The following is a 49447-nucleotide window of genomic DNA, read 5'->3' as shown; positions in this document are numbered from 1 at the left end:
AAAAAAACAAAACAGCTTATAAAGTACAAAACCACTCTAATAGCCCCGATTGTAGTGGCATCCTTTTTATTTTTATACCAAAAAATAAAAAGATAAAACGAAAAGCGGGAACATACCGATTTAGAATACCTAAGCCGTGCTCCTAATTATTATCTTCTTTTGCCAAACGCTCTTCTTTCATCTTTTTTATCTTTTCTTTCCAAGTTGCTGCTAGTTGGGTCAAATCAATTGGTTTAGCTGGCGCTTGATTTTCCAGACTTCCTTGTCTAAAAGCAGTAACTAGAATACTTTCAATATGAAAATCTTCCAATCTATCATAAGGCTTATATTCTTCTTTAATATTAATGTCGAAAAGTTTAGCTGTATTGTTTGACCAAAATGCTTTCCAGCCACTTTTATATTCTTTTATTAAGTCAAAAGTAGTTTCGCCTGTTTGTCTATTAATAAGTTTTACAAGAATTTGCCCGTCTTTTCTAGATAACTTTTTTAATTTAGGCTCGAATTCTTCTTGTAGGTACTTTTCAACTATTTTAAAATACTTCTTTTTTTCCTTTTTTGTTTGAAGTTTTGCCATTGTAGCATTTAATTGCAACAATTTTTCTGAAGTTAATTTTGCATAAGGATAAGTCTTATACACTCTCCTTTTCAATATAAGTAACTTCTTTCTTTCCTCATCTAAGCCAGAGACATCATTTTTTGAGACCACAATTTCATCCAATTGTATGGAATATAAAAGTGTTGAGTCTTGCGCATTCATACGTAAAGTATCTTGCACTTGTGCTTTTAAAGACACACTTATTAAAATAAAGAAACAAATAATGTAATTTTTCATAGCTTAAAATTATACTCAAAAATAATTAAATAATAGATAAGTCTTAAACCAATTTTATAATTTAGCAAAAAAATAAATATTTTATGAGTTCTAAATCGATATTAAACAAAGCGTCGCTTACTTTTTTAGAAAACTATTTGAATAATGCTTCACCAACTGGATATGAATCGGAAGGTCAAAAGATATGGATGGATTATTTAAAACCTTATGTACACACTTTTATTACCGATATATATGGTACGGCTGTTGGTGTTATAAATCCAGAAGCCCCATACAAAGTAGTTATTGAAGGTCATAGTGATGAAATTTCTTGGTATGTTAATTATATTACTGAAGATGGTTTTATATATGTAATTCGAAATGGCGGAAGTGATCATATGATTGCACCTTCAAAAAGAGTACATATTCATACAAAGAAAGGAATTGTAAAAGGGGTTTTTGGATGGCCTGCTATTCATACCCGTAATAAATCCAAAGAAGAACCTGCAAGAATAGATAATATCTTTATTGATTGTGGTTGTGAAACAAAAGAAGAAGTAGAAAAATTAGGCATTCATGTGGGGTGTGTAGTTACTTATCCAGATGCTTTTGAAATTTTAAACGAAAACAAATTTATTTGTAGAGCGATAGACAATAGAATGGGCGGTTTTATGATTGCTGAAGTAGCTCGTTTACTAAAGGAAAACAAAAAGAAATTACCTTTTGGTTTATATATTGTGAATTCGGTTCAAGAAGAAATTGGTTTACGTGGTGCAGAAATGATTACACAAACACTTAAACCAAATGTAGCAATAGTGACCGACGTTTGCCATGATACCACTACTCCAATGATTGATAAAAAAATCGAAGGTGACTTAAAAATGGGCAAAGGTCCAGTGATTGCGTACGCACCAGCTACCCAAAACATTCTTCGAGAAATGATTGTGGATACAGCTGAAGCAAATAAAATTCCATTTCAAAGACACGCGACTTCTCGTGTAACAGGAACAGACACCGATGCCTTTGCGTATAGTAATGGTGGTGTAGCCTCTGCATTAATATCATTACCGTTACGATATATGCATACCACGGTAGAGATGGTGCATAGAGAAGATGTTGAGAATGTAATTCGACTGATATATGAAAGTCTCTTAAAAATAGAGAATAATCATAATTTTTCGTATTTTAAATAATCCTTTTTTATGCATAAATTAACCTTTTCTGTTTTAGTTTCATTTTTTTTATTTACTTATGCTTTTGCTAACTCAATAATTACCAAAACGTTTGTAACTAAAACCGAAACAGAAAAGGTTACTTATTTTAGAAATCTTAATAAGGAGGCAAAAATAGAACACTTGCTTTTTTTTAAAAATTCGTTTAAAAGTCTGATTGAAAAAAATATTACAGATAAAGAAAGAAACAAAGGTTTTTTGTTTTGTTTAGCTTTAATTGATCAATTAGAAAAGAACAATATTGATGCAATTTTAAATTTTAAAGCTTTACTAGAAGATAAAAAATTCAATTTAACTAAAAGAGAACGCATGGATATTTATGTTGCTATGCAAGAATCCTACTTAAAGTTGAATTTATATTCTAAAGTTTTTGAATGTAACAATCAAATAAATAGTCTTATTCAACAAGGTGAAGATTATCCTTTATGGAGTTATAATATTCAAAGCAGACTTTACCTTCAATTGCAGCAATACGATAAAGCCATTTTTCAATTAAAAAAAGAGATTGCGTTTTTACTACAAAATAAGAAACGAGATTCTTTAATCATTCCATCTGCATACAACGATTTAGGCTACTATTATTCATTAGTAAAAAAAAATGACTCTGCAATTTATTTTTTCAATCAATCTCTGCAAATATCGAAGAAAAACAAAAAAAATATAGATTCTATAAGTTATGTTAACTTACTGATTAATACCCAAGAAAATATTGCCAATAGCTATTTACAATTAAAAGAATTTGACAAAGCAATTAAAGAAATTACTACAATAAATAACAGTTTGACGGAACAAAATAAAAAAACACCAAGCTATTTAAATCGTCAAATTTTGCTTGCAAAAGCATTTTTAGGCAAAAAAGATTTTGTCAAAGTAAAGGAATTAATTGAAACTATTGATAACAATTGTTGTTTGAATATTATATCCTTAAAGATTAATTTTTTAAACCTAAAACACTCCTATTACAATAAAATTGGTAAATCTGATTTAGCTTATGAAAACTTATTAATAATTAAAAAATTAACCGATTCACTATTCAATATTCAACAACAAAAACTTTTAAAAAGTACAGAGCTCAATTATGTAATTGAGCAAAATGAAAGAGAAGTTTTGGAAAAGAATAAAATCATCAAGGAAAAAGAAAATATGATTTTCACTACAATTATTATTGGATTATCTGTTTTATTAATCATTAGTTTTCTTTTTGTTCGAGTCAACAGAAAAAAACGATTTAAAATTGAAAAAATGAATTTGTCAATTGCTCAAAAAAATTCTCAAATCGAAGCATCCTTAAAAGAAAAAGAAATTTTGTTGAAAGAAATACATCACCGTGTTAAAAACAATCTACAAATAATTTCAGGAATTTTGGACCTTCAAAACTTTAGTATCAAAGAGCCAGAAATTAAAGCCATTATAAATGAAGGACAAAATCGAATACAATCTATCGCACTGCTTCACAAAACCATGTATCAAAATCAAAACTTCAATGCAATAAGCTTTGATAAATACTTAGCAGAATTAATTTCGTATAGCAAACAAACCTACTCCATATTAGACAAAGCAATTGAAATTCATTTTTCAAGCGACACTATTCAACTTGAAATTGACACAGCAGTTCCACTAGGATTAATTTTAAACGAACTAATTAATAACGCTTATAAGCATGCTTTTAAATCAAAAGAATCGGGTTTTATTGCTATTACATTTAAAGAGATAAGCAAAAAAAGTTATCAACTTATATTTAAAGATAATGGAAATGGTTTTGCGACTGATTTTGATGCAACCAAAATAAAAACAGTAGGTTATGAGCTAATAAATGGTTTGACAAAGCAATTAAAAGGAAAACTAACCACTTATAATGATAGCGGAGCTATAGTCGTAATTAATTTCAATATGAATTAAAATGGAAACACCAATACAAATTCTTATAGTAGAAGACGAATTTATAACTCAAAGAACCATTGCCAATCAGCTGGAAGAAATAGGTTACAAAATTGCAGGACTTGCAATGAGTAGTAAAGAAGCTATTGAGATTTTAAATTCTAAAAAAGTAAATTTTGCCATATTAGACATAAATATACAAGGCGAAAACGACGGAATTTGGTTAGCTAATTTTATTAAAGAAAAATATAACATCCCTTTTATCTATTTAACTGCCTATTCGGATGACCACACAATAAAACGTGCCATTAGAACGGAGCCTTTTAGTTATTTGGTTAAACCATTTCAAAAATATGATTTATTAACTTCCATTGAAATTAGTATACTAAATTTCAACAGGTTACACCCTAAAAAAGAGGCTTTTATTTTATTAAAACACAACGAAATATTTAAAAAAATAACTATTGCTAGCATTCTATACATTGAAAGCGATAAAAATTATTTGAAATTATTTTGCAAAGAGGAATTGTATCGCTACCGATCTACTATCAGTGACTTTATGGAACTATTACCTAATGATTTTTATCAAACGCACAAAGGTTTTATTGTTAATTCGAATTTCATTACTGGATTCAATCATTCATTTGTAAGAATCAATGAAACTCAAATTCCAATTTCTAAGACATATAAAGAAAAAATTATGAAATTATTAGGCAATTAACTTATTTTATCCCTAAAACAAATCATTCTTCCCTAAAATTTTACATATATAACATTTCATTTAACTTTTGTGTTATACTATCAACTATAACATAAAATGAAAAAAATTATATTTTTAATCGTTTTTCCTTTCTTGCTACAAGCACAAGTAGGAATAAATACTACTTCACCACATAGTAGTTCAATTTTAGACATCACAGCAACTGACAAAGGATTACTCGTGCCTAGAATTTCAATTACAAACTTAAACAACTCAGCACCAGTAACTTCACCTGCGGTTAGTTTATTTGTGTACAATACTAACATTAGTACTGGTGTAGGCTTTTATTATTGGAATGGCACACAATGGATCCCTTTTTCTGGAGTTTCAGATAATGACTGGGTAATTATTGGCAACAATATGTACAACGGAAACATTGGCAATGTGGGTGTAGGAACCACTACTCCGACTACTAAATTTCATGTAGAAAATATAGGAACAGCTACTTTTTTACTAAATCAAACTTTTGAAGGTAACACTATAGTCCCACTTACAACCAGTGGTAATTTAAACTGGATAACACAAGCCACACAAGTTCAAGCTGGCGTCTATGCAGCGAAATCAGGTGCAATTAATCACAATCAAAGCTCAAGTATTGAGTATACAGTAGCTGTTCCTACAGGTGGGGCTACCTTATCATTTTATTTTCGAGTAAGTAGTGAAATTGGTTTTGACTATTTTAGATTTTATATCGACGGTGTTCAACAAAACCAATGGTCTGGAAATGTAGATTGGTCTCAACTAAATACTACACTAAGTGCTGGTTCTAGAACATTGAGATGGGAATACAGTAAAGACGGTTCGAATGTTAGTGGTGAAGATGCAGCTTATTTAGACAATATGATGATAACTACAGCAGCACCAGCAGCTGTAAGAATTGTTGATGGAAATCAAGCAGCTGGAAAAGTACTAACATCAGATGCTAATGGAAATGCTTCATGGCAACAAATTACCAATAGTAGTATAGGCGATATTCCACTGATGGCTTCAATAAACGGACTTAGAATTCCTATTTGTAATGATGTAAATGTAGGCTCAACCGGAACCTTTAACGTAACCATAAAAGGCGTTCCTACAACTGTTTCTTGGGAAATATTAACCAAACAGCAAAAAAGTGGTTCTCAATTAATAAGCGGTGTACAAGTCGCAAGAGCTGAAGTACTAGCAGAAAGATTACAAGTACGTTACAATTTTAGTCCACAATTACCTTTTAATCCGAATGGCTTTATATTTAGCGCTAACAATAATAGTGGTTTCTCTGATGTATTTGTATTAAATTATGCTAACAAATCGCAATCCTCTGTTACCATTAATATTGCTCGAGTTGAAAGATTTGCAGAACAATCAGGTGCAAATTGCTGGACTGGACAATTTTATTTTGATGCTTTTATAACCAATTGAGATGATATTTTTATCATACTTCAAATAATTACCAAATAATTAAGCACTAGATTCAACAAAATAGTATCATAAATTTGTAAATTTTCTAAAAATATAGTTTTTTTTTTGCAAAATATTAACCAAAAATGATGTTTTACCGTTTTTATAAGCTAATTATCGATTTGTTTATGTTTCTTTAAGAATAATTTTGAGATTTGTGTTACCAAATTGAGTATGAAACTTTTACTATTTAATTTAATTAACCAAATGCTTTATTATGAATTCAAAAAGAATTTTGTTTCTACTTTTAGTTTGCCCCTTATTAACGTTTTCACAAGTAGGTATTGGAACTACTAATCCAACGCAACAATTAGACGTTAATGGAAATATTAGAATACGTGGTCTTTCTAACGTTACTGGAGCCACTACACCAGTATCTGTAACAGAAGACGGTACTTTAGTAACTGGATATAACAATGCTACTGCACCAGGTATTAAATTTGTAGGTTTTTTATCTCATGATTTGTCTTTAAATTTAGATTATAACTTTAAAGATATTATTCTTTCAAATGAACTTTTGGATTTATTGAATGAATATAATACTACTACAGGTCGTTATTCTCCAACCATAGATGGCTATTATAAAGTTTCAATGGATTTTGATATTGGAGATTATACTAATAATTCTAAAGATTTAGATATATTAATTGGTCTTTGGGATTTCACAACTAATAATTGGGTTCTAAGAAGAACTTTCAAGCATAGAGATAATAATAATTCTGGAATGGGTGGAGGAAGAAATGAAAGTTATGGAATTACAAATTATTTACAACTAAGACAAGGTCATTCCTATGGTTTTAGAATATTTACAGATTATGATAGTAATGTAACCCGTGATGCTAAATTAAAAGCAAGTAATAGTGGTTCTACTGGTACATCATTATCAACAAATTTTTCAATTGAGAAAGTACTATAAAACAACTTCTTTTTATTCAACTAAAAAAGCCTTAAAATTTAATTTAAGGCTTTTTTTATGTTTTTTAATATCTTATTATTTTTCTAAAAAACGCAATACATTCGATTCAATTCTACTTTGAATGTCTGAAATATCGGCTTTAACAAACTTCTCTCCTAGTATATTTTCGTAAAGCTCAATATATCTTTCTGAAACCGATTGTATATAAGCTTCAGACATTTCTGGAATTTGTTGTCCTTCTTTTCCTTGAAAACCATTGGCAATTAACCATTGACGTACAAACTCTTTAGACAATTGTTTTTGAGACTCTCCTTTATCCTGTCTTTCTTGATATCCTTCTAAATAAAAGTAGCGAGAAGAATCTGGTGTGTGAATTTCATCAATTAAAACAATTTTACCTTCTTTGGTTTTCCCAAATTCATATTTGGTATCTACTAAAATCAATCCTCTTGAAGCTGCAATTTCTGTTCCTCTTTGGAATAAAGCTTTAGTATATTTTTCTAAAACAAGGTAATCTTCTTCAGAAACGATACCCTTTTCTAAAATGGCTTCTCTAAAAATATCCTCATCATGTACTCCAAAATCAGCTTTTGTGGTAGGTGTAATAATAGGTTCAGGAAATTTATCATTTTCTTTTAAACCTTCTGGCAAATTAACCCCACAAAGCACTCTTTTTCCAGCAGCATATTCTCTTGCTGCATGACCTGATAAGTAGCCTCTGATCACCATTTCCACTTTAAAAGGTTGGCACAAATGTCCTACAGCTACATTTGGATCTGGAGTTGCAATAAGCCAATTGGGAACGATATCCTCTGTTAATTGCATGAAACGAGTAGCAATCTGGTTTAAAATTTGCCCTTTATAAGGAATTCCTTTAGGCATAACTACATCAAAAGCAGAAAGTCTATCGGTAGCAATCATTACTAAAAGTTCATCATTAATATTGTAAACTTCTCTAACTTTTCCGTGATAAACTGATTTTTGATTTGGGAAACTGAAATTAGTTCGTGTAATAGTATTCATTAAATGTTGTGTTGTTGAAGTGCAAATGTAAACTGTTTCCCAATGCTAAACAATATCAAAATAAAAAAAGGGAGAAATAACTTCCTCCCTTTTTTTATTTTATTACGTAACTTCTTATTTGAAACGAATATTATACGTTACACCAACCCCTACCGTTTGTAAGTCAACATCGTTTTCTGCAAATGTATTTTGGTAGAAAGCATAGATATTCCAATCTCTATTATGGTAACCGATTTGAGGGTTAACATACAAACCACCTTCATTGTTTTCAACATTAGAAAGGAATCCATATCCTAAATCAGAACCAAAAAACAATCCACTTGGCGTAAAATAATAACGTAAAAATCCTGCAACTGGGATTACTCCAAAATCTTCAAAATCGTCTTTTGCGAAGTAATGTGTATATCCTGAAGCGATACCAATAGCAAAATTTGGGTTGAATAAATATTGACCTCTAAGATCTACTCCTAAGTTAAAAGAAGATACATCTGATGCATCTCCAACTGGAACACCCGCAACTAATCCTGCTTTAAGCCATGAGTTATCTGGTGTAATATCAATTTCTTCTTGTGCAAAAATTGGACTTAATCCTAATAATCCAATAATTAAAAATAACTTTTTCATAATGTTTATTCTTTTAATATTATGGTACAAATTTCAATGATTTTTAAGCACCAAAACTTACATCATTTTTATAAAAATTTATAGAATTAAAAGAAATGACATTCCATTTAGCGTTTCTTATAGTTTAAAAAGGCTTGCAAACAACAGCTAAGGACTTTATTTTAAAAACTTTAGCTCTTTTAAAATTGTTATCCCTTTAGAATCTATATTTTCTAATCGTTCAAAATCCTCTTTACCATCTGCATTGGTAAAATAAATCTTTAAACTATTAAAAGAGTATTCCATTTTATTAATTTTTTGTAAAGGAATTTTGTATTGCTTGCCAGAACTCGCTCTAAAATAATAGAATGAAGAAAGAAACAATAAAATAATTCCGATTGGAAGCATGGATTTACCACTTTTACCATTGGTCACATTAAAAAATAACAATAGTGAAAAAGCTAACAACATAACATAAAAACTATAGGTTTTTATTTTTTTTCGACTATTAATACTTTTTGATTTTGCAGATTTTTCATATATAGAATCTATTTCTGACCAATTGCCGGTTTGGGTTAGATATAAATAGGTAGCATCTATATTGACGTATCCTTTCTCGTATTTAAAAAAATCTTTCATATACTATTTATTTAAAACCATTTTTCTAATTATTTTATTAAATAAGCGATATCCTAAAAATCGTCTTAAGTAACGCATAAAATTAGCATCGAAACCAATTGTATATCTTCTGAAACTTTTTTGTGGATTTTCAGCAATATCATATAATTTATGAATAATCCTTGAAGTTAAATCTTTATTCTTTTTTGTTTTCTTTTGCAAAATAGTATTGATTTTACACATCATTTGTTCATAAGAAGATATATGTGAATCGTCACAAACGGTAACATTTTTTTGGAAATCGGTAGGTGCATTTCCAAATTGGACGGTACAAACACTTACATTAAAATCTAACAATTCATAAGACATACATTCCGAAAAACTTTCTACAGCTCTTTTTGTTGCATGATAAAAATTCCCTAAAGGCAAATTTACTAATCCAGCTACTGAAGAAATATTAATAAAAGTTCCTTTTCTTTGCTTTCTAAAAACTGGAATAAAAGCTCTACAAACTTTAATTACGCCAACTAAATTAACATTTACAATCGTATCAATTTTAGCATCTTCTGAGAGCTCCACAAAACTTCTATATCCTAAACCAGCATTATTAATAATAACATCTATGGTGTCAAATTTATTTAGAATTTCTTGTTTTGCTTTTTCTATACTTGCTGTGGAGGTTACATCTAATTCATAACAAAAAACATTAGGCCATGTTAATAAATCGTCGGCAAGATTAATATCAATCATCGTTGCAATGACATTCCATCCGTTTTCAGCAAAATATTTAGTTGTTAGTTTACCAAGACCGCCTGAGGCACCGGTAATGAGTATACTTTTCAAAATGTTATCTTTTTTAATTGTTGCAAATAAAGTTTATTTGAAAGACAATAACAAAAAAAAGATGCTGTATAAAAAATACAGCACCTTCAATCAATTATAACTCAAGAAATAAAAACTATAATGTAGACCATATAGAATAACTATTAGGAGGACATTGAATTTTAACCCATTTATCGCCTTGTGTGGTTGGATACCAACTCGAATTTCCAGTGTAGTCTTTAATTGTAGTACTTGCCCAATTGGTTTGAATCCATCTTTCTTGCCAAGCATTCGAATTATTCAAATACACTACTAAACCAGGATTTCCATTGTATCCATTTCTTCTCGCGATATATTCATCATTATCCGCATATAAAATGGAAGTATTACCAGTTGCTTTGTTGTTATGAATCCAAATTAAATTGTTCAATTTATTTTTGTCTAACCATTCTTCATAATCTCTATAAAAAATAGTTGGATAACCTTCGTGTGTTAAAATATAAGCATAAGCCAAAGTTTTTTTCCAAATTTGATCGGTATCATGGTTAGAAACAAAAGTTACTGCTCTAAAAGGTCTTCTTTTCCAAAGCATGTCACCCGTACTTAATTTGGTTAAATCATTTCCGTCGAAAGCTTCATCCATTTTATAATAACACGCAAAATCAAAAGCAGAACTATTGGCATTATCGCACCACCACTCTAATGTTGCAGCATTTCCGTCCCAATATTCACCAACAGAAAAACCTCCCACATTAGCATTCCATTGATTCACAACCCAAGGTCCAAATCCTTTTACATAATCAAAACGCCAACCATCAAATTTCATAGTATTTTTATAATATTTTCCAACAGCATCTGCTCTTCCCCACAACCAATCTTGTACATAAGGATTGGCATGACATAAATCTGGAAAACCACCGAAACTTCCTTCATCGTTATTCCCATAAGAGTTTTTATAAAAATCATTATAGCTTCTTATAAATTTTCCTGAAGCTACATTAAATTTAGTATAAGTGTTGGTTCCAGTGTATGGATTATATTCTGATTGTCCTCCACTATTATGATTGATAACAATATCTGCATATACTTTCATGTTTTCGTTATGAGCAGCTGTAATTAAACTGGTTAATTCGGTCTTAGAACCAAAACGGGTTTCAACAGTTCCATTTTGATTGTAATTTCCAAAATCATAATAATCGGTTGGATCATATCCCATAGAAAAAGGTCCATTTTGAGCTTTTGAAGCCGGTGGTAACCAAATGGATTCAATACCAGCATTTCCCCAAGCCGTTACTTTTCCTTTTACTACATTCCACCAAGTTCCTCCAGCTGGAACATCCCAATAAAATCCTTGCATCATAACGCCTCCTCCAGCATTAGCCACATATTTGGAATTTAAATTGGATTTATCATCTCCTGTACTGAATGGACGACCATCGTGATGGGTTACTTCAATGACTTTAAAATTTCTGGAATCTTCTTCATTTTTGTTGATTGCATCTTCCTGTTCACAAGAGAAGAAAGAAAACACGAAGCAAGAAGCCAATAAACGTAGTTGATTTGTTTGTTTCATATGTTAAATAATTATAGATTTTCGTTTGTTATAGGTGGGTTATAATAATCAATTAGAAAAATCGATTTAATTTAAATTTGTTTAATTTTTTATCTAAATTAATATAAATTTCATATTTATTTTATTCAAAAAATACGAATACCTTAACGAAAACGATTTCGTGTTGATAAATTTTACTAAAACGTTATAGAAACAATCCAAAACTTTAAATTTTGTGATATAAAAAAAGCCAATTAACTGAATAATTGGCTTTTAAATAGTAGATATTCTGATTAATCATGGTTTTCAATACTTTTGTAAGCATCGATAATCTTTTTTACTAATTTATGACGCACAATATCCTTATCATCTAAATAGATGATACCAACACCTTCAACATCTTTTAAAATTAAAATAGCTTCTTTCAAACCAGAAATGGTTCTTCTTGGTAAATCAACCTGACCTGGATCACCTGTAATCATAAATTTTGCGTTTTTACCCATACGGGTTAAAAACATTTTCATTTGACTATGGGTTGTATTTTGTGCTTCATCTAAGATTACAAAAGCATTATCTAGAGTACGTCCTCTCATAAAAGCAAGAGGTGCAATTTGAATAATTCCTTTTAAAATATAATCTTCTAATTTTTCTGGTGGAATCATATCGCGTAAAGCATCATACAAAGGTTGCATGTAAGGATCTAATTTTTCTTTCATATCTCCTGGTAAAAAACCTAAGTTCTCACCTGCTTCAACTGCTGGTCTTGTTAAAATAATACGTTTTACTTGTTTTTCTTTTAATGCTTTAACCGCCATGGCAACTCCAGTATACGTTTTACCAGTTCCTGCTGGACCAATAGCAAAAACCATATCATTTTTAACAATAGTTTCTACTAACTTTTGTTGATTGGGCGTCATGGCTTTAATCAACTTTCCACTTACACCATGCACTAGAATTTTATCTCTATCATGCATATATTGTGTTTCTTGTGCGTCACTTTCCAATACTCTGGCAACTACATTTTCATCAATATTGTTATATCGAGTAAAATGAAGCATTAAACGCTTAAATTTGGCTTCAAATTCTTCTAAAATTTCTTCCTCTCCATAAACCTTAAGTGTAGTGCCTCTCGCCACAAATTTCAATTTGGGATAATATTTTTTAATGGCTTCTAAATGAACATCTTGTGCGCCCCAAAAATCTTTAGGTGTAATCTCTACTAATTCAATGTTTCTCTCGTTCAAATGCTTTCTTTTTAAATTATTTTTGTTGTACTAAAATTATGCTAGCTTTGTATTCATTTTTGGATACAAAATGTTTTTCAATCTATCGATTTTGGATTCTTTTTTACGCTTTGAAAGGGTGTAAAAAAGAGCATGATTTCAAATTTAAGAAAAACATAGCTAGCATCATTAATAAGTTATAAACAAAAATATGTCAATAATTACGCTTACTACCGATTTTGGATTAAAGGACCATTTTGTAGGTGCTTTAAAAGGTAAGCTAATTTCGAGCATTGACAACCCAACTATTGTTGACATTTCTCATAATATTGATTTATTCAACACCTTAGAAGCGAGTTATTGTATTGCAGCTTCTTATAAAAACTTTCCAAAAGGTACCATTCATATTATAGGAGTTGATAGTGAAAAGACAGAAAGCACACAACATATTGCCATGCAATGGGAAGATCAATATTTTATTTGTGCCGATAATGGCATTTTAAGTGCCTTAATACAAAAGAAGATTCCTCAAAAGATGGTTGCCATTTCCATTCACGATCGCTTGCAAGAAGACCCTACTCCCATGAATGTTTTTGTTGCTGTGGCTTCTCATATTACAAGAGGCGGACTTTTAAATGTAATTGGTAAAGAAATTACAGAATTAAAGATAGTGAATGAATTAACACCTGTAATTGCTACAGATGGCAGTTCTATTAAAGGAAATATTATTTATATTGATCAATTTGGAAATTGTGTGACCAATATTTCTAAAAAAATGTTTGAAGATATTGCTTTAAAAAGAGCATACACGATTTCGTTTCATACCAAAAAACTAGAACGAATTCATCGCTATTATTCTGATTTTAAAAATATTGACAAATATTCTTTAAAAACATTTGAAGGGAATGCTTTGGCGCTTTTTAATGAAAACGAATATTTAGAAATCGCAATATATAAAAGTAATCCTAAAACAGTAGGTTCTGCCTCTACTTTATTAGGTTTGAAATTTAGAGATGTAGTAACGATAACTTTTAAAGAATAAAAATGTTTGTACGAATTGTAAAAATGCATTTTCAAGAAGACCAAATTGAAAATTTTCTAGCTAATTTTGATACAGTAAAAGAAAAAATTCGAAATTTTGAAGGCAATCAATTCTTAGAATTGTATCAGGATAAACACAATCCTTGTGTTTTTTTTACTTACAGCTATTGGCAAACCGAAGAAAATCTAGAAGCGTATAGAAATTCAGCCTTGTTTAAAAAAGTTTGGGGAGAAACAAAAATATTATTTAGTGATAAACCAGAAGCATGGAGTGTCGATAAAATAGTCTCACTTCCTTAAACTATAATAATGTTAAAATAAGGACAGTCGATTCGTATTTCAAGTAATATAGTACATTTGTAAGGAAAATAATTGAAAAAGTCTTTGGGTTTACCTATTTTGATAATATAAAAAACATGAAAGCATTACTTATAAGAGAAATAAAATCTTTTTTTGGATCACCGATAGGCTATTTGGTGATTGCTATTTTTTTAATTCTAAATGGCTTATTTTTATGGGTTTTTGATGGCGAATTTAACATCCTAAATTCAGGATTTGCCGATTTAAGTCCGTTTTTCAAATTAGCTCCATGGATTTTAATTTTTTTAATTCCAGCAGTAACAATGCGAAGTATCTCAGATGAAAAAAAACAAGGTACTATCGAACTTCTCTTTACCAAACCACTAACCACTTGGGAAATTGTAAATGGTAAATTCTTAGGTGCTTTTGTATTAATTATTATTGCTTTACTTCCTACTTATATTTATGTATGGATGATTTCTTATTTTGGTAATCCTCCTGGCAATATTGATATGGGCAGTACTTTAGGATCTTATTTTGGATTGCTATTTTTAATAGCTGGTTACACCGCTATTGGTCTATTTACATCTTCACTTTCCGACAACCAAATTATTGCCTTTATTTTAGCTGTATTTATTTGTTTTATCTTTTATTTTGGTTTTGATGGAGTGGCAAACAGTTTTGCAGAAAACAGTAGAATAATTGCAGCTATTGGTATGGATTTTCATTTTCGAAGCATGAGTCGAGGAGTAATTGATACCAGAGATGTAACCTATTTTATCAGCATAACGGTATTATTTTTAGCAATGACTGTTTACCAACTAAAAAGAATGAGAGGATAATGAAAAATTCAAAAAAACAAAACCTGAAAGCATTAGCACTTATACTGATCCTTTTAATTGCTATCAATACTATTAGTTTTTACTTTTTCAAACGTTTTGATTTAACGGAAGACAAACGTTATACGCTTTCAGAAACTTCGCTAAACATTATTAAAAATATAGATAGCCCTCTAATTGTGGATGTTTTTTTAGAAGGAAATTTTCCTCCTGATTTCAAACGTTTACAAAATGAAACCAGAGAATTATTAGAAGAATTTGCCGCTTATAATCCAAATATCATTATCAATTTTGTAAATCCTATTGAGAAAGAAGAAGAGCGTGTTGCAGTAATGAAACAATTTTATGAAAGAGGCTTACAACCTTTAAACATTACTGTAGATGATAAAGGCAAACAAACACAAGAAGTAGTTTTCCCTTGGGCAGTAGCTAGTTATGGAGATAAAGGTGCTAAAGTAGCCTTATTAAAAAACTTGATGGGTGCTTCCACTGAAGAAAAAGTAATTAGTTCGGTACAGCATTTGGAATTTGCTTTTGCAGAAGCTTTTAATAAGATTACCAAAGAGAAACAAAAGAAAATTGCTATTATTAAAGGAAACGGTGAATTACAAGATATTTATATCGCAGATTTCTTAAAGACAGTTCGTGAAAGCTATTTTCTAGCGCCTTTTACATTAGATTCAGTAAGCGCAAAACCAAAAGAAACTTTAGCCGCTTTAGAAAATTATGATTTAGCCATTGTTGCAAAACCTACAGAAGCTTTTAGCGATGAAGAAAAACAAGTACTGGATCAATTTATTATGAATGGTGGGAAAACGCTTTGGTTACTAGACAATGTACACGCAAATTATGAAGATTTGTACAACGAAACAGGAAGCATTTTAGCACAGAACAATGATTTAAATCTAACCGAAATGTTTTTTAAATATGGGATTCGAATTAATCCTTTATTAATAAAAGACGAACAAGCCATACCGATTAAATTAGCTACAGGTCAACAAGGCAGTAATACGCAATACCAACAATATTTCTGGAAATTTTCTCCTTTTGTATATCCATCTACGACTCATCCTTTGGTAAAAAACATGGAAGGAATTAAATTTGAGTTTGCTTCTCCTATTGAACTCTTAAATAATAACATAAAAAAAACAGTACTTTTAAGTAGTTCAGAGTATTCAAAACCTATAGGAACTCCTACTCAAATTTCTTTAGACATCGTTACTGAAGAAACGAAACCCGAAGAATATACTGGTAAAGGATTAATGCCGGTAGCTGTACTTTTAGAAGGACAATTTAATTCGATGTATACCAATCGTGTCTTACCTTTTAAAGATACTACTTTCAAAAAAGAAAGTCCTCAAAATAAAATGATAGTTATTTCTGATGGAGATGTAATTAAAAATCAAATAGAAAAAGGTGCTCCCTTGGAATTAGGTTTTGACAAATGGACGAACAATTTCTATGGAAACAAAGAATTTCTAATGAATTGCGTGAATTACTTATTAGACGATACAGGACTTATCAACATTAGAAGCAAAGATGTTTCCTTACCTTTATTAAATAAAGAAAGAGTGTACCAAAATTATTCATGGGCACAAATGATAACTGTCGGATTACCAATTGTAATTTTAGCTATATTTGGCATTCTTTTTACCTATTTAAGAAAAAAAGTATATAGCAAGTAGATGTTAATAAAATGTTTTTGTGATTGCTAATAATTTAGAATATATTTGTGCAACTAAAATCATAAACGGTTTTAAAATAAAAAAATAATGAAGTTCATAGTTTCGAGTTCATATTTATTAAAACAACTTCAAGTATTAGGAAGTGTTATTAATAGTAGTAATACGTTACCCATTTTAGATAACTTTTTATTTGAATTAGATAACAGTAAACTTACTGTTTCTGCATCTGATTTAGAAACGACCATGTCGGCGAGTTTAGAAATAGACTCAACTAGCCAAGGTAGTGTTGCTGTTCCAGCAAAGTTATTATTAGACATCCTTAAAACATTCCCAGAACAACCTTTAACTTTTACAGTTGAAGAAAACAGTACGGTAGAAATTAGTTCTAATTCTGGTAAATATGCTATCGCTTATGCTCCAGGTGAGGAATTTCCAAAAGCAGTGGCTTTAGAAGATCCTTCTTCAACTATTGTTCCTGCTGAAGTATTAGCTACCGCTGTTAGTAAAACTATATTTGCTGCAGGTAATGATGATTTAAGACCTGTTATGAGTGGTGTGTTTTTTCAATTTTCACCAGATGGTTTAATATTTGTTGCAACGGATGCTCATAAATTAGTTAAATACGCTCGTACAGATGTAAAAGCTTCTCAAGTGGCGGATTTTATTATGCCTAAAAAACCTTTAAATATTTTAAAAGGTATTTTAGCTGCGTCAGACGCTGAAGTAAAAATTGAATATAACGATGCGAATGCAACTTTTTCATTTGAAAACTATGTATTAACCTGTCGTTTAATCGATGGGAAATACCCCAATTATGAAGCGGTAATTCCTAAGGAAAATCCAAATAAATTATTAATCAATAGAGTGCAGTTTTTAAGCTCGGTGCGTCGTGTGGCTATTTTCGCTAATAAAACAACGCATCAAATTCGTTTAAAAATTGCTGGTACAGAATTGAATATTTCTGCTGAAGATATTGATTATTCAAATAAAGCTGATGAAAGATTAACTTGTGACTATCAAGGTGATGATATGCAAATTGGTTTTAACTCTCGCTTCTTAACAGAGATGTTAAACAATTTAACCAGCGATGAAATTCAGTTAGAAATGTCTATGCCAAACAGAGCAGGTATTCTTACTCCTGTAGATGGTTTAGATGATGGCGAAACCGTAACTATGTTGGTTATGCCAGTTATGTTAAGCAACTAATAATTTAGAAATCAGAATTTAGAATTTAGAAATATTCTAATTTTAAAATAACTATAACCAACCTTAACCCAAAAACCGCATGTACTGAAAAGGAATTGCGGTTTTTATTTTTTATATCTCATTTAACTACTCAATTTTCAGGCACTTAAAAACCAACATCCTATTTTTTTCGTAAGTATAATAAATCATCCAGTTTATATATCATGAAAAAAATAATTATACTATCCGTCTTTCTTTTATCTCAAATCAGTGCTTTTAGTCAATATATCAATTACCAATTTTATGAAGATTTTCTTACCAAATATGTCTCTGAAGAAGGTTATGTCGATTACGATGCTATATATGAAAATCACACAGATTTAAAAAATGCCATTGACCGATTTGAAAAATTAGAAACCTATTCCAATTGGAGCAAAAACCAAGAGTTATCCCATTGGATCAATATTTACAATGTATATTCAATTAAATTGATTATTGACAACTTTCCAATCAATAGTATTCGAGATGTGTCTCAATCCTTTGATTTACGCTTTATACCTGTAAAAAACCAATTGGTCTCACTAAATTATATTGAAAAGGAAATTTTGAGTAAAACTTTAGACGAACGCATTCATTTTGCCATCAATTGTGCTTCCATATCTTGTCCAAATATCAATAGAGTGCCTTTTTATGCTGATACCATAGATGACCAACTCGAAATTGCAGCAAAAAAATTTATCAATAATACAACCAAAAATGATATCAGTAGAAAAGAAGTCAAATTATCTAAAATTTTTGATTGGTTTGCAGCTGATTTTCTTAAAAATAATGCAACGGTAATAGACTATATTAATAAATATTCTGACACTCGTATCAAAGAAAATGCTGAAATTCAGTATTTAGAGTACAATTGGAGTTTGAACAGCCAAGTTAAATTTGCTACAAAAGAATTCTTAGCCTTAAAATAATTTCACTTTTTTAATTAATTATTTCTTTATTACCCAAAAGCTACATTACAATGCGGATGTAGCTTTTTTATGTAAAAACCATTAAATAACACCTATTTTCTTCATTAAAAAAGTAGCACTTTTATTTTTACAAATTCCATCTCTTAACACATAATCAAAATGCAAATCGTTGTTTTCAATCGTTACTTCAAAACATTTATTAATCAATTGATTTGGAAATTCATCAGCAGTCAAACACACTTCAATGTCATGCGTAGCAATAGCTCCAATGGCTTTTTTCTGTATCATCTTATGAATAACTTCCACTGTTCCTGATCGTTTATCATCTGAATTAGTACCTCTCAAAATTTCATCCAAAAGCACAAAGGCACGTTGGCTATCCAATGCATCCATAATTTGTTTCAAACGCTTTATTTCTGCATAAAAATAAGATTCGCTATCCGATAAAGAATCCGACAAACGCATGGAAACTAATATTGGCATCGGATGAATGGTAGCATGTGAAGCGCAAACGACCGAACCCATTCGAGCTAAAACCATATTGATACCCAAACTTCTCAAAAAAGTACTTTTCCCAGACATATTGGAACCTGTTAGAATAATAAAGGATTGTGGTTGAAAAGTAACATCATTACTTACTCTATGATTCGCTTTCAATAGTGGATGTGACATATGGGTAAATGCAACTTCATAGTCATTGTTAAGCGTTGGAAAACAAAAATCAGGATTATTATAGGAAAAATTAGCCAAACTTTGTAAGGTTTCCATTTCTCCAATAATTTCCAACCATCGTGCTACATGCAATGCATGTTGGTTTTTCCAAGCAATAATTTTTCTAAAAATATGAATGTGATATAAAACGGTTCCGTTAAAAAAAAGAATACCTAAAGGATTGGCTACACTGTCTAAACCTGAAAACAATTTGGAAAGTTGGTACAACGATTGACTGGCTTTGCTATTATGTTTTTGCAATTCGTTTTGTAAATCGATACACTTTTTAGAAGTAAATATTTCTTTTTCAATAGCTTCAATCATAAAGCTGTATTGTCGTACAATGGTATCAATAGCTGTGGAATGTGCATTTTCTACTTTAATGCGTTGTATAAAAGTAGCGGCAAAACTTAAATTTGCAAAAAAAGAAAGCGTTGCAAACAACATCCAATTATTCGTACCTATAAAATAATACCCCAAACTACTTATTAGAAAAACAATTGGTAAAACATACAGTAGTAGTAGGTTCATTTTAGACACCAGTTGGCTATTGTTTTTTGTCCAAGCGAGCAACTGATTGTAAAATTGTTCCGCATCCTTGCTCACTTTAGCATTGGCCATAAAATCTTGCCTCCACTCTATTTTAGAACGCATTTCTGTAATAGCTTCTTGCCTCTCCAAAATTTCATCATTTGAAATTTGGGTTACCAAGGCTTGAGCCAAAGTCTTTTTACCAATATAAGTATAGGTTCTATTTAAGGTTTGAAATAATGAATTGGGACCAAAAATATCCAAATCATAGGCATATTCATGATGTGAATTACTAAAAGCAGCTCCATCATCAAAAGGAATTTTTTCTTTGTTTAAGAAAGTAATTTCATCTTCATTAATGGCAACAATTGCTTCTTTATGTAATTTACTTTCTTTTTTTTGGTCGTACCAACGCAATAAAAAAAGAAATGTAGTTATCGCTAAAAAGAACAGTATTAAGTAAAAAATAGTGTATTCTTGATACAATTCGTAAGCGAAATAAACAGCCATAGCAACAGATACAAAGCGAAGTATACTTAAAACATTCAAGGTTTTCTTGATTTTTTGCAAGGCTATTTCTTGGGCAGCTTTTCGAGTAGTATATGCTTTCATTATTTCCTAAATTACAATCAGAAGATGTTATTTTCTTTTCCTACAAAGATACATTTTTCAACCAAGCAACTTCATTCTAATGTTGTTTATCCAAACTAACTCAGAAGGCTTTCAGTAGCAAAATGTTATAATTTTCTTAAAACCCATTTGTGTTACAGAGCTAACATTTTTTTGGACACCATACTACTAATTTTGAAATAAGAAAAATTAGAATTGCTATACCAACAGTTTTACTAACAAATAAAAATATCCTATGAAAAAGAAAATGTTACTTTTAGTGTTGCTTGCGTTTCAATCGCTTGCTTTTAGTCAATATGTGAATTACCAATTTTACGAAGACTTTTTAAACAAATATGTCTCTGCGGAAGGTTATGTCGATTATGATGCGATTTATGAAAATCATACCGATTTAGCAAAAGTTATTAAACGTTTTGAAACCATTGAAGTGTATGATGATTGGAGTAAAAACCAAAAATTATCCCATTGGATTAATGTGTACAATGTGTATTCTATGAAGTTAATTATTGATAACTTTCCAATTAATAGCATCAAAGATATTTCCGGTTCTTTTGATTACCGATACATTCCGTACAAAGCACAATTGATTTCGCTCAATTATATTGAAAAAGAAATTTTAAGTACCACCTTAGATGAAAGAATTCATTTTGCCATTAACTGTGCTTCTCTTTCGTGCCCAAATATTAATCGCACTCCTTTTTATGGAGACACTATTGAAATGCAATTAGAAGCTGCTGCGAAAGCATTTATTAATGATTCTACCAAAAATATTATCAACAGAAAAGATATTAAGTTATCTAAAATATTCGATTGGTTTGCTGCTGATTTTTTAAAAAATAACGCATCAATTGTGTCTTATATTAATAAATATTCGGATACCAAAATCAAAGAAACTGCTGAAATATCCTATTTAGAATACAACTGGAGTTTGAACAGCAAAATGAAATTTGAAAGTAATGCTTTTGTAGCAAGGAAATAAGTTTTTAGGGATTAGGAATTAGAAATTAGGAGTTAGAAATTAGGAATTGGTGATTAGAGCTGTAGAATAACACTTTAGACTTTAGACTTTCGACTTTCGACTTTTGACTAGAGACAACGGACTCACATCTTTTCAGTATCTTTGCACTTTAATTATAAAAGATGATTGCTCAAGATACAATTGTTGCCCTTGCCACACCTTCTGGTGCTGGAGCTATTGCCGTTATTCGATTGTCGGGAAAAGAAGCGATAACCATTGCTTCACAAGTATTTCAATCGGTTTCTGGTAAAGACATTGGGAAACAAAAAACACATACCATTCATTTAGGTCATGTGGTAGATAATGGTAAAACCTATGATCAGGTTTTGCTGTCTATTTTTAAAGGACCAAATTCCTATACTGGAGAAAATGTAGTCGAAATTTCCTGTCACGGTTCTACTTTTATTCAGCAACAAATCATACAATTGTTGTTGCGTAAAGGAGCTAAAATGGCACAAGCAGGAGAATTTACCTTACGTGCTTTTTTAAATGGTAAACTCGATTTATCTCAAGCAGAAGCAGTAGCCGATTTAATTGCTTCCGACAATGAGGCCAGTCACCAAATTGCGATGCAGCAAATGCGAGGTGGGTTTTCTAACGAAATTGCGAAACTACGAGAAGAATTATTAAATTTTGCTTCTTTAATCGAATTGGAATTGGACTTTTCAGAAGAAGATGTAGAATTTGCCGATCGTACTGCTTTTTACGAACTCTTAAACCGTATTGAATTTGTATTAAAAAGGTTGATTGACTCCTTTGCAGTAGGAAATGTAATTAAAAATGGAATTCCGGTGGCTATTGTGGGTGAACCCAATGTAGGAAAATCTACTTTATTGAATGCCTTGTTAAATGAAGAGCGTGCGATTGTTTCCGATATTGCTGGAACTACTCGTGATACGATTGAAGACGAATTGGTTATCAATGGAATTGGATTTCGTTTTATAGACACCGCTGGTATTCGGGAAACCAAAGATGTAGTGGAAAGCATTGGTATTCAAAAAACATTTGAAAAAATTGAACAAGCACAGGTGGTTTTGCTTTTAATTGATAGTTCTCAGTTGTCGGTTAACAGTTTACCAAATGTAAAAGTAGAAATAGCGAAAATTAGGAATAAATTTCCTCAAAAACCATTAGTGATTGTTTTAAATAAAGTGGACCAATTAACTCCTGAAGCCCTTGCAGTTTTTACAGACGAATTAACGGATAATTCGCAACCAACAACCGATAACAGAAAACTGATAACCATAAGCGCCAAACAAAAAATAGGCATAGAGGAATTAAAAAACACCCTACTTTCATTTGTAAATACAGGTGCACTTAGAAATAATGAAACGATTGTAACCAATACACGTCATTACGATTCGTTATTAAAAGCCTTAGAAGAAGTTCAGAAAGTAAAATGGGGCTTAGATGCGGGTATTTCTTCCGATTTAATGGCTATCGACATTAGACAAGCGTTGTTTTATTTTGGTGAAATTACAGGAGAAGTAACGAATGACGAATTACTAGGAAATATTTTTGCTAATTTCTGTATTGGAAAATAAAATGCTCTTTAGAATAATAAATCAAAAACCACTCCCTTACAGAGTGGTTTTATTTTTAGCAACTTTGTGAGTAATTATTTTCAATCTGTATGCTAATCAAACTTTAATTATTAAAAAGCGAGTTGGGTAATATCAGACTCTAAATAATTAGTACTTTACTATTTTTTGTGTTACTGACTTATGAAGGGTTGACAATTTTAATATATATATTCCATTATTAAAATGACTTATATCTATTTTCTTGCTTTTTGATTTTAGTATTAATTTTCCCGTCAAATCATAAATTTCAGTAGAAACATCTTCATTTTGAACATCTATAGTAATACTGTTATTTGTAGGATTAGGGTAAACTATAATTTTATCATTCATTAAAAGAAAATCAGTATTACTTAAAGTTGATTCGGTTAATTTCCATAATTCCACACCATTTGTTGCTGAATTTGCACCAAAATAGATACTATTGTTTAATACAATGGGTTTAAAATTTAGATTAGAAATGGGAACATTTGGCATTCCTGTATTCGTTAATTGCTGCGTTTGAGAGTTCACACCGGCTGTAACCCAAATTTGTTGACTACCATGATTAAAATACATTCTATTATTTATAATAGAATACTGTTTGTTATCTATTAAACCTGAAGAAAAACTTGTGTTACCCAAAGCCGAATAGTCAACAGCTTTTACAGTTCCTGTAGTAGTGCCGTCTGTCTTATAAATTTCATAAATAGTACTTCCATTACTACCATCGCAAGCAGCAAAATGGAGTTCGTTATTTAATTCGAAGAAATAATTACGTACATATGACAAACTTCCATTTAAATTTCCTGGAAAAATATCCTTTATAAATACTACACCTTCTGTAGTGTTATAGCGAAATAATTCTCTTCCTAAAATTTGATTTAATCCTACATCATAGACATTAGCCGAAAAATATAGATCATTATTAAAAATATAAAAACCATTAGGGGAACTACTTTTACCAAAAGCTGGATTTAAATTATTTGGAAAAATATCAGCAACTAATTCCACTGTAATGCCATCCGTTCTATATAACTCCTCACCTATTGTACCATTATCTGCTGCAAAATATAAATATCCATCATACACTTGAAAATGTCTAGGGTTTGAACCTGCTGCAAGTGTATTACTTGTACTCGGATTAATTTCAGCAAATAAGTCTGTCCCTGCCTCAGTTCCGTCTGTAACATATAATTCAGGGTTCATAGCATTTGTATTTCTACCTGTAAAATACCATTTTCCATTAAACTCTGTAAAATTATCACCAAAAACAAAACCAACTGGATCAAACACTTTTACAGTTCCTGTAGGAGTTCCATCAGTTTTCCAAAGTGAAAAAGCTGCTGGTTGGTCTCTTGCAGTAAAATACAATTCACCATTTTTTATAAAATATTGATTCAATGGCCTTGGTGTTTCAAAAACTTGAGAACTTGCATTCCCTGGTTGTATATCTTTTAGCATTATGGTACCTGATTCCGTACCATCGGTTACCCAAAGCTCTTCTCCTTCTGCAGTTGTAGTGGCTTTAAAAAATAATAGATTATTAAAAACAAATAATGGTTTTGGCACAGATGAAGCTCCTCCATTAATATTTTTCACCATTTGAATATTTCCTACTAAACCATTTGATTTATACAATTCTTCCTGATATTGATTTGTGGCTCTGAAGTAGATTTCGCCATTATACTCAACAAAATCTCTTGGGGAACTGTTATTTGTTCCTGTCCAAATATCGGCTATTTGTTCAAATTGGTATTGTGCATTAGCCAAAAATGCATTAAAAAAAAATAAGATTAATGTAATTGTTCTCATAAAAATAGGGTTTACTTTCTCCGTTAGTAAAAAACCAACTAAAAAGTAAACCCAAAAACAAAAAAAATCTATTTTATTCCTTTTTTAAAACAATTTCCACTCTTCTATTTTTCATTCTTCCTTCTTCTGTTTCATTAGAAGCTATAGGACATACTGGTCCAACTCCAAAAGGTGTTAAACGTGTACCAAAATCCCCATAATTATTCATCAATGCACTTACAACTGCTCCTGCTCTATCTTCTGATAATTGCAAATTGGCATCTAAAGAACCTACATCATCAGTATGTCCTACAATATATATTCTAGCTTTCGGATTGTGATTTAGATAGTCTCCAACCTTTTCAATTACCGTAAAAGAACTTTGCTTTAGTGTTGCTTTTCCTGTGTCAAATAAAATCCCTTCTAATATTAATTTTCCTTCTCTTTCTAATTTATCCTTAATCACGTCTGCATTAATAGCAATTAAACCACTTTGAAGTGCTTCTTGCTCAATTACTTCCACACACACTTTAACTGGTTTACCATCATAAGTAGGTGTCATTCCAATTTCAACATAATAAACTTTATCAGAGGTAGTTATTTTGCTTACTATATAACGTTGTGATACATGATAGGTTCCAAAATCATAATAGTGTGAAATTTCTCCATTACTTTGACGATTCTCTTTACCGTAGACTTTCTCAAAAAACTTAGCACTATACCATGCGGTTGTACCATCGCATTCACCTCCTTTACATTGGAACAAAATTTCAGCATTACTCGCTTTAAAAGCATCTTGATAATTTTTCATTACCTCAACAGTTGATTTTCCCAAAGGAATTTCATAAACAATTGATGTTTGATGCCCAGCAACCTCTAACCATTTTTGCGGTTCCTTTTCTGGTTTTGCAGGTTTTATAGCAAATTTTAATTCATTATAGTCTTTTTGGAAATAATATACAATCTTAGAACCAGGATAACGTGTCACCAATTCATGATCATTTGCTTTTTCAATATCTTGTCCAAATACAGTAAAACAAGATAAGAACAGTAATAGTAAAAATTTAGTTTTCATAAGTGTAGCTTGTTGATTCAGTTGTAGCACTACCATTGTATATTGTGGTTGTAGTAAACGACATTACTTTGTTGTCTTCTAAAGTATAGTTCATTGTTACATCAAAAATAGGTTGGGTCGTATTATTCGCGTTATACTCTTTAATGGACTTAATATTATATTCTGATAAAATATAAATGTTGTTGTAATCGGTATATGAAAAAACACGACTAAAAAAAGGATAGATGTCAATAGGACAGAAAAGCAATTGATCAAAATCTATTTGTTCTTTAAAGAATTGATAAACAGAATTTTTATGCGATTCATACTGATATTCAGCATAAGATACTATCACATAAGGATCTGTTGGATTACCTGTTCCTAATTTATCAACTCTAATAATCCTATCTAAATTATCATAAGTATAAGAAACACGAGTAAGCTCTTCATTATTTGTAATGCTAGCAATTCTACCATTTACATCATATGTTATTAAAAGCCTGTTTTGAATACTTCCATCATAAAATTCCAACTCTGTAATTTTAAAATTGTTATATATCAAATCAGTTTCATAAGTATCCACTTTTATTTTATTAAGTGAAAAATCAGGAGCCTGAGAGTATATGTATTCAATTTCACTAGGTTGATTTACTACATCAAACAAAGAAATTTTTCCATTGCTAGTATAAGTTATATTATAATTTTGACCAAAACGGTTTACTCCAGAAATCCATTTTCCTGAATCATTATAATTAAAAGTGGTTGTATTTGTTGTTGCTCCTTGCGAAGAAGTAATGCTCTTAAGTTTCTTTTCTGGTATTTCTACTAGTGTCGCTTCATCATCTTTTGAACAGGAAGCCATACTAATTAAGCATAAAATTATTATTGATTTTAATTTATTTTTTATCATTATATTTTTTGTTTTATGTCTTTACCAACTTGTATTAATTTTACTTTTATCTCCTCTTGATTTACGATTGCAGAAGTATTAAATAGTATTTCAATTAGATACATATCATTTACATGGAATTTAATTTTTTGAATATTTTGAAAATCAGGTTCCGTCCAATGGTAAGCATTGGTTCCAAAGCCATCAATAGGAGTTGGTTTGATGATTTGTTGTTGACTTCCCAAAACTCCTTTCTCTTTATCCATTCGTAAGATATTTGAAAACTTTCGAGGCATTTCATCAATTTCTAGGTTTGAAGAAATGGTAATCATGATTTGACAAGCTTTGGTAACATCTTGAGGAACATTCCAAGTAAATTCACATCTATTCGTATCTGGATAAGGATTTCTTGCGTAGTTTTCCATTGTGGTTACATCTGCTTCAAATGTAGTAGCAATATCCTCAATAGAAACTAAATCACATGGATTTAGTAGTACTACTTCATCTAAGTTCTCCTGTTTATTTATCTCAATATTGGAATTGGCATTTTCTTTTTTCTCAGTACAACTGAAAAATATTGTTACTAATATTATACTTACAATTTTTTTCATCTTATTATAATTTATCTACTTTATAAGTAATACGGATAGTATCATCCCCTTTTTTAATCACTAAATAGTTGGGTTTTCCCATTTTCAAATCCTTTAAAAGCGTAGATTTCTGTTGGAATCCAAAATCAGTATCAGTCCTTAAATTCAATTCCTCTGATATGTTGCACTGCAGGTTTACTTGAAGATCTTGGTTTGCCAATTCTCCTTTTATCAAGAATAGCCTTTCTTTATTGATATCTCTTTTACCTAAATAAAAAATAGTAGTACCATTTTCATCTTGATATCGATTTCCCGAATCTTGCTTGATATCAAAAGTATTGGAACTTGAAACATCCCAAATTCTTGGTGGTATATTGTTTATCGAACTAACTTCAACAGTTCCCGATTCACTTTTACCATAAATTCTAACACCAATGGAACCATACAATTGGACAGTAGAAGCCAATACCGATTTTCTAAAAGAAGTTTGAATATCAACAACAGTAATTCTGTAAAGTCCAGCATAAGGGGAATCATCACATAAATTTGTTTTTGTGGCTTTTGTACCATTCCATATTTCATTCAAAGCATTGTTCCAACTCCATTTGCCTTTGAATGCATTACATTCCATGGTGAATTCAAAGTTTCCTGTCCTGCCATTATTGGTAAAGGTTCCTATTAATTTATCACCCACTATAGTTGCTTCAATGTATCCTACATTTTTGTATTTCCCTTTTACTTTATTGCCAGTTTGTTCCAAAACAATAGTTCCAAAAGTGGTTTGCCAAGTACCGCTCCAAATAGCAGATTTCAATGTTGTTGAAGGTTTGTCATATATGATTTCACCATTCCAATCACCACCTGATAAAGAAGTGTTCCAACCCCATTTACCAAAAATTTTAGTATCCAAAAAATTCCATTTGAAGGAACCCCATTTATTATCCCCATGTGCAAAAGTTCCAACTAAATACCCATGACCCGTAAATTTATCTGCAACAAACTTCCCTACTACTGTTCCTCTTTCTCCATAATCGCCATAGACAATTGAATCCTCTTGAATTAATTTTACAATACCATAATTAGTTCTGTAGGTACCATCAACTTGCGTATAACAGAATTGAACTAGAAAAAAAACAATAACAATTTTTATATTTTTCATTTTGTTTACTATTGAAATGAGTTAATAAATAATGATAACATCAACAATTTTTATTTGAGTAGTAGCATTTATCATATTATAATAAGTTAGACTACCATTTTCAGATTCATTATTAATAATATAATTTACACCGTCAAAAGATAATGTAGACATAGCATTTCTATCAAAAAATAAAAACTCTCCATTGTTCAAAAAAGAGAAAAAAAATGCTGTTAATTTGTTTTGGTTAGCATAAATTCCTTTAATTTCTGTGGTTACACTTTTAGAAAATATACTTGCATTTTCAGAAATAATTTCAATTAAATTGTCATTCTCACCAAAGAAAAAAGTACCATTATCTGTACCATTAGAATAATCATAACTATTATTTGAACTAGAATATGTAAATAAGTACGGATTTGTTTCTCCAGATATGGACAAAGTAGCATTTTCTCCAGTATAAGTAACCGTTAGTATTTTTGCATTATTTCCAGAAGTTTGAGTTATTTGAGAAATTCTATCCTCTGAATTATAATTAATTGTTCTATTTTTTACGCCATCAACATCTGTAATTTTTACTGTTGAAAGCAAACTCTTTTCATTATAACTAAATTCATATAAAACAGTATTTGTCAAGTTACCTTGATTGGAATAGGTATTAAGAATTACTTTTTTTGGATTTCTTATTGTTACATCATTTATGGTTGCATCATCATCATTTTTAGAACACGCAACCAAAGCAAAAAGAGACACTAATAATAAGCTTGAAATAATATTTTTCATTTTTGTTTTTTTATTTTGTTTTTAATAGAATAAATCTTCTTTTTTAATTTGTATAAAATTCATAACTGGATATTTGCTAACAATTTTTCCTTGAATAGGTTTCCAATTTTCTGGCTTATTAGCATCTAGAAAGCTTCCTGCTTTTCCGGCAAAATCAATTATAACTTCATCTTGATTTAATTTTGATATAGTTGCTTCTCCTTCTAATAAAGTGTATGCATATTCATTCTCCTTTGCCATTGTAATACTAACAACAGTTCCATTAGCATCTTTAGGATCTAATTTCCCTTCTTCATTTTTGCCTGAAATAGGCTTTACATCAAGCATATTTTTTAAACCTGAAAAAGCGATATTAATTTTAGCATCATCACTATCTATAGAAAAAACCATCATTTGCTTACCCGCAATATTCATAATAGTTTTAAAGTTTTCTTCAGTAGTAAAAAGAGGCTTGCCATCATAAGTAATTTCAATGTTAGCTTGATTCTGATTGGCTCTTTCAATATTCTCAGAAGCGACACCAACTTGATCTAAAGTTTTTTCTATTACAGAATTAGTAACGCTTTCAGTTGTTTTGTCTTTAGCATCTTGACAACTTATATTAAGTTGCATTGCAATTAGTAGTAAACTGATTTTTTTCATTTTTATAATTTTTGGATAGTAAACAAACTCATATTTATCATTCTTACTTTTTCCTCTATAGCAATTACCTTCATGGAACTTTGTTTTTTAGATTGTTCATTAAAAAAAGTCATTTCCATCACATAACCATAGTCTGTATTTAGCAGTTGTATAGGGCTTTCTTCTTTCTTTTTAGAGAATAACTTAGACATTCCTCTTAAATAATCCTGGTATTCAAACTTAACATCTGGTGCATACCATGCATTAATTAGACCTTTTTCGTAAGTAATAGTATACTCATGACATTTATATCCATTCATCATTTTAGTTTTCCCCGTTTTTTTAACTGAAGGCACAACATCTAAAGTTTCTTGACTGGAAATACCTTGATCTCCCATTATTTTTTCCATCCATTCTAAAGACATTACTTGAGCAGTTCCATTAGAAACATTTAGCATAATAGCCGTCTCATTTTTCATATCAATAATAAATGGATCTCCATTTTTATCTATTTCTGTGAGTAAGGCTTCTTTGCCATACCCTTGCTTCATTGTTGTTTTTTTAAGATTTGATGTTACATCCTCCATTTCAATAGTTGCTGTAACTGGAAAAATATATTTGGATTCATATTTTATTTCATCGTTTTCAGTGAATATATTACCTGGAAACTCATTCTGATTATCATTTTTAGTCTCTGGTTTATTCTTTTTAGATTTCTTTTTTATTTTTTTTGGTACCTCAAAAATGGTATCCATTGTGGCTTCAGAAGTTTGGTCAATTTTTTCATCTGTTTTTCTTTCCAAAGCACGTTCCATAGACTGTTGTGCTTTATCTTGTAGTTTTTTAAAAAACTGAGCATTAATGGCATGACTAAAAAATAAAGTCATTAATAGTGTTAAACAAAAATGTTTCATGAGTTATAGATTTTAAATGTTTATTGCTCATTTGTAGAAAAAAAACAAAAAGGTAAACCCATAAATATTATTTTTGTTTTAAAGTTTACTTTACAAAATATCTGCTACTAATGAATGAAAACAACATAGTTGAAAGAATAAAACAAAATGACACTGCCATAATAAAGAAAATTTATGTAGAAAATAAATTGACTTTTTTTAAGTTGGCAAACCGTTATGCTATTCCTAATGAAGTTGCTTTAGATATTTATCAAGATAGTATGGTAGCTTTAATTGAAAATGTTAGGAAAAATAAAATAGATGATTTACAAAGTAGTATTCATACCTATTTTGTAGGAATAGGAAAATTTATGATTTATAATTATTTAAAATCTAATAAAAAAATTCGTTTAGAAACTATTGAAACCATAGAATACAGTCATTTTTCAGAGTTTTCGTCTGATGACGAATCTTTGAATCAGAGAGAAAAAGCATTAAAAGTGGCCTATGAAACTTTAGGAGAACAATGTCAACAAATTTTAAATTTATTCTATTTTGAAAATAAAAAATTAGATGAGATACAAGACCTCTTAAAGTATGAAAATAAAGATGTACTGAAAAGTCAAAAATCGAGATGCATTTCCCATTTAAAAAAACTGCTAAATCCTAAAAAATGAATGAATTAATAGAAAAATACTTTGAAAATAATTTAACTTCAAAGGAACAAAAAGAATTGGAAGATAAGTTAGAAAATGATGCTGAGTTTCGATCTGAATTTGAATTTTATACTGAACTAAAAAAAGCTGTAATGGTTTCGGAAAGACAAAAAATAAAAAATCAAATACAAGCTTTTGAAACCGCAAAAAAAGAATCTTCTGCGAAATTTACTATTCGAAAATTGCTACCATATGCAGCTCTATTTGCTATTGTATTTTCATTAGTTCTTTACTTTAGTAGCAATCAAAATTCCAATGCTTCTTTATATGCATCTCATTTTGAGCCTTATCCAAATGTTGAAATCTCAAATTTAAGAAATGACAGTAATTCATCTTCTGAAAAAGAAGCTTTTACAGCTTATGACTTAGGAGATTATAAACTAGCTCAGGAATTATTTGGTAAAATAATAGAAACAGAACCTAAAGACTATCTTTATTTTTATAATGGAATTTGCCTTATGGAGCTAAATAAATATGACTTGGCTCTAACACAATTTAATGCAATTACAGATGCCAACTCAAAGTATTATGAAAAAGGGATTTGGTTTAAAGCTTTGGCTAATTTAAAACTAAATAAAGTGACCACAACTAAAGAATTACTAAATGAATTGGTTACTAACTATTCATTTAAAAAAACAGAAGCTACAACTTTACTTTCTAAACTTTAAAAACAGGATTATTACAAGTAGAAAGAGTAAGCTTCCAATTATGATTTGAAACCAAATATTTTGTTTGTGTACTAACGCTTTTGAATTACCATGCAAAACAAAACCAGACCAATAATAGGGATGTTGTAGTTCTTCGGCTTTACATGTTTTTAAATATTCTTTCTTGGCTTGCTGTAATGCTTCGCTTTTAGATAACCCTTTACTGATATTATCATAAAACAACTGCATAATTTCAAATGCTTGTTTATCTGGAATTTCCCATAAACTATGTATGGTGGAAGCAACACCACTATAAGTAAAAGCACGTGATAAACTCATTAAACCTTCTCCTTCGATAAGTTTACCAACTCCTGTTTCACAAGCGCTTAAAACCACCAAATCTAAGGGCAATTTTTGTCCGTAAAAATCAGCAAAATAAAAATCTTCATCATTAAATAGTAAGCGAGAAGTATCTTCATCATTTGGATCTATAACAGCATGCATGGATAAATGGTACACATTATATTTGGAAGCTTCACTAATGAAGTTTTCTTTTGAAGCCTTTTCATTTGAAAAAAGTGACGAATTAAAATGCTCTTGTAAATACAAGGCTTCTTTTGCTGCAAATGGTAAAGTGGCTACATTTTTATTCGTATAACTGGGTTGAAAAATGGCCAGTTTAAAATTACTGTTATTGGTGTGTTCTGTTTGAATTTGGTACAATGGTAAAGATGTTGCATAATTTATTGCAAAATTTTCAACTACATATTGCCCCTTTTCGTCTAATAATAATTCAAAAGGAAGTTCATTTAAAAAAGAATTCGAAATAATAGTAATCTCAGAAGTTGTAAAAGTAAAAGGTTTCAGTAAGAGGTTATAAATTTCTTGACATTGAGATGTAATAGACGCTTTATTTTTAATGCTTTCAGCTAAATTTGAAACTTTTTCTTTTATAATAGCGATGTCACCCAATCGTTTCAAATATAGTGTATGTTCTTTTGTTAGAAAAACACCAAATAAACTCTCATTTGTAACATAATATCTAAGTATTTCCGCATTATTATTTTGAATAAAATTCTTAAAATTGAACTTAGGATTAAAAATAGAATTGAAATTTGGATATTTCTCTACTATTTTTTTTTCAATACCTTCAATTTGATTTTTTATTTGCGTCTTTTTTAAATTAGTAGCTTCTTTTTGATTGTTTATAACCGAAATGGAGGCTAATTTTAATTGCAATGTTTTAATTTCAGAAAGTTCGTTGACCAATTCATTTGCATTGAATTTATTATTTAATAAATAATTTTTTATTAAAAATCTAGATTGAATATTTTCAATTAAAGCCACAATTTCAACTAATTGGTCTTCCGATTTTAAACCAAGTAACAACAATCCTTCTGTAATATTATTTTTAAAGTCCGTTAACAAAGGATTAAATAAATCATTATCATAAAAATCTTGGAACTGTTTTACCGAATATTTATAGGAATCAAATGACTTTTGAAGTAGTTTTTCATGCTTCGTTTTTTCAAATAGTTCTAGGTATTTTTTTGAAATTTCAATATTATAGGAAAGCAAATAAAAATCTGTATTCTCGATTCTTTTGATTAGTTGGTGTGCTTTATCAAAATAGACTTCAGCTTTTTTATAATTCTCTTCTAAGAAATAAATAATTCCTTTATTGATATACAAACCTGCCAAATCAGAAAAATTGTTCGGTTCTATAATATAAATAGCTTCGTCAACCGCTTGTTGTGCTTTACTATAATCGTTTAATTCTCTTGCAAAGTAACTATAATAGGAATAGACTGTTATAAGAGATAAATTATTTCCAGTTTTTTTATGCCATACAATAGATTCATTTAATAACAGTAAGGCTTCTTTTGTTTTACCTGAAGTAAATATTGCTTCTGCATAAAAATTAGTTGCATCGGCATAATACATTAGAAAATTAGATTTATCTTGTAAGAGGCTAAAATAGTTTTTTACAACATTATATTGTTTTTCAGCACGAATGATGTCTTTTTCTGCAATAGCAATTCTAAGTTCATAGAGATAAACGGTAAACTGAAATTTGGGTGTATTATTTTCTCCTAAAAGTGTTTTAACTTTAGATAGATAGAGTTTAGCGTTATTAATATCGCCATATTCCAAATAGTTTGCCATTAACCTGTCATAGCTTTCTAATAATTTATTTGAGAATTGATTTGAATTAGTTTCCCATAATGAAATGGCTTTAATTAAATTATTTTTAAATAATTTATGGTTTGAAATCGTATAATAAAAGTCGCACAAATCGTAATAAAAATTAGCTCGTATTGTTGCATCAATTGCATGTAAATTTGGCAGTAGAACTTCAGCTGATTTGTAAAATTCAAGAGCTTTTATAGATAAACCAAGGTCTCGATAGCACGATGCTATTTTCCAAGCTACAAAAAATTCTTGAGAAGCATTTTGCTTCTTTATTTTCTCTTTTTGGTTCCAAATCACTAATGCACTGTCTAATGATTTTAAATTACTTTGTTGTTTTAGTTTATCATTTGAATGTTCAAAAGAAATACTGTTAAGATCTTTATCTGATTCTTGCTGTTGAGAAAAAGAAAAAGAGAAACAAAGAGTAAAAAAAAGAATAAAACACCTAAAATTCATAATTTGTACGAGTTCCTACAAAAATATAAATATTATTTAGTTGTAAATAATTTCTTATTATAAGCTTCTATTAATTTAAATGAATGATGAAATGGAGCAAAAAATATAAATTGACAACAGTTGGGTGCTATTTTTAGCTACTTTGTGGGTTTTGAAAACATTTCCTAGCTATCGGTTTGATACCTATTCTCTTTTATATTTTAAAAAATAGATCTGAGCTTATAATTATAAGCTTTTTGCTTCTAATGAATACCTTTTAGCTTATTAATAGAAGCTTTGAGGTTGTAATGATAATCTTTTAGCTCATTGATAGACGCTTTTTGCTTATAATTACAACCATTTGGATTATTAATCAAAGTTTTTAGCTTATAATTAATAGCTTTTAGGTTTAAATTTAAAAAACCACTCCGTCATGGCCTGGTTTTATTTGATCTACTTTGTGGGCACGGAAAACATTTCCGATATTTAAAACATTCTTATTACTAATCTTTAAATTTTAATAAAATCCCTTTAATTTGAGATTTATTTATGATAATTCTTACCCCTTTTTTTGAATGAATATTTTTTTCAAAATCACTAGTTAAATTGATCGTAACAGAAAGGGTTAACGATAGATTATCTATTGATTCGAGAAACATTTCTTTAATAATTAATTTTTCATCATTAAATTCATTGATACTGACTAATGTTTGATCTCCAAATACACCGTGGTCATCAAAAATAAGCCAATTTTCAATAAAAACAAGTTGTTGACTATCTACAGTTAATTCAACTTTATCATTTTTTGAAAGTAAATCTCTTACAATATAAGGTTCTATATAAGGTTTTATCATTTTATACATTAAAATATCTGTATTAGATGATTTGAAATCAATTCTAATTTCTTTATTAATAGAAGTTTCACTCAGAGAATCAATCGCTATATATTTTATATTCCATACTCCTTGTGAAAAAAGATTAAAATTAATAATTAGAAAAAATACAAAAATTGATATTATTTTATATTTCATTTTTTTTATTAGTTTTTGATTATTAAATGGACCAGCACAACCTAAATATACCCAAACTATCGGGACATAAAAGAACAAGCACAGTAATACAATATATTTTTTTCATATCTAGAAATCTTTACACGAAATCATGATTCCTCAAAAAAGGGTATAAAATTACGTTCATAACAAGGCTGTTCGGTTTCAAAAATTCCTTTTTCAAAGGCTTCCCTATGCTTTTTTTGAAGTTGCCTGAATTTTTGCTTCTTAATTCGGTTTACTTTTTTTACCAACATGAAATCATAGCTCCCACTTAAAAACAATATGACTTCAACAGTAGTACAATCATTTAAAAGTTGAATCGTTGTAGGTTCTACAGAAGCAGTAGCAAATAAAATATTTTTTTCAGACAAAGGGATTTCAATTTCAAAAAAACCATTCTTATTTGTTTTTCCAATTTGCACACTATCTTGTGTCATAAGGGAAACCTCACTTAATGGATCAAACGAATCCGAAATAATTCTTCCTGTAATTGTTTTATTTTGAGCAAAAACACAACCAATTGCTATTTTGAATAGTAGGATAATTAGTATCTTTTTCATTTTATTTTTAATGTTTATATTCTTAAGAAAAACGGAGAAATAAGGTATTTTAGACTTATTCTCCATTAAAATCTTGAATTTCTATTTCGTCTTTACCTAAAATTCTAATTTTTTTAATCTTTGATTTAAAATCATAATAAATTTCGACTGTAGGTTCCCATTCGAGATGTCCATAAGGAATTTCTATTATTTTTCCATCAAGTTCAAAAGAAAACCTAATACTTGTCGCTTTATCTATAATAGATTTGGGAACATCTTTAAAGTTTAAATACTCATTATTGAAGTCTTTTTTATTGTATTCACACAAAATCTTTTTATATACACCCACAGCATGATATTTGGATTTCTTATTTTCAATATCGTTTAAAGTAGCCAATATCTCATTCTTTGGTTCGTCCATAATTTGATAATATACTGTATCATTTTCAGTAATTTTTTGAAACAATACTGAAGTTAGCTCTTTGTTTGGTTTTAATTTTGGATAATTTACTATAAAATCATCTAAACATTTAACAACCTCTATCTCTGGAGTTATTCTTTTATTTTTTGATGTGGAACAAGATACAATCATAACCACAATTAAGCTAATACTAATAATTTTTATATTTAATTCCATGTTTCAGTACATTTATCAAAGCATTTTTTTGCCTTTTTTAATTTACCTAAATTAATATATTTAATAAATTCACTTAAAGATTTATCCTCTAATTTATAATCCCAAGCAGTACTAAATAAAGAACCATAATATTCTCTGGAAAATTCCTCGATATTGTCATTTTTAAATCCTCCTAATAAATAATAAACATCTTTTTTAACAGAATAACAAACATAATAATCACAATCACACCAAATAGTTCTGGCATATGATTTCTCATCTTTTAAATCAAAACAAAAATACCTGCTTTTTATTTTAATAAAGAGGAACTCATTATTCCCATATGTAGAATAGGGTATGTTTTCAATATTATTTATTAAAGTGTTTTTTTCATTATAGCCATGATTACTTATAGTAAACAACTTAGCTTTGAATACAATTGAAATTGTATCAACTTCTTTAGACTGTGCTTTTAAATAAAAAGGCAATAGTAGTGCTATTAATACTAAGCAGTTTTTCATAAATTTAGTGATTTTTTAAAATGCAAAGTAAAGGCGGATTTACAATCCGAGCGAATAGCCTTATAAAGAAATAATCTTTTCTCAAAAATAATAAAAAAACCACTCTGTAACAGCGTGGTTTTTTACTATTTTCTATTTGCAATTCAAATTAGGAATTGGATCGTATATAAATTAAGGCCGCTACCATTAAAACACATGATAAAAATAGGCCAATTTCGTTAAGGGTGATATTTCTGTTTTTCATAAAATTCGGTTTTAGAGAAAGGAATGCTACTGCTTGATATCCTTTCTTGATGATATATAGTGTTTTTTTCATTGTTGTTTGGTTTGGTTTTAGAAAGTAGCTACGGTATCGTTCCGACTCGGTTCCAAATCATTATTTTGCTAAACCATCCTGTTAAGACTCTTAATTTCATAGTATTCGCATCTATTAATTTTAGTAAAGCTTCAAATTCTGATCCCTCGCTTTCGTCAAAAAAAGTACCGCCATATAACTTCGTGGGTGTCTTTTTTACCATTTGAATTAAAATTACTTTTCCTAAAGTTTCTTTATTCTCGCTGGCTTTAATCTTCGCATAATAATAGGCTTCCTGTTTGTAAATTTCGACCTTTAATTTCCCTTGATTGGTTTGCCAATCACCTACAAATTGATCTTGTCCTATCGCTTGCCCCAAGAAGACAAATAGTACAAAGAAGAGAAGTATGTTTTTTTTCATGATTGCTGTATTTATATAGTGTTTATTTTGAACTATTCGTTTCAGAATTAAATCTAATTGACTCATTATTAATTTATTTATCCAACTATAATTTGAAATAACCGTTCCAGAATGACGCTTAAAAAAAAGAGAAATGCTCTTCTTTAATTTGAAACACTCGTTTCAAAAAACATCTTAAAAAAAACATTATTTACTAATGTTCTTTATTAAAAAACTGGCCATTTTCTTAATCTTGATTGGGTCTCTATGCAAAATATAGGCTTGCTTCCATCCTGTAAAAGAGGTCATGATATATTCTGCTAATAAACCTGGATCTTCTGTATCGTCTAAAGAGCCTTCTTGCATGGCTTTTTGTACAATTTCAGTAATAAAGCCAATGAAAACCGCATTCTTTTTGGTCAACAGATTTCGTACATCTACATCTTCTGAAGCCATCTCGAAAATCGACTTTACGCCTAAACAACTCTTTTCAGTATCTACTATAGAAGCGACTTTGTCATTAATAATATTGGTTAACGCTTGCATGGCCGACTTCTCTTGCGCTACTTTTTGTTGTAATTCACACAAACTAGCTTCAAAATAAGTAGTTATACATTTCATGAACAGCTGGTGTTTGTCTCCAATAGTGTTGTACAAACTACTTCTGTTAATTTGCATCGCATCTACAAGGTCTTGCATAGAAGTAGCATTGTAGCCTTTTTCCCAAAAGACATTCATTGCTTTTTCAATCTTTTCAACTTCATTAAATTCTACACAGCGCGCCATATATTTCTAATTATGGTTACAAAGATAAATCTTTTTTTGAAACGAGTGTTTCAGAATAAGAAAATTTATCTCATTTTTTTCTAATGGTGCTATAAAGAAAATTGATAATGTGTTACTTCCCACCCAAATTATAAATCTTCTGAATCTGCTTTAGCTTTTGTTCGAAATTAATATGTAAGTCAATCAGTTTACCCGATTTAATATCGAAAACCCAACCGTGAACAATAGGAAAACCACTGTTCAAATAATGTCTTTGTAGTACTGCGGTTTTAATCACATTCAAACATTGTTCTTCTACATTAATTTCTACCAATCTTTTATAACGTTCGGTTTCATCAGAAATAGCATCTAACTCTTCTTCATGCAAACGATATACGTCTCTAATATTACGCAACCAAGGGTTTAAAACACCCAAGTCTTTGGCTTCCATAGCAGCTTTTACGCCTCCACAAAAATAGTGACCGCAAACGACTACATGTTTGACTTTTAAATATTCGATAGCATATTCAATTACCGATGCCGAATTGTTATCGTTATTAGGAACCAAATTTGCAATGTTACGATGTACAAACATTTGCCCGGGTTCTACTCCTGTCATTTCTTCTGCGGTAACGCGACTATCGCTACAACCGATATATAAGATTTCTGGAGATTGTCCTTCTGCTAAGTACTTGAAGAAAGAATCGTTGGTTGCTTTCTTACTACTAATCCATTCTTGATTGTTCTGAAATATTTGATTGTATAAATCCATGGTATTGTTTATTGCCACCAAGCGGTGTGATTTTGATTCGTTATTTTTTGTACAGTTCCTAATTGCGGTACGTGGTACAAACACTCGTGTTTTTCTGCAGCGGCTACAAAACGCACTACAGGATCGGTCCAGGTGTGTTGTGCCAATGCAAAACCGGCCCAATGGACGGGCATCATGTTTCGCACCCCAGCATCAATAGCAGCTTGCACAGTTTCTTCTGGAAACATATGTATCTGACTCCAGTTTTCATTATATTGACCGCATTCCATAAAGGCAAAGTCAAAAGTCCCTAAGCGTTTCCCTATTACCTCAAAATGAGGTCCGTAACCACTATCTCCACTAAACCAAATGTTTTCAGTAGGGGTTTGCAGTGCCCAACCGCCCCATAAGGATTTGGCCCTATCGGTTAACCCTCTTCCGGAAAAATGTCGTGTGGGTGTAAACGTAATGTTGATATCGTGAAAGTTTACTTGTTGCCACCAGTCAAATTCAGTGATGCTTTCAGGTTTTATATTCCATTTCACTAAATGTCTTTTCACTCCTAAAGCGACATAAAACTGTTTCACTTTCGATTGTAACTTTTGAATGCTATCGTAATCCAAATGGTCGTAATGATCGTGAGACAAGAGTACGACATCTATTGTTGGTAATTCATCTATAATAGCCAATGTATTTTCAGAAAAACGCTTTATGGGAAAAGGTGCAATAGGTGCTGCATTACTGCCAAACATCGGATCAATTAAGATGTTTTTCCCTTGTATTCGCAAGAGCACTACCGAATGTCCGTACCAAATGTAACGCACCTCATGGTCATCGGTTACAAATGCCTCTTTATCAAAAGGTACTATCGGTAAGGGCTGTGAAGGTTCGCGGTCTTTCTTTTCACAAAATTGTTTGTACAATAACTTCGGTAATGTTCGTAAAGAAATAGCCATAGAAGTAGGTATGCTATTTACAAAATGTTCACCATCCCATTGTGGAGATTGCTCGTACTGTTGTATATCGGCTTTGGTAGGTTTAGCACCAAATTGTTTGCGCATGATTAATAGTTTATAGTTCCGTTCTAAAAAGAAACTAAGATATAAATTAATCGTTTCAACGAATTCTATTTTAGCATAACTTTAAGGTTATCGGTTATCAGTCTCAATATTCAGTCCCACTTTCCGAATCACTAAGTACTAACAACTAAGTACTAAGTACTAAGTACTAAAAATAGTAATCATTACTTAACTTTAAAATCATTGTAACTTAATGTAATTCTCTCTTATTTGTAAGTTCATTTAATCTTAACTAATGCTGGTTCGTTTTATCTTACTGTTTCTGTTAACCACCTCAACTTTGTTTGCCCAAAAGGATTGGGTCGAAACACAACTGAAAACTAAAAAAAAGGGATTAGACCTTGCCCTAAAAAATAAAAACAGTCCAGACATCGCGTTAAAAATGCTTGAATTAGGTACTATTTACAACCAGTATGGGCTGTATGCCAATGCCTTATCGTATTATCAAGACGCATTAAAACAAATACAAACGCATAAAAAAGACACACTATTGGTTCAAATTAATAATGCCATTGGTAAAGTCTATCATGCCATGCATAAATACGAACAGGCCTTACCTTTTTTACAGGAAGCATCAACAGTAGCGAAACAATTAAAATACACCAAAGGACAAGCCTTAGCTTTTAGTTTACTGGGTGAAAATGCAGAAAAAAGAGGTGAATATAAAACCGCTTTGGAATTTGAAAATGAGAGTCTGGCTTTTTTGAATACCAAAACCGATGTGATAGAAATAGCTGTGGTTCATGAAAATATTGGCAGCATTTATGAAGACTTGGAACAGTTTGACAAGGCGCATAGCTATTTTAACAAAGCGTACCAACTCCTTAAAGGGTCTCAATCGAAACAAGAAGCTAATGTTTTAAATAATCTAGGTGATGTCTACCGAAAAAGAGGGGAGCTAAAAAAAGGAATTCCGTATACCAATTTATCGCTAACCTTAGCCCAAAAACTAAATGACAATCATCTCTTAGAAAGCGGTCATAAAGATTTAGCAAAAGCCTATGCCTTACTTTCCAATTATCAAAAAGCCTACGAACACAAACTCATAGCTGATGAGTACAATCAAAAGGCGGTTGCCAATGAAAATAAAAATCTAGTCAATCTCTTGCAAGCGGATTATAAAATCAATCAGAAGGAAAATCAAATAAAAATTCTGCAAGAACAAAATAAAGTAAGCCAAGCCAATCAGAAAACCCTACTCATTTTAGCAGTAGCACTCCTATTTGCAATGGCAGTGGTATATGTCTATTATCAAAAAAAGAGAAAAGCAACACTTAAAATTCAAAATTACAAACAACAAACCTTAAAAGCGGAATTGGAAAAAAAGGAAATTGAAGAAAAGAATTTACAACGGGATTTAGAATTAAAAACAGCTGCACTTTCTCGTTATAGCTTACACATAGCGCAAAAGAACAAAATGCTATCCGAACTTTCGACCAAACTAAAAAATAGTATGGGGCGCAAAAACGAACTCCTAGAAGTTAAAATTAAAGAGATTTCTAACGAAATTGACTTTGTATTGCAACAAGAAAATGAATGGGAAGAATTTACCGTATTCTTTGAAGAAATACATCCCGATTTTATTAAAAAACTTTCTAAAGTTGCCACCGAAAGCCTCTCTCCTGCCGAATTAAAACTGGGTATTTTATTACGACTCAATTTATCTTCTAAAGAGATTGCAGCAATTCTTAGGGTCACACCTGATAGTGTGCGCGTAGCAAGACATCGTTTTAGGAAAAAACTACCTATCGATGCTAAAGCAGAATTAATCACTTTTTTACTCGAATTGTAAGAAAAAAATACTGTTTTTTTCTTAGGGTTAGCTTAATGTAAATAAAGTGTTATTGTTGCCTTCTTGTAACTTAAAAAAAAGGAGTTGTTGCCTCTTTGTTGCCTAGCTTAAAAACGAATAATCCCTTATGGGACCTACATTTGTCAGAAATGTAAAACTAAAAAAAATGAGAAAACTGTGCTTTGTAAAAAGGCTATTTGTAACGTTATTTTTAACCCTGATAACGTGTACTGCTATGGCTCAAAAAGGAAGTATTACAGGTACTATCGTAGATGAAAACAATTTCTACTTAACTGGTGCAACTGTTCTTATTGCTTCTTTAAATAAAGGAGCTACAACCGACTTCGATGGTAAATTTTCGATGCTGGCTATTCCGGCTGGAACGTACCAACTCCAAATTTCTTTTTTAGGTTATGAAGATTTAGAACAAGAAGTAACTGTACTAGAAAATCAAACAACTACACTTGCCATTGCGCTACAACCCAAAAACCTAACGCTTAATGAAGTAGAAGTGGTTTCGTATGGCTTAAGCGGACAGGCTAAGGCTTTAAATACACAAAAAAACAACATCAATATTACGAATGTGGTTTCCACTGACCAAATTGGGAAATTCCCAGATGCCAACATTGGTGATGCGGTAAAACGTATTTCGGGTGTGACCATGCAAGTTGATCAAGGGGAAGCACGAAATATTATTGTTCGTGGTTTGTCTCCTCAATTGAATTCGGTTACGTTAAATGGTAGTAGAATCCCCTCAGCGGAAGGCGATAATAGAAACGTACAAATGGACTTAATTCCTTCCGATATGATCCAAACCATTGAGTTAACCAAAGCCGTAACACCAGATATGGATGGGGATGCTTTAGGAGGTTCTGTTAATTTAGTTACGGCAACAGCACCGCAACAATTCCGATTATCAAGTACTTTGGGTTCTGGAATTAGTTTTATTACTAACAAACGTATTTTAAATGGTGCGCTACTTATTGGCGACCGTACCAAAGACAAAAAATTAGGTTGGATGGTAGCCGCTTCTATTAACGATACCGATTTTGGTTCGGATAATATAGAAGCCGAATGGACGGATGAGTTTGAATATTACACCGGTGTAGACGATGTGGATGGCGACCCTATTTTAGAGGAAGTGGCCGTAAACCCATATACCAATGCTTTTGAAACACGAAAATACTTGGTACAACGTGTGCGTAGAAGTTTTTCGGCCAATTTGGATTACCAAATTAATCCCAATCATAACTTGTATTTGAAATCGATGTACAACTGGCGCGACGATCGTGAAAATAGATACCGTACGTCTTATGAAATGCTAGATGCTGAAGATATAGAAGCGGGTGATTTTACCATTACCAATGGTTTTCCGTCACGCTTTCCTGCAGAAGTGGCTAAAGAAACCAAAGGCGGTATTGATAACAATAGAAATAAAAACCGCCGTTTGGAAGACCAAAGAATGCAAAATTATTCTCTAGGTGGAAAACATTTCTTAGGTAAAGTAAAAGCGGATTGGATGGTTTCGTATGCCAAAGCTTCGGAAGAAAGAAAAAACGAACGCTATGCTAAATATGAAACGGAATATACGGTAATAAATGACTTTTCGGATAGTGAGTTTCCTATGTTGTCTGCTGAAAATCCAGCGGATGCTACTGCATTCAATGCTTTTGAATTTGATGAAATCACAGAAGAATATCAATATACAGAAGAAGAAGATGTCAACTTCTTTACGCACTTTGAACTACCTGCTTCTCTTTTTGGTACAGCCAATGGAACACTTAAGTTTGGAGCAAGAGGTCGTTTTAAAAACAAAAGCAGAGACAATAACTTCTTTGAATACGATTTAGAAAGTGTTTATCCTACTATGGATTTAACGGGTTTAAAAGACCTTTCGAATGATGCTTTCTTAGCGGGCGACAAATACAATTTAGGAGGATATATCGATGCCAATTGGCTAGGTGCTTTGGCATTAGTAAACGGTGAATCGGTGCCTTCTGAATTTTTAAGAGCCAATTATAACGTAAGTGAAAATGTATGGGCAGGTTATGTGATGACCACTCAAAACCTAACCGATAAATTACAAACCTTGATTGGTGTGCGTGTAGAAGCAACTCAACTAAAAGCTACAGGGAATCAAATTGAAGATGAAGACGATTTAGTTGGAACGGTTACTAAGGAAAATGCGTATACCAATGTGTTACCCGGTGTGCATTTTAAATATGCTCCTAATAATAATACGGTTTTCCGTTTGGCATGGACCAATACATTAGCAAGACCCAATTATGTAGACTTAATTCCTACTATTGATATTGTTTCTGGTGATGAGGAAATCTTTATTGGTAACCCCGATTTAAAAGCGACTACTTCGATGAACTTTGATGTTATTGGAGAATATTATTTTAAAAGTGTTGGTTTGCTTTCTGGTGGTTTGTTCTTTAAAAAGATCAATGATTTTGTGTACCAATACCAAGAAGAAGCTTCTTCAGATGCCTTGGGTACTGGAACAACAGGCTATCGGGTGTACCAACCTTTAAACGGGGATGCTGCTACTATTTTTGGTGCGGAATTCGCGTTCCAAAGACAATTGGATTTCTTGCCCGGTTTTGCGAAAAACTTTAGTGTGTATGTAAATTATACCTTCCTAACGTCTAAAGCCACTGGAATACGCAACGAAGATGGTGAAGAACGCGATGATTTGGATTTACCCAATACCGCTCCTAATTTGCTAAATGCTTCCTTAGGGTATGCCAATAAGTATTTTAATGCGCGTTTCTCTGCTAATTTCTCAGATGCCTATATCGATGAAATTGGAGGGAATAGCTTTGAAGATCGGTATTATGACCAACAACTCTTTTTTGATTTTAATATTGGCATAAACCTATCTAAAAAACTAAGTTTGTATGGGGAATTGAAGAACATTACCAACCAACCGTTACGCTATTTTCAATCGGTCCGCAGTAGAACCCAACAAGCCGAATTCTATGGGCAACGTCTAACGTTTGGTCTTAAGTATGACTTGTATTAATCGAATTTAGAAGTTAGAATTTAGAAGTTAGAAGTCAGAAGTCAGAAGTTAGAAGTTAGAAGTTAGAAGTTAAAAAACGAATCTGGTGTGTAACTACTAATTTTTCGTCAGTTCGAGTGGTTTAGTGTAGTGAAACTAAACATAACTTCTCGATACGCTTCGCACTCGAAGTGACGTGTTTCGAGAACAAGAAAAATGAGTAGCTAACGAACCTATTCCATCAATATAAAAACACCAAGTATTAAAATATCATTTAAAAACATGAAATCTATTTTTTATAGTATCCTTATACTGGCAGTATGCAGTTGCCAACAAAACACTAATATAGTAACCTTAGCACCCGATGTTATTACGGAAACGACCCTCAATGATACCGATGATCCTGCGATTTGGGTCAACCCAAAAGATGCTTCTCAGAGTATTATTTTTGGTACGGATAAAGAAACCAATGGTGGTATTTATGCCTTTGACTTGCAAGGGAAAATTATAGAAGCTAAAACCATTCGCCATATTGAACGTCCTAACAATGTGGATCTCACCTATAACTTTACCCTTACCGATTCTACTAAAACGGATATTATTGCTTTTACCGAAAGAGAAAAGAATCAAGTACGTGTGTTTTCAGTACCCGACATGCAACCTTTAGACGGTGGTGGTTTTAAGGTATTTACCGATGCGACCCAACCCGACTTTCAAGCGCCCATGGGCATTGCGATTTATCATGCACCCGTGAGCGATAAAGTGTATCTGATTGTAGGTCGTAAAACAGGGCCTAAAGAGAATTATTTGTACCAATATGAATTGGTTTCCAACGCCTCAGGAGTGCAATTGCATCTGGTACGTAAGTTTGGGAAATTTAGTGGTAAAAAAGAAATTGAAGCCATAGCAGTAGACAATGAAATGGGCTTTATTTATTATTCGGATGAACAACATGGAGTGCGCAAATACTATGCTGATCCTGAAAAAGGCAATGCGGAAATTAGTTTGTTTGGAACAACCGACTTTAAAAGTGATATTGAAGGCATTGCCATTGCGAAAACTGGAACGGAATCGGGTTACCTGATAATCTCCGATCAGCAACGCGGCCTTTTTAATGTGTATGACCGTAAAACCAATGCGTTTATAACAGCAGTTAATCTAACCACTCTAGAAACCGATGGTTGTGATGTCGTAACCACTCCTTTAGGCAGTGCTTTTCCTAAAGGTATTTTTGTAGCGATGAACGATGCTAAAAACTTTTATGTCTATGATTTTGGAAAACTAGAACAAGCCATTTTAAATAGTATCCAAAAGAAATAGTAGCATTTTGTTGTGTATTTTTTTATAAAGCTGTCTGGTAGTATTATCAGGCAGTTTTTTTTTTTTGTTTTCGGTTGTCGGTTGTCAGTCTCAGTATTCAGTCTCACTTTCCGAATCACTAAGTACTAACAACTAAGTACTAACAACTAACCCTAAACCAAAATCAGGTAAAAGTACCTATGGCTTTTTGCGTATTAATTCTTAATTTTAGGTCGGCAATACAAAACTAAAACCATAAACATGAAAAAAACAATTACTTTCCTCCTGCTCTTTTTAGGATCCTTTTATTTACAAGCTCAGATTGACACTAAAGTCTTTACCCTCGATTTAGGCAAACCCCATAAAGGTTCGTTGCGGGTACAAACAGAAGAAGAAGTTTCAGAAAGCAAAAGCAAGCAAGCGGATGACGACGATGATGACAATGACGACGACGATGCTACAATCCATACCAATAAGAAGTTGGTCATCAAATCCAGAGAATTATTAGCCTTCAACCTCATCAATGGAAACCCGTATAAGTACAGCTATATCATCAATCACAAAGTAGTCAACTTCTTTGAAGGACAAGTATACAACCCGTTGGATAGTGTGGGCAAACGTATTAGTGCTACGCCTAAAAACTTTGCCGCTATGGCACCTGCTGGCTCTGAAGAAGCACAAAAGTTAGACGATTCCATCAATCAACTGCATGCGAAGAACCAAGATTTATTAGAGAAAATTGGTGATACTAAAACCGCTAAAAGTGACAAAGACCAATTGGAAAAACAAGTGACTGCCAACTACGCTACCATCAGTAAACTGCAAATTCAGAAGAAACAATTGGAAAGCCAAACCCCAAAAGCACATGTTTCAAAATCTCAGTATTCGGCGAATTTTATTACCAATGCGAATTTAAAATACAGTTTAAAAACTGTGAAAGCCATTCCTGCGCAATCGGATGCAGAAGATGCTACCAACATACAAAACGCTATTTTGGTATTAGAACAATCGTTTACCGATTTATCCATTGATTTGAACAATTATGTGGCCACTATAGCCGCAGAAGACTTTTTGGATACAGCCGATTTTAAAATAAAAAGAGAAGGTTTTAATGCCACCTATATTCAACTCCTAAAAGACTTACAAGGTATTAATGGTGAAGCGATTAACTTTCCCGATATCATGAAAGACTTTAAGAAAAACACCCAGCCTATTACCGATCTTTCTAAAGGCATTAATGACGAAATTAAAAAGATGTACCAATTGAAATTGTACAATTATTTATTGCCATTAGACAGTAATGGCAAGAACATTGATGCGGTGGAAATAACTGTAGAACGTAGTCATAAAGGCAGTGCTCCTGCTGTTACAGATTCCTATACCTATACGGTTTGGGTAAAAGACGGTTTAAAAATAGACGTGAGCGGTGGTCTTTTTATTACGTCCTTATTGGATCAAGAATATGAAACTAGAGATGTAGAAGTGACCACTAATGGTACTACCGAAACCCAAAAAGCCATTTATAAAAAGAACCAAGGTGACTATGACTTTGGTTTTGGTTCCAGTATTAACTTATCGCTGCGTGGAGGGTCTTGGGTGCGCCCTGCTTTGAGTGTGGGAGCCTTGTTTACTGCCAATCAGAAGTTCCAAATCCTTGCTGGGGGTGGTTTGATTTTAGGAAAAGAAGAGCGTATAGTTTTACATGGTGGTTTAACCATGGGTGCAGTAACCACTATTGCCGATGGGTATGCCACCGATGGTTCGGCTTCTTATGATTTGGGTACCAATGGAACCGTGCCAACGAGCAACAAATTCTCTTTCGGACATTTCTTTGGAATTACCTATAACTTTGGCAAAGTGAAGAAACAAACTTCCCAACCGAATCCTTAAGGAAATTTATATTTCATAGTTTAAAAGTTTATGGTTTAAAAGTTTATGGTTTAAAGTTGTGGGTTTAAAGTTGTTGGTTTAGAGACATAATTTGTTTCTTTACTTTTACATCTGTATAATAAGTAACTATCGACTTTATGACTATCGACTTTAAGACTTTCGACTTTCGACTTTATGACTTTAGACTTAAAAATACCCCTTTTGTGGTATTGGTTATTAGAATCGAAAATTTTACTTTTAAACAGTAATAGTTTACAAGAATAAGATTTAAAAACAATTAACATCGTTACTATCGGCGGAAAACAGGTTAAAAACACCTGTTGTAGGATGTATAAATCATAAT

At 31.2% G+C, this 49447-nt stretch carries 45 protein-coding genes; 19 read left to right on the top strand and 26 right to left on the bottom strand.

From position 1 onward, the window contains the following. Positions 1-142 precede the first annotated feature (142 nt). Positions 143-832, bottom strand: a complete 690-nt coding sequence (locus FHG05_RS10030; RefSeq protein WP_140997882.1) for a DUF4294 domain-containing protein — start codon at positions 830-832, stop codon at positions 143-145. Positions 833-915: 83 nt separating this feature from the next. Here FHG05_RS10030 and FHG05_RS10025 point away from each other — a divergent pair, with 83 nt between their 5' ends. The 5 genes from FHG05_RS10025 to FHG05_RS10005 all read left to right on the top strand — a co-directional run bounded on the left by FHG05_RS10025 (position 916) and on the right by FHG05_RS10005 (position 7037). Continuing rightward, complete coding sequence (locus FHG05_RS10025) at positions 916-2004, top strand: M42 family metallopeptidase (protein ID WP_140997881.1); 1089 nt, start codon at positions 916-918, stop codon at positions 2002-2004. 9 nt (positions 2005-2013) lie between these two features. Further along, positions 2014-3942, top strand: a complete 1929-nt coding sequence (locus FHG05_RS10020) for a tetratricopeptide repeat-containing sensor histidine kinase (protein WP_140997880.1) — start codon at positions 2014-2016, stop codon at positions 3940-3942. Between the two features lies 1 nt (position 3943). Then, complete coding sequence (locus FHG05_RS10015) at positions 3944-4642, top strand: response regulator (protein WP_140997879.1); 699 nt, start codon at positions 3944-3946, stop codon at positions 4640-4642. 96 nt (positions 4643-4738) lie between these two features. Further along, entirely contained in the window at positions 4739-6082 is a 1344-nt protein-coding gene (locus FHG05_RS10010; RefSeq protein ID WP_140997878.1) for a hypothetical protein, read from the top strand. Positions 6083-6338: 256 nt separating this feature from the next. Continuing rightward, entirely contained in the window at positions 6339-7037 is a 699-nt protein-coding gene (locus FHG05_RS10005) for a hypothetical protein (protein WP_140997877.1), read from the top strand. A 75-nt stretch (positions 7038-7112) separates the two neighbouring features. On the opposite strand, the gene FHG05_RS10000 is transcribed toward FHG05_RS10005, so the two are convergent. The 6 genes from FHG05_RS10000 to FHG05_RS09975 all read right to left on the bottom strand — a co-directional run bounded on the left by FHG05_RS10000 (position 7113) and on the right by FHG05_RS09975 (position 12899). Next, a complete protein-coding gene (locus FHG05_RS10000; protein WP_140997876.1) occupies positions 7113-8060 on the bottom strand; it encodes a phosphoribosylaminoimidazolesuccinocarboxamide synthase in 948 nt (315 codons plus the stop codon). Positions 8061-8174: 114 nt separating this feature from the next. Beyond that, entirely contained in the window at positions 8175-8684 is a 510-nt protein-coding gene (locus FHG05_RS09995; RefSeq protein WP_140997875.1) for a hypothetical protein, read from the bottom strand. A 156-nt stretch (positions 8685-8840) separates the two neighbouring features. After that, positions 8841-9302: a hypothetical protein gene (locus tag FHG05_RS09990; protein WP_140997874.1), complete on the bottom strand. Its 462-nt coding sequence runs from the start codon at positions 9300-9302 to the stop codon at positions 8841-8843. Between the two features lie 3 nt (positions 9303-9305). Next, a complete protein-coding gene (locus tag FHG05_RS09985; RefSeq protein ID WP_140997873.1) occupies positions 9306-10124 on the bottom strand; it encodes an SDR family NAD(P)-dependent oxidoreductase in 819 nt (272 codons plus the stop codon). A gap of 115 nt (positions 10125-10239) precedes the next feature. Beyond that, positions 10240-11676 (bottom strand): alpha-amylase, encoded by a 1437-nt coding sequence (locus tag FHG05_RS09980; RefSeq protein ID WP_140997872.1) that lies wholly within the window; start codon positions 11674-11676, stop codon positions 10240-10242. Between the two features lie 272 nt (positions 11677-11948). After that, positions 11949-12899, bottom strand: a complete 951-nt coding sequence (locus FHG05_RS09975) for a PhoH family protein (RefSeq protein ID WP_140997871.1) — start codon at positions 12897-12899, stop codon at positions 11949-11951. A gap of 190 nt (positions 12900-13089) precedes the next feature. Here FHG05_RS09975 and FHG05_RS09970 point away from each other — a divergent pair, with 190 nt between their 5' ends. The 6 genes from FHG05_RS09970 (at position 13090) to FHG05_RS09945 (ending at position 18896) form a co-directional block, all read left to right on the top strand. Continuing rightward, positions 13090-13920 carry an SAM hydrolase/SAM-dependent halogenase family protein gene (locus FHG05_RS09970; RefSeq protein WP_140997870.1) on the top strand — a complete coding sequence of 277 codons (831 nt, stop codon included), beginning with the start codon at positions 13090-13092 and terminating at the stop codon, positions 13918-13920. Between the two features lie 2 nt (positions 13921-13922). Then, a complete protein-coding gene (locus tag FHG05_RS09965) occupies positions 13923-14219 on the top strand; it encodes a putative quinol monooxygenase (RefSeq protein WP_140997869.1) in 297 nt (98 codons plus the stop codon). 116 nt (positions 14220-14335) lie between these two features. Further along, positions 14336-15061 carry a gliding motility-associated ABC transporter permease subunit GldF gene (gene gldF / locus FHG05_RS09960; protein WP_140997868.1) on the top strand — a complete coding sequence of 242 codons (726 nt, stop codon included), beginning with the start codon at positions 14336-14338 and terminating at the stop codon, positions 15059-15061. Further along, positions 15061-16743 carry a gliding motility-associated ABC transporter substrate-binding protein GldG gene (gene gldG, locus FHG05_RS09955; protein ID WP_140997867.1) on the top strand — a complete coding sequence of 561 codons (1683 nt, stop codon included), beginning with the start codon at positions 15061-15063 and terminating at the stop codon, positions 16741-16743. Before gldF ends, gldG begins: the two co-directional genes overlap by 1 nt. A gap of 87 nt (positions 16744-16830) precedes the next feature. Then, positions 16831-17949, top strand: coding sequence for a DNA polymerase III subunit beta (dnaN, locus tag FHG05_RS09950; protein WP_140997866.1), 1119 nt, complete (start codon positions 16831-16833; stop codon positions 17947-17949). 203 nt (positions 17950-18152) lie between these two features. Next, positions 18153-18896, top strand: a complete 744-nt coding sequence (locus FHG05_RS09945; protein ID WP_140997865.1) for a DUF547 domain-containing protein — start codon at positions 18153-18155, stop codon at positions 18894-18896. 81 nt (positions 18897-18977) lie between these two features. On the opposite strand, the gene FHG05_RS09940 is transcribed toward FHG05_RS09945, so the two are convergent. Further along, a complete protein-coding gene (locus tag FHG05_RS09940) occupies positions 18978-20750 on the bottom strand; it encodes a MutS-related protein (protein ID WP_140997864.1) in 1773 nt (590 codons plus the stop codon). A gap of 253 nt (positions 20751-21003) precedes the next feature. Here FHG05_RS09940 and FHG05_RS09935 point away from each other — a divergent pair, with 253 nt between their 5' ends. Both FHG05_RS09935 and mnmE read left to right on the top strand, forming a co-directional pair. Further along, positions 21004-21747 carry a DUF547 domain-containing protein gene (locus FHG05_RS09935; RefSeq protein ID WP_140997863.1) on the top strand — a complete coding sequence of 248 codons (744 nt, stop codon included), beginning with the start codon at positions 21004-21006 and terminating at the stop codon, positions 21745-21747. 161 nt (positions 21748-21908) lie between these two features. Further along, the gene (mnmE, locus tag FHG05_RS09930) at positions 21909-23330 is read left to right on the top strand and encodes a tRNA uridine-5-carboxymethylaminomethyl(34) synthesis GTPase MnmE (protein WP_140997862.1); all 1422 of its coding nucleotides are present in this window, start codon (positions 21909-21911) and stop codon (positions 23328-23330) included. A 147-nt stretch (positions 23331-23477) separates the two neighbouring features. Here mnmE and FHG05_RS09925 read toward each other — a convergent pair whose 3' ends face one another. From FHG05_RS09925 to FHG05_RS09890, 8 genes are all read right to left on the bottom strand, one after another. Next, a complete protein-coding gene (locus tag FHG05_RS09925) occupies positions 23478-25160 on the bottom strand; it encodes a T9SS type A sorting domain-containing protein (protein ID WP_140997861.1) in 1683 nt (560 codons plus the stop codon). Between the two features lie 73 nt (positions 25161-25233). Continuing rightward, positions 25234-26214, bottom strand: coding sequence for an OmpA family protein (locus FHG05_RS09920; RefSeq protein WP_181369164.1), 981 nt, complete (start codon positions 26212-26214; stop codon positions 25234-25236). Next, the gene (locus FHG05_RS09915; RefSeq protein WP_140997859.1) at positions 26204-27103 is read right to left on the bottom strand and encodes an RHS repeat protein; all 900 of its coding nucleotides are present in this window, start codon (positions 27101-27103) and stop codon (positions 26204-26206) included. The genes FHG05_RS09920 and FHG05_RS09915 overlap by 11 nt, the downstream gene beginning before the upstream one ends. Next, positions 27103-27693: a hypothetical protein gene (locus FHG05_RS09910; protein WP_140997858.1), complete on the bottom strand. Its 591-nt coding sequence runs from the start codon at positions 27691-27693 to the stop codon at positions 27103-27105. The genes FHG05_RS09915 and FHG05_RS09910 overlap by 1 nt, the downstream gene beginning before the upstream one ends. 4 nt (positions 27694-27697) lie before the next feature. After that, positions 27698-28831: a hypothetical protein gene (locus tag FHG05_RS09905; protein WP_140997857.1), complete on the bottom strand. Its 1134-nt coding sequence runs from the start codon at positions 28829-28831 to the stop codon at positions 27698-27700. A gap of 21 nt (positions 28832-28852) precedes the next feature. Next, entirely contained in the window at positions 28853-29593 is a 741-nt protein-coding gene (locus tag FHG05_RS09900) for a hypothetical protein (RefSeq protein WP_140997856.1), read from the bottom strand. 21 nt (positions 29594-29614) lie between these two features. Beyond that, positions 29615-30235 (bottom strand): hypothetical protein, encoded by a 621-nt coding sequence (locus FHG05_RS09895; RefSeq protein WP_140997855.1) that lies wholly within the window; start codon positions 30233-30235, stop codon positions 29615-29617. 2 nt (positions 30236-30237) lie between these two features. Next, complete coding sequence (locus FHG05_RS09890) at positions 30238-31128, bottom strand: DUF4412 domain-containing protein (RefSeq protein WP_140997854.1); 891 nt, start codon at positions 31126-31128, stop codon at positions 30238-30240. A 110-nt stretch (positions 31129-31238) separates the two neighbouring features. Between FHG05_RS09890 and FHG05_RS09885 the strand changes: the two genes are divergently transcribed. Together FHG05_RS09885 and FHG05_RS09880 are read left to right on the top strand one after the other, a co-directional pair. Beyond that, positions 31239-31784: an RNA polymerase sigma factor gene (locus FHG05_RS09885; RefSeq protein ID WP_140997853.1), complete on the top strand. Its 546-nt coding sequence runs from the start codon at positions 31239-31241 to the stop codon at positions 31782-31784. Next, positions 31781-32491 carry a tetratricopeptide repeat protein gene (locus FHG05_RS09880; RefSeq protein ID WP_140997852.1) on the top strand — a complete coding sequence of 237 codons (711 nt, stop codon included), beginning with the start codon at positions 31781-31783 and terminating at the stop codon, positions 32489-32491. Before FHG05_RS09885 ends, FHG05_RS09880 begins: the two co-directional genes overlap by 4 nt. Here the strand turns inward: FHG05_RS09880 and FHG05_RS09875 are convergent. From FHG05_RS09875 to FHG05_RS09835, 10 genes are all read right to left on the bottom strand, one after another. Next, the gene (locus tag FHG05_RS09875) at positions 32474-35119 is read right to left on the bottom strand and encodes a CHAT domain-containing protein (protein ID WP_140997851.1); all 2646 of its coding nucleotides are present in this window, start codon (positions 35117-35119) and stop codon (positions 32474-32476) included. The two genes, FHG05_RS09880 and FHG05_RS09875, sit on opposite strands and share 18 nt — an antisense overlap. 482 nt (positions 35120-35601) lie before the next feature. Next, the gene (locus tag FHG05_RS09870; protein WP_140997850.1) at positions 35602-36129 is read right to left on the bottom strand and encodes a hypothetical protein; all 528 of its coding nucleotides are present in this window, start codon (positions 36127-36129) and stop codon (positions 35602-35604) included. Positions 36130-36257: 128 nt separating this feature from the next. After that, positions 36258-36710, bottom strand: a complete 453-nt coding sequence (locus tag FHG05_RS09865) for a hypothetical protein (RefSeq protein WP_140997849.1) — start codon at positions 36708-36710, stop codon at positions 36258-36260. A gap of 55 nt (positions 36711-36765) precedes the next feature. Further along, the gene (locus FHG05_RS09860) at positions 36766-37326 is read right to left on the bottom strand and encodes a hypothetical protein (RefSeq protein ID WP_140997848.1); all 561 of its coding nucleotides are present in this window, start codon (positions 37324-37326) and stop codon (positions 36766-36768) included. Next, the gene (locus FHG05_RS09855; RefSeq protein WP_140997847.1) at positions 37317-37826 is read right to left on the bottom strand and encodes a hypothetical protein; all 510 of its coding nucleotides are present in this window, start codon (positions 37824-37826) and stop codon (positions 37317-37319) included. Before FHG05_RS09855 ends, FHG05_RS09860 begins: the two co-directional genes overlap by 10 nt. Before the next feature lie 148 nt (positions 37827-37974). Continuing rightward, positions 37975-38142: a hypothetical protein gene (locus FHG05_RS18410; RefSeq protein ID WP_157504231.1), complete on the bottom strand. Its 168-nt coding sequence runs from the start codon at positions 38140-38142 to the stop codon at positions 37975-37977. A 28-nt stretch (positions 38143-38170) separates the two neighbouring features. Next, complete coding sequence (locus tag FHG05_RS09850) at positions 38171-38542, bottom strand: DUF2147 domain-containing protein (RefSeq protein ID WP_181369163.1); 372 nt, start codon at positions 38540-38542, stop codon at positions 38171-38173. Between the two features lie 186 nt (positions 38543-38728). After that, complete coding sequence (locus FHG05_RS09845) at positions 38729-39307, bottom strand: TetR/AcrR family transcriptional regulator (RefSeq protein WP_140997845.1); 579 nt, start codon at positions 39305-39307, stop codon at positions 38729-38731. A gap of 112 nt (positions 39308-39419) precedes the next feature. Then, positions 39420-40058 (bottom strand): carbonic anhydrase, encoded by a 639-nt coding sequence (locus tag FHG05_RS09840; protein ID WP_140997890.1) that lies wholly within the window; start codon positions 40056-40058, stop codon positions 39420-39422. 8 nt (positions 40059-40066) lie between these two features. Then, positions 40067-41098, bottom strand: a complete 1032-nt coding sequence (locus FHG05_RS09835; RefSeq protein ID WP_140997844.1) for an MBL fold metallo-hydrolase — start codon at positions 41096-41098, stop codon at positions 40067-40069. Positions 41099-41498: 400 nt separating this feature from the next. Between FHG05_RS09835 and FHG05_RS09830 the strand changes: the two genes are divergently transcribed. From FHG05_RS09830 to FHG05_RS09815, 4 genes are all read left to right on the top strand, one after another. Then, on the top strand, positions 41499-42908 hold the full coding sequence (locus FHG05_RS09830; RefSeq protein ID WP_181369162.1) for a tetratricopeptide repeat protein: 1410 nt from the start codon (positions 41499-41501) through the stop codon (positions 42906-42908). 166 nt (positions 42909-43074) lie between these two features. Next, a complete protein-coding gene (locus tag FHG05_RS09825; protein ID WP_140997842.1) occupies positions 43075-45936 on the top strand; it encodes a TonB-dependent receptor in 2862 nt (953 codons plus the stop codon). Positions 45937-46197: 261 nt separating this feature from the next. Then, the gene (locus FHG05_RS09820; protein WP_140997841.1) at positions 46198-47235 is read left to right on the top strand and encodes a phytase; all 1038 of its coding nucleotides are present in this window, start codon (positions 46198-46200) and stop codon (positions 47233-47235) included. 240 nt (positions 47236-47475) lie between these two features. Beyond that, positions 47476-49104 carry a hypothetical protein gene (locus FHG05_RS09815; RefSeq protein ID WP_140997840.1) on the top strand — a complete coding sequence of 543 codons (1629 nt, stop codon included), beginning with the start codon at positions 47476-47478 and terminating at the stop codon, positions 49102-49104. The last annotated feature ends 343 nt before the right edge of the window (positions 49105-49447 follow it).

It is taken from the genome of Flavobacterium profundi (assembly GCF_006491645.1).
GTDB lineage: Bacteria > Bacteroidota > Bacteroidia > Flavobacteriales > Flavobacteriaceae > Flavobacterium > Flavobacterium profundi.
The sequence above is the reverse complement of the archived record's forward strand: the minus strand, read 5'-3'. Positions and strand labels throughout refer to the sequence as shown.

Bases quoted from the DNA above. Each gene is read 5' to 3' on its own strand.
- FHG05_RS09925 (WP_140997861.1), bottom strand. From the start codon at position 25,160: ATGAGAACAATTACATTAATCTTATTTTTTTTTAATGCATTTTTGGCT.
- FHG05_RS09940 (WP_140997864.1), bottom strand. From the start codon at position 20,750: ATGAAAGCATATACTACTCGAAAAGCTGCCCAAGAAATAGCCTTGCAA.
- FHG05_RS09945 (WP_140997865.1), top strand. From the start codon at position 18,153: ATGAAAAAAATAATTATACTATCCGTCTTTCTTTTATCTCAAATCAGT.
- FHG05_RS09815 (WP_140997840.1), top strand. From the start codon at position 47,476: ATGAAAAAAACAATTACTTTCCTCCTGCTCTTTTTAGGATCCTTTTAT.
- FHG05_RS10025 (WP_140997881.1), top strand. From the start codon at position 916: ATGAGTTCTAAATCGATATTAAACAAAGCGTCGCTTACTTTTTTAGAA.
- FHG05_RS18410 (WP_157504231.1), bottom strand. From the start codon at position 38,142: ATGAAAAAAACACTATATATCATCAAGAAAGGATATCAAGCAGTAGCA.
- FHG05_RS09870 (WP_140997850.1), bottom strand. From the start codon at position 36,129: ATGAAATATAAAATAATATCAATTTTTGTATTTTTTCTAATTATTAAT.
- FHG05_RS09910 (WP_140997858.1), bottom strand. From the start codon at position 27,693: ATGAAAAAAATTGTAAGTATAATATTAGTAACAATATTTTTCAGTTGT.
- FHG05_RS09830 (WP_181369162.1), top strand. From the start codon at position 41,499: ATGCTTGAATTAGGTACTATTTACAACCAGTATGGGCTGTATGCCAAT.
- FHG05_RS09835 (WP_140997844.1), bottom strand. From the start codon at position 41,098: ATGCGCAAACAATTTGGTGCTAAACCTACCAAAGCCGATATACAACAG.
- FHG05_RS09895 (WP_140997855.1), bottom strand. From the start codon at position 30,235: ATGAAAAAAATCAGTTTACTACTAATTGCAATGCAACTTAATATAAGT.
- FHG05_RS09965 (WP_140997869.1), top strand. From the start codon at position 13,923: ATGTTTGTACGAATTGTAAAAATGCATTTTCAAGAAGACCAAATTGAA.
- FHG05_RS09880 (WP_140997852.1), top strand. From the start codon at position 31,781: ATGAATGAATTAATAGAAAAATACTTTGAAAATAATTTAACTTCAAAG.
- FHG05_RS10010 (WP_140997878.1), top strand. From the start codon at position 4,739: ATGAAAAAAATTATATTTTTAATCGTTTTTCCTTTCTTGCTACAAGCA.
- FHG05_RS09905 (WP_140997857.1), bottom strand. From the start codon at position 28,831: ATGAAAAATATAAAAATTGTTATTGTTTTTTTTCTAGTTCAATTCTGT.
- FHG05_RS09900 (WP_140997856.1), bottom strand. From the start codon at position 29,593: ATGAAAAATATTATTTCAAGCTTATTATTAGTGTCTCTTTTTGCTTTG.
- FHG05_RS09885 (WP_140997853.1), top strand. From the start codon at position 31,239: ATGAATGAAAACAACATAGTTGAAAGAATAAAACAAAATGACACTGCC.
- FHG05_RS09850 (WP_181369163.1), bottom strand. From the start codon at position 38,542: ATGAAAAAAAACATACTTCTCTTCTTTGTACTATTTGTCTTCTTGGGG.
- FHG05_RS09845 (WP_140997845.1), bottom strand. From the start codon at position 39,307: ATGGCGCGCTGTGTAGAATTTAATGAAGTTGAAAAGATTGAAAAAGCA.
- mnmE (WP_140997862.1), top strand. From the start codon at position 21,909: ATGATTGCTCAAGATACAATTGTTGCCCTTGCCACACCTTCTGGTGCT.
- gldG (WP_140997867.1), top strand. From the start codon at position 15,061: ATGAAAAATTCAAAAAAACAAAACCTGAAAGCATTAGCACTTATACTG.
- FHG05_RS09970 (WP_140997870.1), top strand. From the start codon at position 13,090: ATGTCAATAATTACGCTTACTACCGATTTTGGATTAAAGGACCATTTT.
- FHG05_RS09915 (WP_140997859.1), bottom strand. From the start codon at position 27,103: ATGATAAAAAATAAATTAAAATCAATAATAATTTTATGCTTAATTAGT.
- FHG05_RS09995 (WP_140997875.1), bottom strand. From the start codon at position 8,684: ATGAAAAAGTTATTTTTAATTATTGGATTATTAGGATTAAGTCCAATT.
- FHG05_RS09990 (WP_140997874.1), bottom strand. From the start codon at position 9,302: ATGAAAGATTTTTTTAAATACGAGAAAGGATACGTCAATATAGATGCT.
- FHG05_RS09855 (WP_140997847.1), bottom strand. From the start codon at position 37,826: ATGAAAAACTGCTTAGTATTAATAGCACTACTATTGCCTTTTTATTTA.
- FHG05_RS10030 (WP_140997882.1), bottom strand. From the start codon at position 832: ATGAAAAATTACATTATTTGTTTCTTTATTTTAATAAGTGTGTCTTTA.
- FHG05_RS09820 (WP_140997841.1), top strand. From the start codon at position 46,198: ATGAAATCTATTTTTTATAGTATCCTTATACTGGCAGTATGCAGTTGC.
- FHG05_RS09935 (WP_140997863.1), top strand. From the start codon at position 21,004: ATGAAAAAGAAAATGTTACTTTTAGTGTTGCTTGCGTTTCAATCGCTT.
- FHG05_RS09825 (WP_140997842.1), top strand. From the start codon at position 43,075: ATGAGAAAACTGTGCTTTGTAAAAAGGCTATTTGTAACGTTATTTTTA.
- FHG05_RS10015 (WP_140997879.1), top strand. From the start codon at position 3,944: ATGGAAACACCAATACAAATTCTTATAGTAGAAGACGAATTTATAACT.
- FHG05_RS09875 (WP_140997851.1), bottom strand. From the start codon at position 35,119: ATGAATTTTAGGTGTTTTATTCTTTTTTTTACTCTTTGTTTCTCTTTT.
- FHG05_RS10020 (WP_140997880.1), top strand. From the start codon at position 2,014: ATGCATAAATTAACCTTTTCTGTTTTAGTTTCATTTTTTTTATTTACT.
- FHG05_RS10000 (WP_140997876.1), bottom strand. From the start codon at position 8,060: ATGAATACTATTACACGAACTAATTTCAGTTTCCCAAATCAAAAATCA.
- FHG05_RS09890 (WP_140997854.1), bottom strand. From the start codon at position 31,128: ATGAAACATTTTTGTTTAACACTATTAATGACTTTATTTTTTAGTCAT.
- FHG05_RS09865 (WP_140997849.1), bottom strand. From the start codon at position 36,710: ATGAAAAAGATACTAATTATCCTACTATTCAAAATAGCAATTGGTTGT.
- FHG05_RS09840 (WP_140997890.1), bottom strand. From the start codon at position 40,058: ATGGATTTATACAATCAAATATTTCAGAACAATCAAGAATGGATTAGT.
- FHG05_RS09860 (WP_140997848.1), bottom strand. From the start codon at position 37,326: ATGGAATTAAATATAAAAATTATTAGTATTAGCTTAATTGTGGTTATG.
- FHG05_RS10005 (WP_140997877.1), top strand. From the start codon at position 6,339: ATGAATTCAAAAAGAATTTTGTTTCTACTTTTAGTTTGCCCCTTATTA.
- gldF (WP_140997868.1), top strand. From the start codon at position 14,336: ATGAAAGCATTACTTATAAGAGAAATAAAATCTTTTTTTGGATCACCG.
- FHG05_RS09980 (WP_140997872.1), bottom strand. From the start codon at position 11,676: ATGAAACAAACAAATCAACTACGTTTATTGGCTTCTTGCTTCGTGTTT.
- dnaN (WP_140997866.1), top strand. From the start codon at position 16,831: ATGAAGTTCATAGTTTCGAGTTCATATTTATTAAAACAACTTCAAGTA.
- FHG05_RS09920 (WP_181369164.1), bottom strand. From the start codon at position 26,214: ATGAAAACTAAATTTTTACTATTACTGTTCTTATCTTGTTTTACTGTA.